Here is a 57,671-nt window from a genome sequence, read left to right as displayed (position 1 = left end):
TCATTGGTAAATTTGCCGATATATCTCCCATTCCGGTTTTGTATTATATCCGGGCCAAAGTTTATCCGGTACTTAAGGCCTTTCAATATTTCTATTTCACCATATAACGAGGCAAATAACCGGAAGCGTTTATTTTTATCAACCTGTGCTCCTTCTACTAATTCTGAAAGCGGGTTGGTACGAAGGCCATCCGTGGTAGGCAGAAAAATAAGATTGCCTGCAGAATCATAAGGTACTCCCAATGGGTTTTCGGCAAGGGCATCATCAATAGGGTTCAGGTTGGCTCCGTTCCTGGTGCTATATGTGCCTAAAATGGAAGATCCAACCTTTATTCTTTTACCAATCTGCTGGTCTATATTCAGGCGCAAAGTATAGCGGGTAAAATCTTGTACCGGCACAACGCCTTTATCGTTAAAGTAACCAATGCTGATACCATATTTTGTTTGTTCCCCGCCCCCATATACACCAAGCTGGTGGCTTTGCTGAACACCGTCTTCCAGCATTAAATCCTGGTAATCGGTATATCGGCCCAGCTCTATTGATTTTAGTTCAACCGGTTCAAACAATGCCTTGTCGGACGAATCCTTATTGGAATCTTTATACTTACCACTGGTACGGCGTGATTCTCTTTTATACTCTGCGAATTCCGCGCCATTGAAAATATCTGCCGTTCCAAGAGTTTTTACCACACCTATATACGCATCGTAAGTAACTATTGGCACCCCTGTTTTGCCACGCCGGGTAGTAATAAGGATTACACCGTTAGCGCCCCTGGAACCATAGATAGCTGTTGCCGATGCATCCTTCAATACTTCCATTGATTCAATATCATTGGGGTTTATATCATTCAGGCCACCGGATATAGGAATACCGTCCACTACATACAGCGGGTCGTTGCCGGCAGAAAAAGAACGGTTACCACGGATACGTATGGTAACATCGGCGCCCGGACTATAGCCTTGAGTTACTGCATATAAACCAGCCACACGGCCCTGCAATGCCTGTCCGGGGCTATTTACCGGCACTTCCCTAAGAGCATTAGAAGCTACAGAAGATATAGCGCCGGTAATGTCTCTTCTCTTTTGTTGCCCATAACCCACTACTATCACTTCATCCAGTTTTTTAATATTCTCTTCCAACCCGATGGTAAAAGAGGTACGGTTTGCCACAGTAACTTCCTGCGACAAATAACCCTGGTAACTAAATACCAGTATAGCGGTACTGCCGGGAACAGAAATTTGAAAATTGCCTTTATCATCAGTGGTAGTACCCTCAGGTGAGCCCTTTATGGTAACAGATACGCCGGCCAAAGGACCGCTTTCCTTAGATGATAATACTTTGCCCCCGACAGATATACTTTGAGCAAATACAATTGAACTGAAAAAAAGAAGGGAAAAAACTAAGGAAGCGCTTTTAAGCAGCACTATCCCTTGTAGGGGTTTTCGAAGCATGGCAAGCAGTTTTAGTTATTAGATGAATGGTAAATACAGCTTAATCACTGAATATTTAGAGTCAGCTTGTAATTGCTGAATGCTTTTCAACCATTTTTAAAACGGCTGACTATAAACCCTCAATTGATTTAAGCAAACGTAAAATATACCATCATCATCAAATACCATCCCTCTTTCTACGCAATCGTTACCGTATTCCCAAAATCAACTGTTTCGTGAGAACACAGGCTGATTTAAAATGAGAATTCCGGCCACAATTATTATTGGCACCATGCTTCACATTAAATCCTTGATGTAATGTTCCGGCAAATTGGAACACACGGAAAGCTTTGCCAAAATAGCTGAATAGTTTGCCAATTATTTAAACTGGTTTGGCACGGCAAAAGTCCCTGCTTTATGTTCTGATTGAAAAATATGAGAATGATGTGTTGCTTTTATCCACGTAAAAGATAACCACCGGTTATTATTTTCTCAGCAATGCTGTTGCGCACCACAATACCGGCGCCTGTCCATGCAGATCGCCTACATTCCTTTTGCGATCAAGATAATATTGCCGGTCATTTTTCTTGTTGGTTCCTTCACATACTTCGCTGATTTCCGCTTTGTCGTTGAGGTAGGTAATAAGCGTCATCCATGCCTTACGTGCAGCGGGTGCATATGTTTTTTTATCCAGCCAGCCTTCTTTTACACCGGTGATAAAAGCGAAGGTGAACATACCGGTGCTGGAAGTTTCTTTCCACGATGCAGGATCATCGATCAATTGACGCCACATACCATCTTCAGCCTGGTGCTTAAGCAGTGTCGCCATCATCATTTTATATCCTTTCATAATACGTGGACGATCAGGATTATTTTTGGGTAAAGACCGCAACAGTTCACTCATACCTACGGCCATCCACCCGTCACCTCTTGCCCAGAAGAAAGGAACATCCGGTGCATGATAAAAAAGCCCGTTGGGTTGTTGCAATGAGTCAAGATATAAGACCATTTCTCTCGCCGCACGATTAATATAAGCCGTATCTTTTGTTGCCCGGTAAGCCTGCGATTGTACCGCTGTGATCATAAACATATCGTCGATCCACATTCTTGTTTGCCAGGTCATTCCTTTATTATAATAATACCACGATTCGGGCTTTACCCTTGAGCCTTCAGGCGGACCCCATTGTTTATCGGCAATATGCTTACCGAGTTTTAGATATTTTTCGTCTTTGGTTTGCATATACAGCTCAAGCGGCACCGAACCAAACACTGTATAGTCCACATGATCAGGTACCGGGATCAATGTATCGCGGCTACCCAATAATGGTTCAAATCGTTGGGCCAACTGTTGTGTTAATTTTTTATTCCCTGTTTCTTTTGCAAATGTCAATGCGCCATACCATGTGCATGTTTCAGGATAGGTGATCACCCTGGGTGGCGTAGGCCTGTTGAAATTTGTATGCGGAGTTGCAATAAAACGTTCCGCTACTCTTATACCTATTTCCCGGGGTGATGTCCCCTTGGGCCAGGTCTTGAGATCTGAACTTTCATTTTTTGATTGGGCAAAATCAATACATGGTCTCAACAAAGTAAGAGACATTATTAAGAGTGGTTTTACAAAAATGCGTCGCATATTACAATCGGTTTTGTGCATATTATGATTCACTTAAATCGCTCAATTTATAGCCAATATTTGTTAAAGTTTGCTTACCTGATCGTTCATACAATTGGGAATAACTTCTTGTTCTTCGCACTTTGATAGGTTATTCTTAATCAGCTGCTCCAACCTCACGTTTTACTGCAGCCACTGTTTCAATTTTCTTTTTGATGCCAGGAGTTTGGTTTTTCAGCAACTTCACTGTTTTGCTACTTGTTCCTTCAACTCTTACAAAAGCAGCTGCGGTCCCTTTTATCTTATTACTATTGATAACTGCTCCTTCTACATCTTCTAAACGGATGATTGATTGAGCGCCACTGGTAGCAGGTATATCCCAGTTTGAAATTTCAATATCCTTTCCATCCTCACAAATAAAAGCAGGACGCAGATCATTATTTTTCAAACGAAAGTTTACATTTTTCAACTTCAACCCTTTTACGTGCCTTGCCCATACACCATAAGAAGGTATAACAGGGCCAAATGTTTTTACTTCCGGATATTGATCAATCGCTTCCGGTACCACATGTCTTGAATCTTCAGCAGTTCCCGTCCCAAAAAGATCTATTTCAATATTTTCCAACGTAAGATTGGTAATATAATGACCCGGTACACCGGTGATCAGAATACCGGTAGGCGGTTGTAACTGTGCAGTGTCCGCAGCTTTTGCTTTTACATTTCTGATGACTACATTTTCAAATACCCCTGTTGGTTGTTTTGTATCCTGTCCTTTACGGAACACATTCAATCTTGAGCCCAACCGAAAGATCATGGGTGTTCTTACTTCAGACATGGTAATGCTTGAAATTTCTACATTGCGCAAATGAGCCCCATCAACAGAAAATAATTTGATCCCGCCGTTTCTTGTATCGTAAATATGGCAATCGGATATTATAATATCTTCAAAAGCCGCCATGGATTCAGTCCCCATCTTTATACCTGCCTGGTGGCTCTTTAATCGCATACCGCTGACCACAATATTCTTGCAGGTCATTTTACTCGATGTTGTTTTAAAAACCAATGCATCATCACCGCTTACTACATCACAATTTCTGATACGAACATCCTGGCAGCCGTCAATACCAATACCATCGTTGTGCGCTACACCCACACTTACAATCTTTACATTTTCAATTTGAATATTCCTGGATTGAAAATAATGTGATGTCCATGCTGCTGCATAATTCAATGTCACATCTTTAACAGTAACACCATTACACCTGACAATCCTCACTAAAAAAGGACGGCGCCCCCAGCGCTGCCCTTCCGGTCTTGTATCTTTTAATATATGTTCCGCTTTCAGTTTGGAGCCTTGCCCATCAATGGCACCTTCCCCTTCAATTCCAATATTTTTAAGATCAATAGCTACCAATAATGCCCACCCAACATCAATGCCAAGGCCTTCGGTAAAAGGGTCAAGATTCCTATAATCTTCAATGTTTGTGCTTCCCATCAAACGGGATCCTTTCTCAAAATGCAAGGTCACATTATCTTTCATGGCAATAGTACCGGACAGGTAAATTCCTTCCGGAAAAATAACTTTACCGCCTCCGCTTGCATTGCATTCTTCAATCGCTTTTTGCAAAAAGACCGTATTCATTGTTTTCCCATCGCCTACTGCTCCGTGATCTTTTATATTTACATCTTTTGCATGCAAGGCAAAACAACCCGTAATGGCTGCAAATGAGAGTACTATTTTTTTATACGAAATCATTTTAAAAAATTAGGATTGATCAGTCCAGTTCACCTGCTTTCATTTTGTCTTTTGGCTTTATTAATCCACCTGTTACTATTCCCTTTACTTCAACTTTAATGACAGTTGCATTCGGATCCAATGCATTTCCCGGCAGATTGATCACAAGACCATCATTAGTTGTTTCTGTTTTCAATGTTGCGTTGTTGGCCATCAATTTGGCGCTGATGATTTCATTTTTCAACCCCGATATAGAAAGCTTACTATCCTTTGGCCATTCAAACACAGAAAAATAAAGTATGGTGTTATCGCCTTTTTCTTTTTTAGTGCAACGGCCCCAGGGGTATAATCCGAGCGGACTTGCCTTTGTACCATAAATAGATTCACCATTTACTTTCATCCATTGCCCCATGCCTTTCAACAAATCGATGCTTTCCTGCGGAATAGTTCCATCTGCCTTCGGCCCTACATTCAATAAATAATTACCACCTTTTGAAGCAATATCAACTGTATTTTGAATAAGTGTTTTTAGGCTTTTCCAGTTATGCGCATAACTTTTATATCCCCATGTTTCATTCATCGTCATGCAGGTTTCCCAATCCTTTCCATCCAGTTCGCTAAGGTCAGGTATTCTTTGTTCAGGCGTTTTGTAATCACCGGGATAATTGGGCCGTTTCAACCGATCATTAGTGATAATATTGGGTTGCATTTTTAATAGCGCATTTAATTTTTCGGCATACTCATCTGTCATACCGGTTGGTGTATCCCACCAAAGAACAGCTACATCACCGTAGTTGGTCAGTAGTTCCTTTACCTGCGGTACGGCTACTTCATCAATATATTGCGCCATTGTTTTTGTCGTTTGCGCCGGATCCCAATGCCCGCTATGCGCTTCTGTATACGCATCAATTTTCGCTGAGTCAGGATTCGCCCATCCTTCACTCGCTACTTTGCGTGCAGCAGCCCCACCGGGATTGTTCCAGTCCTGCGCATGTGAATAATAAAACCCAAGTTTGATTCCATGCTTACGACAAGCTTCCGCCAATGGCTTCAGCAGATCTTTTTTATAAGGCGTAGCATCTGCTATATCCCATTCACTGGCTTTGGAATCAAATAAAGCAAATCCATCATGGTGTTTGGAAGTGATCACAATGTATTTCATGCCGGCATCTTTCGCCATTCTTACCCATGCATCGGGATCATATTTGACAGGATTGAAATCTTTAGCGAATTGCTGATATTCTGTCACCGGAATTTTTCCCCGGTTCATGATCCATTCACCAATGCGGTTGATCTTTTGTCCTTTATAAGTTCCCGCAGGAACGGCGTACACCCCCCAATGAATAAACATACCCAGCCGGGCTTCCCGCCACCATTCCATCCGGTCATCCTTTGCACTGGTTTGTGCGTTCAATTGAAGAAGAGAATAACTACACAATACAATTATAGAAAAGACTTTTTTCATGTGTTAATTTTTAATGCTTTTGGGTCACATGTAATTCGCCATAAAAATTTTCATCGCAGTTGGTATAAATTACCCGAAAATTTTTATGGCTCATTTCATATGTTTAAATAAGCTCGTTGAATAAAGAAATCAGTACGGTTAATAGCTGCAATTAACCAATTATTGTCGCCGTTTTTTTCCCGATAACTCGCTTTCTATTCATCTATTTTGGCAACCGCCCTGAGCTTGACGAAGAGCTGCCTGTCAGGGTTGTCCGCTATTTGACTGACGGCTCACCTTTCCGCTCCCACATCCGGGGGATTTAATATTCTTGTCTTTATTGTTTCATTGGAAAATTCATCCGCACCGATATCCAATTTTGATTTTCTCGCTTGCCCATCCATATCTGTTTGAATAGCCGGATATTCCTTTCTTACAGCATTGATAGCGGGGCTATTCTTTTGCAGGTGAAATGCTCCGGATGCATCCTTTATTAATTTCGGGTCTGTTATTTTGTAAGTTCCTGCGGGCATATCGCCGGCGCCATTTATATTAAAAATGATATTACCCTCCCATAAATGATTGGAAGCAGGGCCGACAATACTTGCGGCAGCATCCCCCCCTTGTACAATGTTATTGGCAACCGTAATAAACGTAGAACCCAAACCATTGTTTCTGGCAGTTTGTACGATATTGGTTTTATTATTGATCAATGTATTAAAAGCAATCAATACACGATCAGGACGATCATGCGAAGTAAGCGGTGCTCCATCTGCTACCTCAGCGCCGCCATTACCAATATTGATAGCAATACTACAGTTTTCAAAGTAATTGCTGTGAATGATATGGTCATCGCCAAAGATGCGAAGGCCTGGCGTATTATTAAAATAATTACCATATACCTCGTTGAAATTACCATGCCGCAGGGTGAATTGAGCCGGACAATTACGAATGGTATTATACCGCAGTGTTACTTTGGATGCTTTCACGGAAATTAATTCGTTTTCACCGGCGCAATCTTCAAATAAATTATACTCTACAATGCTGTTGCCGGATGAAAGGCTAAAACCGCTTAATCCAAATTGCAAGGCTTCGGCGCCATTACGGCCGCCCTGGTTCCTATGCTTTCTGAAATAGTTATGATGTATCCGGAGCCTTTCCGCTATCTGGCTGCCCGTGCCTTTTATAGCAATAAATTTTCCCAATGAATCTTTATTCTGAAACGTATTAAAATCAATTTGATGATCGCTGCCTGCAACAGTGAGATAATCGCCGGTTCCGGGTGTTTCAAAAACATTATGCGTCCACTCGCAAAAGCTTGTGCCTGTATTTAATCTTGCTCTTCCGGCAGCATGGGTAAATTTAAACCCACGGATAATAATATAAGCCGCCGGGCTTACCAGACTAAACCCACCGCTTCCTGTGATTTCGGTATTGCCAGCATCCTGCGTAGCGATTGTTATCGGCTGGGATTTTGTTCCCGTTTTGTTAATGACAATGTCAGCAGTGGTGGCATATACTCCGCTTTTCAGAAAAATATTATCTCCCGGCCTTGCATTATTGATCGCCTCTTGAAGCTCGGTGATCGACGATACGGTAATCGTTCTTGCCAAAAGTTTTCCCGGAATAAAAAAAACGGTAAGCAAAATGCCTATTAAATATTTTTTCATGCTCTCTTATTTTTAATAGTTACCTGTGTTCCCAACTACATACTAAAACAAACTTTTCTTCTCCTTCAACTTTTTAGAACGCAGCAAGGCTTCCAGGTAATAATAATCCGCATAGCTTAACGGTACATCCACCTCACTTTTACCCGGTTTAGAGCCGGTACTATGCAAAAGAATAAATCCTTTATTTTCCCCAACTGCTGAACGATAATTATTTGTCAATGACTCCACAATTTTCCTAGCTGTCGCTCTATAATACTTTGAATTTTTGCTGTACAGGCTTAGCTCATACAATCCGGAAGCCAGTACCGCTGCAGCGGACGCATCTCTTTCTTCGTTGGGAATATTGGGCGCATTATAATCCCAGTAAGGAACAAAATCCTTTGGCATGTTGGGATGATTCAGCATAAATGCCGCGACCTTCTCCGCCTGCTCTAAATATTTTACATCTCTTGTAAACCGGTAACACATGGTATAACCATACAAACCCCAGGCCTGCCCGCGACTCCAGGCTGATTCATGCGCATAACCCTGGTGCGTATTCTTTTTTACTACTTTACCTGTCAGTGTATCGTATTCTATTACATGATAAGAACTATTATCCGGACGAAAATGATTTTTCATCGTTGTGTTCGCATGTGTTACCGCCACTTTATAAAAAGATGAATCCCCTGTAAGTTGTGTAGCAACGAATAATAATTCAAGATTCATCATATTATCAATGATCACCGGGAAGGCCCATTTATCCGTACTATGATCCCATGAACGGATAGTTCCCGTAACAGGACGAAAGCGTGTGATTAATGTCTTCGCGGATTGAATAATAATTTCACGATAAGCGGGATCATTCGTTAAATGGTATCCTGTTCCGTAACTGCAATAAATCTTAAATCCCATATCATGTGTAAAGCCATTCGCTTTTTCTCTTTCCATTTTAGCGGTAAATGCCTGCGCCTGCGATTTCCACGCTTGCTTACCTGTATATTCATTCAGCAACCAAAGTACGCCGGGAAAGAAACCGCTGGTCCAGTCACGGGAAGCTACCAATCTTAGCTGGCCGCCATTATGCAATGTCCTGGGTGAAAACTGGTCGTCGCTGGTAGTAGTTGCTTTCGGAATTTCCTGCAACATTACTTCGGTTTGTTTTTCCGCATCAGCAAATACTTTTGTCAATTTGATATGCTGCGCACAGCCGGCACATATCCATGTACATACTACTATTATACTTCCGATTATTTGTTTATTCATTTCAGTTATTTATTTACCTAAAGAGATTAATTGCACTTCCAGCTTTTCCATTCTAAAATAAACTACCTGTTTTTCATTTCTGGCACATTTGAACGCTGATTATCATGATGGTTGACATTGATTATAACTATCCGCGTTTACCTTAAAAATCATAACCATCTGCGTTCCCTTCAGTTTATCCAGATCAACAGATTCCTCACCGGCAAATTCCTTATCACCTCCTCCACTTTCGGTTCGTGATCCAAAGCTTTCCAGGTATTTAGCCATTGTTTATTATTAAATGCATTGGCCCCAAACACTAAAAAAGGTTGCGCTACCGGCCAGTTTTCCCAATACATCACATCCTGCTTATGCGGCCATTTCTTTTTATCCGCAACAAACGGATACAGATATTCGATACCTTTTTTAATTGATTTTCCATCAGCAGTTTGATAAGTCCAAAGATTATCTTCCTTTGTCGACACTATCTGGCAAACCATTGCCATGGCATCCAGATTGAAAATGGAATAACCATAAGGCTTTGTTCTTCTTATTTCTCTTGGGAAACTGCCATCAACGGCCATTTGATTGGGTAGTAAAACAGTTTTATACCTGTCGCTGCAAAATTTTAATACCTGTTGATTACCGGTGAATTTGGCAAATGCCGCTATCTGCATTACCCAACAAGTACCGTGGTTGTTTTCCGCATTCATTTCATCCTTACCATACTTATGTGTTGTCAACCATTCCAGATATTGTTCAAACCAACTCCTGATCGCTGTTAATGCATCTTTATTAATCCCTTTCGCATTTTCCATAACGAGCAAACCCTGCACTACTTCTATAAAATGGATCGTATCGATAATACCAATGCCTCTGCCGGTGAAACGGCCTTTAATCGCCTGAGCATACAAGAGGTTTGGATTCATCATGGTTTCTTTGTCAGCAAACCATGCTAAACAATGCTTTAACGCATGCTGTACATATTTTTCATCCCCGGTTAATTTATAAGCGGAGGCCAACGCACCAACGATTTGACTCAAACGTATCATTGCATGGCGATGCGCCACAAAATTATCCGGATTGGTCATTCCGTCTTTTTGTATATAAGGACTATCAACACTTACAGGGTTAGGCCACCAGTAATCTCCTTCTGAAAAAAAATCATGCTTTCCACCTGCACTCCGCGGCGAGCTTTGCGCTGTAACAGTAACAGGTTGTTGATCTAATGCCCACGCAGCTTTTTCCATTATTTGCTTGCGAAGCACTTCCTTTACTACATCACTAAAAGATGAATTGGTTTTACTACTCATTCTCTGGGCAGAACAAGAACTCAACGTGATGCTTATTAAAAAAAGAATGATTCTCATATTGACTCAATTACTCCCTTTTAGGGGCTTGGGGTTCATGAACTTCCAGCTTACTTTACCGATCGTATTAGGTTTTCCTTTTTCTGCCGCTGATATTGTTCCCCTCCATTTTCCTTTTTTATCTTTCTCTGTTTTTATTTCCCGCCAACTGTATTCTCCTTTTTCATAATTAAATGTTTCCCCATCATCATCGTACAATAAATACGTTCCGGGCTTTTCACCATAGTGTCTTATTTCAAGGTCTACTTTCTCTCCTGTTTTTGGCGCATGTAATAAAGGCGGCATCATTGGAATGATCGCACCATCTTTTACATAAACAGGAATTTTATTCAGGCCCGGTGTAACTGTTATTACTTCTCCATCTCCCGCATAAACGCCTGTATAGAAATCATACCATTTGCCTTTTGGCAACACGACTTTTCTTGTCGTTTGTCCGGTAAATACAGGAGCAACCAATAAATACTCCCCGGCCATATATTGATCCTTGATTTCCTTACTTGTTGCTTCCGCATAAGGATTTTCTTCAAGGTTGTCGCTACCGGCTTCTTTCCTTACTTCCTGTTTGAATCCTGTTTCCAAAGACATACCTCTGAACGGCGGAGTACCTTCAAAATGATACTTAGCAAATTCAGTATACCAGTAAGGCATCATCTGCATACGCAATAAAGCGAGTTCTTTTATCTGATCCGCTACTTCCGGATATGACCAGGGTTTTGTTCCGCTCGACCATGCATTGATCATCGCCATCGGGGAAAAAATAACTGTTTGAAACCGACGTAGCCATTCTTCAGCAGTTTTGGATGCTCTTGCTTCAGGTGTCCATAATACACCGGCATATCCGCTATTGATAAGAGCAGTAATAAAATCTTCATGATTATAATAATCATTGTAAACCACATAAGGAAAAGAAACAGCGCCTGCATTGGATGCACGAACCAATCCGTATGTCCTTTGATTACGCTGATGATACATTTCCGCACTGTAGCGCATGGCCAATACTCCATAGGTTTGCCGCATTTGTTCAGCGCTTATTCCTGACGGAAATGTTGCTGCATCCGGCCAGAGGTAATAATCATAACCATCTACTTCATCAATCTTGTATCCGCTTATACCAATATCAACCTGGTCTTTTTGCAACTGCCCGAAGAAAATATTTCTTGCTTCGGCAATAGTAAGGTCGGGCACTTCACCAACCCATACGGTATGCGAACCGGTATAAGGTGTAATGCTTTTATAAAACGAAGCTTGCTTCGATACATAAGGATTGATCCACAAATTCAGGCGGATATTTTTATCCATCATTTTTTTTACAAACGCTGCGGGCTCCGGATAACGGTTTTTATCCCATTCAAACGTACCAGGATAGGCTTTGCTTTGCCAACCAGGCTCCAAACCAATAAAATCTAACGGGTATCCCTTTTCCGCAAAATCATTCGCTTCTTTTTCTACTTCATCCGCCGTAAATAATGATTTGACACGTTGAGTAAACCCTAAACCCCACCGGGGTGGCAATACACCACCACCATTTAATAAATTAAACCGTCGCACCGCATCAAGCGTTGTCGGCCCGGCAAATACATATACCTCTGTTCCCGCGGCTGGTACTACTATTTCTACTGCATCGGAATAAGGACGTGAGCTCCAGCTTTTATCCGTATTGCGGTCTTTTTCTACCGGTGGATTCTTACTGTCTTTTCTTACACCTGAACCGGCATATACATTGATATATCGTGCGGAATTGATGAAGACACCATATCCTTTTGAAGAAACATAAAATGGAACAGGTGCATGGGTACGGCCGTTGTCCTTACCACCGTAATGATCCATATGCAATTGCAAGATCTTTCCTCTTTGATGCACGGTTTGAAAATTCAATCCAAATCCATAAAGTTGTTCTTCTTTTTCCAAAGGGAAACGCAACAATGTTTTTCCATCGCTGATCGTTCCGACAATATCATTTTGAGCAAGCGGAAAAGCAACAGCACCCAATTTTATTAATGCTTCCTTGTTGGGTGCAGCCCCGGATGCTTTTATCAAATCATAAGCTTCAGGTTTTCCAACAACGCCTTTCCATATTCCTGAAGCAATTTCGGTCCATTGCAAATCCTGTCCTTTTACAATGAAATTTGCTAAGCATAAAAAAAGAAAAATCAATAACCTGTTATACTGCATAACTATTTTTTTATAATGGAACGATCGTATATAATTTACCTTTCTGTGTTTTAAAATCAATAGTATATCCTTTTGACTGATTTACTTCAACCAGCTTCGCATCCGCATTTTTTTTATACGGCGGTTCACCATACACAGTAAACAAGGGATTCGGATTCACTCCTGACGCAGTACTTGTTTTTACTTCAACTACTTTCACAGGCTGCAAACAATGTAAACGACAATTGCCCCCATTGCCTGAAACTATTTTTGCCTGTTTTAATTTTCCATTGTCCCAGGTAATATCAACTTTAAAATTGCCGCGGGCTTTTATTCCTTTTATAGATCCTTTTTTCCAGACAGCAGGTAAAGCAGGCAAAAGAGAAAGTTCACCTTCATGGCTTTGCAGAAACATCTCTGTTATACCTGCTGTGGCGCCAAAGTTCCCATCTATCTGGAAGGGCGGATGTGCATCAAATAAATTCGGATAGGTACCACCCCCACCCATTGTTTCCCTTACTTCAGTTGGGTGAATGTAAGCGAATGCGGCGCTTAAAATTTTATAGGCATGATCACCATCCTGCAATCTTGCCCACCAGTTTATTTTCCAGGCCATAGACCATCCTGTACTTACATCGCCACGATGAATCAAAGATTGTTTGGCTGCCGCCGCCAGTTCAGGTGTTGTACTTACCGAAATCTGGCTCCCGGGATACAATCCGAATAAATGCGAGAGATGACGATGCTTATCATTCGGATCATCCCAATCATTGAACCATTCCTGCAATTGTCCATATTGTCCGATATGATAAGGATATAATTTTTCTTTTGCTTTTACCAGGTTATTCTTAAACGCTGTATCAATCTTTAAAATATCAGCTGATTTGATAACAGCTGTAAACAATTCACGGATGATGGACATATCCATCGTAGTTGCCATGCTCAATTGATATTCTTTTCCTTTTATCTTGATCGTATTTTCCGGCGATGTAGATGGGTTGGTGACAAGATATCCTGATTTCGGATCCTCAATCAACCAATGCAAAAGAAATTGTGCAGCACCTTTCATTAAAGGATATCCTTCTTCTCTTAAAAATTTCTGATCCCCGGTAAATAAATAATGTTCCCAGACATGCGTGCTGAACCAGCCTGCAGCCATCGGCCAGCAACTCCAGCGTGGCATAGCTTTGGGATCATACCATCCCTGTCCGCCGGGGGGTGATGTTTTTGCCCAGAGGTCGGAATTATGGTGCGTTACCCAACCTTCATTGATATTGTAATTTGTTTTTGCTGTCACCGCACCGTTTACAGCCAGTTCTTTCATGAAATCAAATAAAGGCTGATGACATTCTGAAAGATTGGCATTCTCCGCCAGCCAGTAGTTCATTTCCGTATTGATATTGGTGGTATAATTGCTGCCCCATGGCGGTTGTACATGATCATTCCAGATACCCTGCAGATTAGTAGGCCGTGAACCCGGCCTTGAACCAGCGATCATCAAATAACGGCCAAACTGGTAATACAACATAGCAAGATGATTGTCACCCGGGCCTTTTGTAAATGCCAGTAGACGTTGATCCGTTGGTAATTTTAGCAGTGAAGGATCGGCGCCCAAATCCAGCGACACACGATGAAACAAAGATTGATAATCCGTAATATGGTTTTTTCTTAACTGGGCGTAGGGCTTTGCAATTGCTTTTTGCAAATTCGCTTTAGCTTCTATAGATGGATCTTTACCTTCTTTACCGGGTGATTTATTAAAACCATTGAAACTTGTTGCCCCAGACAAATAAATAGTAACTGTATTTGCATCCGTTACGATCAACTGATCATTTTGCTGTTTGATGGTACCACCTTCCATTATTAGTTTTACATGCACTTCAAAATTCATTCCCTCGCCATTAGGATCTTCATCATATACTACCTGTTGTGGCTCGGCCTCCCGGTTGGCTACAAACTTCGGAGCCTTTCCGCGCAACACTAAATAATTATTATCAACAGCAGATGTCTTATATTTTAATTTGCTTGTAATAGCCGTATTAAAACTTATAGCGCCTCTTTTATCGGCAGTTATCCTCACTACCATTATTTTATCCGGATGACTGATAAATATTTCACGCCGATAAGTGGTGCCGCCAATAGTGTATTTTACAACTGACGTTGCATTATCAAGATTAAGATCACGATAATAATTTTTTGTTACAGTATCCTTAACCGGAAAACTCAACCAAAGATCAGCCATAGGAAGATAACGTGCAGAATAGGGCCCATGCAGTTTTCTCCATAAAGTAGCAGCGCCATCGTAATTGCCTGCGAAAACCTGGTGCCTTATCTGTGGTAATACAGATGGGCCTTCAGGTGCATTACCGGGATTTGGCGCACCTGACCATAGTGTGTTATCATTTAACTGAAATCTTTCTTTTGTAACACCACCAAAAACCATTGCTCCTGTTTTCCCGTTACCTAGCGGCAATGCTTCTTCCCATACAGTTGCAGGCTTATTGTACCAAAGCTTTAAATCAGCTTTTGCTTGTTGTGAATTAACTGAACAAAAAACAAAATGGATCGCAATAAGAAATACTAATTTGGTTTTCATCATGAACTAAAGATTTATAAATGCCGTTGGTACGTTATCAACTTTTGTTTTGTGCTGTGCGAATAAGATTTGACAACATCCTATAAAAAATATGGAACAGATCTGTTTAGCTTTCATCCACATTACACTTTTTAAATAAAAATGTTATTGCAATTGATGTTGCAATAACATTTAACGTTGGCTTACTATTTCTGCTTTGATCAATATTTTTTAGTCCTGCCAGTCCGATTGCCAACGCTATTATTTTAAAATTTCGCCGTCGTTGTTGATATAAACGCTTTTTAAAACAATTGTAGAGCCTGGCTTGCCGGATTCTTTTGCCGGAAATGCAACCCTAAATTCTTTTGCAACCGGATCCTGGAAACCGGGATAAGTAGTTTTGGCATAAGCCAGCCAATCCTTGATACCATTGCTTGTAAACCATAACTGCCCGTCTATATACGCATGAAACACATTGCCTGCATCAACAGAAAAACTTAGATTTTTTATTGTTCCGTCCGTCATTTCAAGGTCAGCTCTTTTCCCTTTTACCGGATCAATCAGCGGCAATGGAAGTGGCAGTGTTGCGGCCGTATTGGAAGCAGCACTAAATTTTGAGGTATTACTTGCAGGAATAAATGTTTCATACCTTACCTGGTAATTATCTTTTGTAGCAGCAGGTTCAGTGGGCCAAATTTCCCACCTGATCTCCCGCAGGTAGGGAATAGATGGATCGGAAGGTTGATTAAAAAATAAGCTGATGGTTATTGCCGATGCTGATCTGAAATAATTTTTCCAGCTTAATTTGGTTCTGATTGAAAAGGGTATTTTTAATGCAGCCAGGTTAAGCGTTCTGCGGATATTGGGAGCACTTGTTGATGTGGCAGTAAGCTCCAATCTTGATTTAGCCGGATCAACATTCGTTATCAGCTTCTGACCGCTGGCGTCGACGTTACTGATACTCCATCCATTACCATTTAATGTGTAGGCGCTTTGAAATTCATCAAAATAATACCTTGTCACTTTCATGCTGGTAGACTTTGATGAAGAACTTCCATCATTTTTCGCAGTGGCCGTTATCGTATAGTCTCCGGCAACGCTTGGAGCGATCCACAAATTTTCAAATAAATTTTGCGTTCTGAAGCCATCGAAGGTGCCGCCTGTAGCCGTCCATTCATAAGATATCCCCTGCTTATCACCATTGGTGGAGGCCCATACCGGAACTTTTTCTCCAAAATAAAATTCCTGGCCGGCTTTATTCAGGCTTTCAATTTTTACATCAATATCCTTTTTACAGGAGAATGTAAAAACGCTCAGGGCAACTAAGGAAAGAAGGTTATATATTTTCCACATAAAATTTTAGAATTGGTTGATTAATTTTTATCGATTGCTTCTCTTGTGGGTTGAAACAAAAACCTGTTCATAACATGTACAACACCATTAGTAGCATGCAGATCAGGCGTGCGGGGAGCTATGTTTGTCCAGTTTACAGTTGTGCCTTTATAAACAGTAGGAATCCCTATATAATTATTCAATCTCAAATTGGCCTCACGTACATTTTCGAGATAGACAAATACTTTAGCCGAATCGTTGGCTGCACTGCTGGCAAAAGTTTCCACCCATTTTGGAATGGAATTAAGCGTACTATAAGTTTGTGTCCCTTTCAGCACATGATACCTTAAAAGATTGGCAATAGTGTCCCTGTTATATTGCGACCAGTCGGATCCGCGCAGCGCTATCGTTTTTGTAGGATCGTAAGGATCGGGGGCCATCAGCTTATTCAATACCCAGTAGCTATTGGCATCTTCCAGGTTAGTCAATGCATTATTGTGCAATAGCAAAAAGGTATTTCCCGTAGTGGAATACATTTCTTTTACATCTTTATAAGCAGGATCCTGGTCAACATATTCAATCGCAGCCATCATTCCTGAAAATAAATCAGGACGTGATTTCATAAAATCCATCACACTCATCTTTAAATCGGTATCATAGAAAGACGAATTGTAATCATAGCCATCCTGCAATTTTTTACAACTAAAAAATACAAGGCTGCAAAGAACCAACACCAGCCCTATAAATTGTTTACTATTTTCCATGTCTTAATTTTTGTTGTTTTTGGGTTACATTTCCAGGTAGAATCGATGCTATCTTTTCTTAACTCTTACTCATCATAGGGAGGATTCTGATCGCCGCTTAATTTAGCATTAGCCTTAATTACATCAGAATTGATCGGATAGAGTATCCTTCCCATATTTTCACCTTCGTAGAGAATAGCACCTGACCGTGTAGCTAATATTGGATTCATAATTTCCCGGAGATATTCATACCCTGAAGTGTAATTGTATATCGTTCCTATCCGGCACATATCAAACCACCTTTTTCCTTCTCCCAGCAATTCAAGTTGCCGTTCTTTGAGAATAGTACGCTCAATTTCTGTCATGATATCACCCGTGTAATCGGTCAGCAAGGCCTGCACGGTATATCCAACGCGGCTTCTTACCGCATTTACAATATCCAACGCCTGCTGATGATCTCCCTTCCGATTCAATGCTTCGGCCCTGAGCAACATAACATCCGCAAAGCGATAAATAGGAAGCTTCGCACTGCAGTCATTATTTCCTTCCAACACAAAGCCGGTACCCAAAGGAGCGTTAGGCTTCCATGGATAAAATTTTCCCAGCTGAACTACCGCATCATCATAGGTAGTTGGATTATTATAGGTAAGCGTATCCCAAAGAGCCCAATAGCGTCCATCAATAGAGGTGCCGGTTACCGGATCAACTCTGTCTTTCAATTCCTGCCAGATAGGAGTTACTATCTCATACTGGTTAGTATTGGAACTTGATCCCAGTTTTTGGCAAACACCTACACCATTCCCTCTTTCAACGCTTGACCAATAAAGATTAAATATTGTTTCGGTAGACGTCAGCGGCTCGAGGAAAATTTTTTTCCAGTCTGTTATTGAGGTTACCCATTTACACTTACTTTCAGTGATACAACTTTGTGAAGCAGCCAATGCTTCGTCATATTCCTGGAACCACATATGCACGTCGGTCTTCAAGGCGTATACAGCAGCTTTTTGAATATTATATTTAAGAGAAGTAGAATTTCCGATCGTCTTCAGCGATTCAGTAATATCCTCCATTATGCGCCGCTTTACATCAGCTATAGGAGACCGCGGTAACTCGTTGGGCTGACTGATTGATTCAATGGGTATGGTATGAATAGGCAATTTGCCCCATACCCGAAGTCCATAAAAATACATGAGTGCCCGTATTGCATAACATTGACCTAATAGCTCCCGGTATACAGATGGGCCTCCATCCAGGTTCTGATCAATCATTGGAGGCAAATATTTTATCGCATAATTACAAAGAGATATGGTTGTATACATATCTGTCCAGCGGGTAGTGCCATTTATATCCGCATCATTCGCAGACAATGTATTCGTGATCATAGTGAGCTGTGCGTTTCCTGTACCACCTACCCTTACATTGTCAGAACGAACTTCACCCCAGTCGAACCAGTTTGTTCTTAAAGTTGATTGCAGTGAATTATAGATGCCCGCCACCCAGTTAATGGCATCATTTTTATCTTTCCAGAATTTGTCAGGTGCAATAGTAGATATAGGAGTTTCATCAAGTGCTTTGTCACAACCAATACCAACAATCATCCCTGTGAAGCCCAATAGTATTGCAGCAAGTTTTATTTTCATAAATAGTTTAATTAAAATGATATATTAAGTCCCATTCCTATTTCCCGTCTGCGGGGATATCTTCCCGGATCATCACCGGGCTTTATAACACTTCGTTGACCTACTTCCGGATCAAAACCAGTGTACTCCGTCCATGTTAAGAGGTTAGTTCCATATACATAGATACCCAGGCTTCGCATAGCGGCTTTTTTACTCAGTTTTTCAGGAAGCAAATAACTCAGCCGTACACTCTGCAAACGGACAAATGAACCATTTTCTAAATACTGACTGCCGCCGCGACGCATGTTATCAGCGGCTCTGTCACCCCCCCTGTAAGTATCTGTGATTTGTCCCGGATATTTCCACATATTTTCTATAAAATAGGCATCCGGTGTTGTGTTGCTATTAGAGAAAGAAGCTAAATTTCTTCTATTATCATTGTATACCTTACCACCAATGTTTCCGTATAAGTTAAATGAAAATGCAAAGTTCTTATACGTTACACTATTACTCCATCCAAGACTCCATCTTGGTTGTCCATGTCCTAAAAATTGCCTGTCTTCATTTCCTATGTCTCCATTAAGAATTCCTTTTGAATCCGGACGATTGTCCCAGATAACATCTCCGCCTTTTAAAACAACACCTGCAGCCGTTAATTGCTTAACAGTACCTGTATAAGGCGTACCATCCGGCAATGTATAACCTGTCAAAACAGGTTTCATGTTTTTCTCAATTACTATATTTCCCTGCGCATCTTTTTGAAATTGCGGAATTAATCTTGTCTTATAATCTCCCGTATAAGCGTTGGATTCATCATATTCATAAATTCCCAGGTATTTATAGCCAATAAAGTTACCGGCTTCTTTACCTTCTTCTACGCTCCATATATCATCGATGTAATCGCTGGGAAGACTGGTAATTTTATTTCTCACCATCGACCAGTTCACAGAAGTTTGCCAGCTAAGATTTTTTGTACGGACAGGATATGCCGTGATCATTAATTCCAGTCCTTTGTTTTGAATGGAACCCGCATTGATCCGTACTTTTTCAGGGAACCCGCTTTCTAACGGAAGCGGATCATCATACAAAAGATCGCTGGTTTCCTTAACATAATAATCTCCTATAAAACTTATTCTTCCATTAAGAAAAGTAAGGTCCAGCCCTATATTGCTTTGCGTTGTCTCTTCCCATTTAAGTAAGTTATTTCCCATTCTTGGGTTGGTACGTACCCCGCTTACTCCATTATAAATATAGGGTCCGAAGACAAACTGCTGTATGGCGTCATAATCGCCTATCTCCTGGTTGCCTGTAACACCCCAGCTTGCACGGATCTTTCCATCCGTTAGCACTCCTTTCAACCTATCCATAAAACTTTCATCGCTAAATCTCCATCCTATGGAAACAGAAGGAAAGGTTCCCCAACGATCATTCGGACCAAACACAGAAGATCCATCTCTTCTTACTGTAGCATTCAGTAAATATTTGCCTTCGTAATCATATCCCAACCTTCCATAAAAGCCAAGCAACGTGGACGCACCTCCCCGTGAATACAAGTTGCTCAGTGTATATTGACCTGCTGCGTTAAGCGTAGTTACGACTTCTGTTACAAAAAATCTTCCCTCAAGATTTGCATCATCCTTCCTGTTTTTTTCGTAATTCATTCCCGCCAATGCGGTTATATTGTGTACATCTTTAAAAGTTTGCTTATAACTTAAATAAGCATTTCCCTGCAGTCTTATCGGAATTTCAGTAACATCCCTGCCTTCGCTTATCGGAGGGTTGCTGCTACTGAGAAACCGGGAAGCGAATACAGATCGTTTCAGCAATTCTATATCCGCAGATCCATCAACGTGGACAGTAAGCGGGTTGAAAATTTTAAAATCAATTCCCTGGTAAAGCACGCCTTTATAAATTTTCGAAATATCTTTTCGCAAGTATGCTTCTGCCAACGGGTTTCTGCGCCCACCATTAAAATAAATATATTCACCATTAGGAAAATAAAGGGCCATCCCCGGCGGCCGCTGCAAGGACTGCTGAATTACATTTCCCTCATTGATATTATTTTTAGTTTGATAACTAAAGTTGAGACGGGTCAACATAGTTATTCTTTTGGAAGGCGAATACTCTACATTCGTACGAAGTGTAAACCGTTTATTATAACTGTTGATAACAATTCCTTCTTCATTTAAATATTGCAAACTATTATAAAAATTTAATTGCTTGCTGCCGCCTCTTATACTTGCATCTACCTGTTCACGGACAGCAACCTGGGTGATCAGCGCCTGGTAATCATTATCCGAGTTCCTGGAAAAGGAAGTTGAATCATCCGGCTTTGGATCAAGTCCTAAATTGCCTCTGCGGTCAAACATCTGCCTTTGCAGGCGATTGGCCTGTGAAATCCTATTCGACAGTTTGCTATAACTTCTCAAATAATCTACATTGATCTGTGGCTTTCCTTCGGCTCCGCGTTTCGTAGTAATGATAATTACACCATTGGCAGAACGGGAACCGTAGATAGCCGCCGAAGCAGCATCTTTCAGGATTTCCATCGACTGTATGTCTTTGGGATTAATGTTATTGATATTCTTCAGCGGAACTCCGTCAACAATATACAATGGCCTTACACCAGCATCAGACAAAGTAGATAACCCACGTATGGTAATATCAGCTTCTTCGCCCGGCGCTCCTGACTCACTCATAACCCGTACTCCCGGCGCTGCTCCCTGGATAGCATCGAAAACTGAGACAGGCTGTTTCTCTTCAATATTTTTTGCTGATATGGAGCTGATGGCGCCGGTTACATCACGTTTTTTCTGGGTGGCATAGCCAATCACTATCACCTCATCCAGGTTTGCAATACTGGATACAAGATTCACATCGATTTTGCTTCTTCCTTTGATAGCTTCTTCCTTCTCAGCATATCCCACAAATGAGAAAACCAATGTACCTGTTGTACGCGGTACTTCTAATGAGAATTCGCCTTTGTCGTCCGTTACATTGCCTGCACCGGAGCCTTTCAGATTTACACTTACTCCTCCAAGAGGGATGCCTTTTGCATCCCGGACGACACCCGTGATCCGGCTCGTTTGTGCCAACCCCTGAAAACAAAACACCAAAAAAAGAAACATTGAAAAAAGCAGATACATGATGCATTGGACCTTACCAGGACGGCGGTCCGTTAAGAAAACTCTTTTTTTCATAAAGCAATCGTTTTTCGATTTTATCAAAACCAGCATGACCGTTTTGGTTTCTGAGATACTGCAGTTCGTACCCGGGGTCATAATAACTATACAATGCAATTAACAAACTTTCCCTTCATGCGGAATTTGAAAAATTATCATAATCATAAGTTATTTTGCCATGCATTTGCAGCATGCCTCACCCTCCCATGCATCGCATATTGTACCCGATGGGGCCTTTCATGAAAAAGATATTCTGCTATCTCTTTTCGCCAGCAAGCCGGCCTGGGGGTTGGGTATTATTACTGGTATTTGAAAGGAAATAAGCGGCGGGTTTAGAATGAACCCACATTTAACCGTGATTGCCATTTTATTATTTAATATCTGTGATGCATCCGGCATGTTTACATAAGCAAGTCGGTTACCAATATAGCTGGCCGATTAATGGATAGTTTTGATTGATGGACGAGGTCACTTCTAAACACATATTTATGCCAGGAAACCAAAAATGAATGGTCCCGGGTACTTGCCAGTGATCAAAAAAAATGGTTCATTTGAAAGATACCCAGGTGATCATGTTTTCAACTTCCTTCGGGAACACATCGTTAAGTATTGCGAAGAACCTGGGGCCAGCCATTTCCTGAAAAAGCCAGCCAGTTTTGGCTTGCAAATTGAAGCATTAAATATATCTTGAAAGGATAATCTGAAATGAGTAATAAAAGCCACACCCCCGTCCTTTTTGAAACCGGTATAAAATCCGAAGTGATAGACATATACCACAAGATGATAGATGAAATGGAAGACTACGCCATCATTCTTCTAAGCCGGGATGGTATTATTCAAAACTGGAATAAAGGGGCTGAAAAAATAAAGGGCTATACAGAATCCGAAATAGTGGGCAAGCATTTTAGAATATTCTATTTGCCGGAAGATCGTGTAACCAATCTGCCTGAAAAATTATTGAAAAAAGCGACTGATCTGGGAAAGGCAAGTCATGAAGGCTGGCGTTTGCGTAAAAACGGAACAAAATTCTGGGGAAGTATTACCCTAACAGCATTGCATACGGCCAATGGAGAAATCATGGGCTATTCCAAGGTCACCCGGGACCTGACAGAAAGAAAAATAGCAGACGATCAGGCGAAGAGTTTTACGGACGAATTGCGGTTAAGCAATGAAGCACTGCGGAAAAACGAAGAGAAGTATCATAAGATGATCGAAGAAGTCCAGGATTATGCAATTATATTATTAAATGAACGGGGAGATATTCAGAATTGGAATAAAGGTGCGGAAAAAATCAAAGGCTATTCCGCAGAGGAAATCATAGGGAAAAATTTCAGGATTTTTTATTTGCCCGCAGACCGGGAAAGCGGCCTTCCCGAAAAGCTAATAGCCACTGCGATTAAAGAAGGAAGGGCTACTCATGAAGGCTTACGGGTCCGCAAAGATGGGTCTACCTTTTGGGGAAGTATAGTTATAACAGCACTGCACAATAAGGATGGAACTATTATAGGGTTTTCAAAGGTCACCCGCGATTTGACGGAAAAAAAACAGGCTGAAAATAAAATGCAGGAATATCTCCGGGAGCTGGAGAACCGGAACAAAGAGCTGGAACAATTTGCCTACATCGCTTCTCATGATTTACAAGAGCCCCTCCGCAAAATAAGAACGTTCACAGATCTAATTGAAAGGAACCTGGGGAATGAGGACTTCGTTAAAATGTATTTTGAAAAAATAAACTCTTGTGCCAAAAGAATGAGTGACCAAATTAATTCCATTTTAGATTACAGCCGCTTGTCACTCACTGAAGAATTTATGGAAGTTGATCTCAATCGGGTACTGAGCGATATCTGCATCGATTTTGAACTGGTTATCCAGGAAAAAAAAGCTGTAATACAAAGCGAACCACTGCCAACAATTAAGGCTATTCCCGTCCAGATCAACCAATTGTTCGCCAACCTGATTAGCAATGCCCTGAAGTTTTCAGCTAACGAGCCCCTGATAAAAATTTCATCCGCCATATGTACCCAGGAGGAAATGAAAGAAATCCCGGAATATGTCAGCGACGGTCGCTATTTGCAAATTCTTTTTTCAGATAATGGATTGGGGTTTGAACCTCAATATGAAAAGAAAATATTTTTTCTTTTTCAGCGTCTTCATGGAAGGCATGAATATTCAGGTACCGGAATTGGCCTGGCTCTTTGCAAAAAAATTATGGAAAACCATCATGGGTTTATCAGGGCTGAAAGTGAATTAGGGAAAGGCGCTGATTTTTATGTCTATTTTCCTTTATCATAAGATTGGAGGTTCACTGCTCTCTAACGCCTGTGCAGAGGAATCAAAAGAAAAACCGGATACCCACGATCTTACCACTCCTGTATGCCATCCTTGTTTGCTCCCAAGGGTCCGCTTCTTAAGCTTGACATGGCCTGGGCTTTTTTAATGTCTTAATACTCACTATACTAAAAATTTGAAGTAGGTTTGCCGCAAATTCAACGTGGATATGTTTTCCTTTTTTAAAGATAAGGTCGTTGTAGTGACGGGTGGAACAGATGGTATTGGAAAGGCCTTGGTTGACGAGCTTTTGCAATCAGGCGCCAAAGTGGCAACTTGTGGCAGGGATCATGATAAATTATACCGGCTGCAATCCAGTTATCCATCCTCTTTTTTACATACGATGGTTGCGGACGTCAGTAGCGAAAATGATTGCCGCCGTTTTATCGAAACTACCATCAAAGTATTTGGCGGCATTGATGTGCTGATTAATAATGCAGGCATTTCAATGAGAGCCTTACTGAAAGACGCTTCAACGGAAGTGACGAGAAAAGTAATGGATATAAATTTCTTCGGTGCTGTCTATTGTACCAAATATGCGTTGAATTCCATTATTGAAAAAAAAGGAATTATCGTTGGCATTTCATCGATAGCCGGATACAGGGGTTTACCGGGCCGGAGTGCTTACTCAGCCAGCAAATATGCACTGCAAGGCTGGTTAGAAGCGATCAAAACAGAATTGTTGCATGACGGTGTACATGTCATGTGGGTCAGCCCGGGCTTTACTACTTCGAACATCCGCAATGCAGCATTGAATAAAGATGCCCAGTCGCATGGCGATACACCGCTGGACGAAGGAAAGCTGATGAGTGCGGACGATTGTGCGAAAAGAATTTTATCAGCCGTGAGTAAAAAGAAACGTTCGCTGGTCATGACCTTCCAGGGCAAGCAAACAGTTTTTCTGAATAAATTTTTTCCCAAATTAGCTGATATATTAACCTATAAATTTTTCTTTAAAAACGGAGAACTTGTAAAATAAGTCGGAAGCCCCGAGTCGGGAGTCTTTTGTCCAGCCCGATCTTTGGTTTGTCCTGACTACCAACTCCGAACTCCCGACTACACAATCATGCCTTTACTTACGCTTACTTCTGATATCGGTCACCAGGATTACCTCGTAGCTGCAATAAAGGCACAGCTATTGCAAATAGACCCGGGTTTTACTATTGTCGACATCTCTCATAGCATTGCTCCTTTCAATTATCCGCAAACCGCCTATATCTGTCGCAGTGCATTTAAAAATTTTCCGGACTACACCTATCATATCATTTTAGTAAACCTTTTTGAGAAAAAACCAGAACAGCTATTGCTGGCCTTTCACAACAATCAATATTATTTATGTGCTGACAACGGGCTGCTAAATATGATCCTCGAAGAAAAACCGGAAATGATCATGGGTATTCCGCTGGAAAAAGCGGCCAATAAAAATACGACCTACTGCGCCGGTATCATGGGAAAAGTGATCAACCAGTTGGCACAGGGCGAATCGATAGTCAACATCGGAACTCCCGATATTAACTATATCGAAAAAAATCATTTGAGACCCCTGCTCGACAACAATTGGATCGAAGGGCAGATCATCTTTATCGACAATTTTGAAAACGTCATCGTCAACATCACCCGTGAGCAATTTGAACAGCAGCGCAAAGGAAGAAGTTTCCGCATTGTTTTTAAAAGAGACGAAGTGATCGACCGCATCAGCGAATCCTATGCGGACGTTCATCCAGGTGAAAAACTGGCCCTCTTTAACAGTGCCGGCTACCTGGAGATCGCCATCAACAAGGGAAATGCCGCGGGTCTCTTTGGTTTGAAAGGTTTTTCAGAGAAAGCCAGCAAGGCAGACGGAATATTGCAAAACCAGCTTTTTTACCAGACTGTGAGGGTATTCTTTGAATAGTTCCAGTAGTTTAAAAAGTTTAAAAGGTTTAATAAGTTAGGAAGGACGTTTTCAGATTTCCCCAACCTCTTAAACCTTTTGAACCTCTTGAACTTGTTAAACCTCTTTTAACCTTTTTCCCCCTATTTTTGCCTCCTTCAATCCCTCGCCTTGCCCGGGGATGACGAAAGAATAAAAATCAAAACTCTTATGAACTTTAGAAAAGTTAATAATCTTACCGGATGGGCCGTGTTTCTTGTTGCAATGGCTACCTACATGCTGACCCGTGAAGCAAGAGGCAGTTTGTGGGATTGCGGTGAATTCGTTGCCAGCGCAGCCAAAATGCAGCTTCCCCACCCTCCCGGCGCACCCGTTTTCGTATTGCTTGGTCGCTTTTTCATCATTTTGTTTGGCGATAATCCAATGACAGCCGCCAATGCGGTGAATTTCATGAGTGCCCTGGCCAGCGCCGCCACTATATTATTTCTTTTCTGGAGTATTACTCACTTTGCCCGCAAAATGTTTGTAGGTGTTGGTGAGGCATTGAGCAGCCAGCAATTATTTACTACCATGGCTGCCGGTGTGGTAGGTGCATTAGCTTATACTTTCAGCGATTCATTTTGGTACAGTGCTGTAGAGGGTGAGGTATACGCTTTGTCTTCCTTCTTTACGGCTATTGTTTTTTGGGCCATGCTGAAATGGGAGCATGCTGATGAACATGCCGGAAATGATTTGCATGCGAAAGCAAGATCTGACCGCTGGATCATTTTCCTTTTTTTCATGATGGGCCTGTCGATTGGTGTTCACTTGTTGAACCTGTTGACCATTCCTGCCATTGTAATGATCTATTATTACCGCCGCTATAAGGCCACTACTAAAAGCGCTATTTACGCTTTCCTGATTGGTTGTGTGATCACGGGCCTGGTGATGGTGGGTGTCATTCAATATTCGATGAAAGCTGCCGGTTTATTTGATGTATTCTTCGTCAATTCATTTAAACTTCCCTTCTTCTCGGGTTTCGCAATTTATTTTATTGCCCTGGCTGCTGTGATTGCATGGGCGTTGACGTTTACCGAAAAAACCGTCAAGAATAAGGTGATCATATTTTTTATCCTGTTCCTCGGATTATCGGCTCTTCCATTTTTTATGGCTACGGGCTCAGGTGGCGCCAAGTTCGCCAAGTTCTTATTGCTGGCCGCCGCAGCAGCTACCGTTGGCTATTTTCTTAAACCCGGCGGCTTGCGGGTGTTGAAATTGAGTTTGTGGTGTTATGCTTTTATGATGCTGGGTTATTTTGTTTATTTCACGGCTCTCATTCGCTCTAACGCCAATCCAGCCATCGATATGAACAATGTCGATAATCCTATCAATCTTGTTTACTACCTGAGCCGTGAACAATATGGTAGTGCGCCGTTGGTATATGGTCCTCATTTTGCCGCCGAAGTTGCCAGAGATGATTCCGGCTACCCGGTGATCAAAGAAGGCGAAATGAAATATGTAAAAGGAACCGACAGTTATATCCCTGTTGGCCCTGCCCGTGAATATGATTATGAAAGTTCGGACAAACAATTATTCCCCCGTGTATGGGATCCAAGCAATGATCAAAACCATGCCTATTTCTATGCGCAATGGCTGGGACTGGGACAGGATCAGCAAACGGGGAAATTTGAGGCGCCAACTTATGCCGACAACCTGGAATGGTTCTTTACTTACCAAAATGGATTGATGTATTGGCGTTATTTCATGTGGAATTTTGCCGGCAAACAAAATGATATCCAGGGAATGGGAAGTGTGAGAGATGGTAACTGGATCAGCGGTATTTCTTTTATTGACAATAAACGCCTGGGCGACCAATCTCAAATGCCTGATAGCATTAAAAACAACAAAGCACATAACAAGCTTTATATGCTGCCATTTATCCTGGGCATAATTGGTTGTGTATATCAATACCTGAAAAACAGGAAAGACTGGATTGTTAGCTTCTTGTTATTCTTCTTTACAGGTATTGCCGTTGTGCTGTATCTCAATCAACCCGGCAACCAGCCGAGGGAACGTGACTACGCCTATGTAGGTTCCTTCTATGCTTTTGCCATCTGGATAGGATTGGCGGTTGTTGCTTTGGTAAGATTGGCAAGAGAAAAAGCAGATAAAATAACTTTTCAGAATATGTTGGTGTATGGTTCTGCGCTGACGTTCTTTATAATATTAATGAGTGCATTGCGCGGATCATTCAGCACTACTTTACTGACCTGCATTTTTATTACAGCATTGTACGCAGTATTGATGATGGGCATAACCTATCTCGTCAGGGCCATTTCATCGGGTGGCAGCAATTGGAATATGGCGAATATATCCACGTCTATTCTTTGTCTTTTTGTCCCCTTAATCATGGCCCAGCAGGAATGGGATGACCACGATCGCAGCAGTAAATTGCTGGCCCCGGATTTGGCCAAAGATTACCTGGAAAGCTGTGCGCCTAATGCAATCATCTTCACATTTGGCGATAACGATACTTATCCCCTATGGTATGCGCAGGAAGTGGAAAATGTGCGTCCGGATATCCGCATCATTAATACAAGCCTGCTAGGCATCGACTGGTATATCAACCAACTCCGTCGTAAAGTAAATGATGCAGATTCTGTTGATGTCATCTGGACACCCGAGCAAATCGAAGGACACAACCGCGAATATGTTCGTTATCGTGCCAAAGGTGATCAAGCCACTTTCTATGATTTGTACAGTATCATGAAACAGGAGTTAGGCCGAAAAGCTCTTGATCCTGAAACCGGCAGGGATGTTGGTGAGTCCGTGTTCCCTGTATCCCGGTTGGGCGTTCCGGTGGATGCTGCCGTTGTAAGGGCCAATAAAACAGTAAACCCAGAAGACAGCATCGTATCACCGATGATTTTTGAAATACCAAAAAATAAATTGGATGCCGGGCTTTCACGCAGTGATTTAATGGTGTTAAATATCATTGCGGCCAATAAATGGAACAGGCCAATTTATTTCACTTCTCCATATGGCGAGCTTGGTTTTTCGCAATACCTCCGTAAGGATGGATTGTCTTATCGCCTCGTGCCGATCAGGAATAAATTCCCGCAAGGAAACTGGGCTTTGGAGCAATCTCTTCGTCAAATGCAATTAGGCGGCTCGCAGGTGCGGGATAATAATGACATGGTGATGTACAAAAACCTGATGGAGAAATTTGGTTTTGGCAATGCAGACAAAAAAGGTGTTTATTTCGATGAAGAAAACCGTCGTCATTTATTAAACATCCGTGCAGTGTACGCCGAAGCTGCCGGTAACCTGGCTGACGAGGGCAAGAAAGATGAAGCGCAGAAGTTATTGGACAGGGTTGAAAAAGGAATTGATACCGACAATCTGCCTTATGCAATGGTAAGCCGTTTCAGCAGTCATAATCAAACAGGTTTATTATATCTTGAATCTGCTTACAAGGCTGGCAAAACTGACCTGGCCGAAAAAGTGCGAACAGCGATGCGCAAAGATTTGGAACAACAGAAAAAGTACTACGATTACCTTAAGAACAACCGGCCGGAATTGTTTGGTGGTACACTGGAAGGAACTGAAGTCTATTTCAATGAAGCAATGTTGTTAGCACTGGATGCGATAGAAAAAAAATACGCTACCCAGGGACAAACGCAAACGCCTAACGAAAGTGGCGGCACTATTATCAATACCGCAAAAGATAGTGCAACCGGGAAAGACAGTACCAAATAAAAATAAGATTGTTATCATTTGAGAATAAATCCCGCCGGTGAGCGGGATTTATTTTTGAGGGTCATTGATCGTTCGGGTTTTTAACTTTCCTTACTGAAGCTGATACCGGCAGTTTGCGCCTTGTTTACTAGCTTAGCCTATGCGAAACATTTTATTATATACAGGTATTGTCTTCCTGATAGCCTGTAATAATGAAGGTTCTGAAAAAGAAATTCCATCAGATACCGTAATCGTAGCGGAAGAAACGCCGGCATCAGCACCGGACAGGTTACTCTGGGTTTCAGATTATGACACCGTGAAAAACCAGTTTTATCTGAAACAGCAACGCACAGTAAATGCCGATACACTCACGGCTGCCAGCCTGATCAATGATCTGAATGCAGCCTGGGAAAATGTAAAACTTGTTTTCGTAAAAACTTCCAACGACACTTTATATGTTGCTATACCTGACAGCAAATATCTTGGCCAGCAAATGGGAAGCGCAGGAGCGCAGGCTTATATGGCCTCCACCACTTATAGCCTTACAGAACTGAAAGGGATTCGGTATGTCAATTACGACATGCCATCAGGCGATCATATTTCAGCGGGCACATTCAGCCGCAAAGATTTTGAAAACTATCGCTAACAAATTTTGTTATAACTTATAAACATTCCCGTTTTATAAGTATTTCATTCCGTTTGCTATAGTAAGCACTGCCCACGTTTTCAAAGCTGTCAAAGACCGCTCAAAAAACAAGCTGGCATTATTATCGTAAATTGTATGGGTCGACGGTATTAATCATTATTTCATTTTTAATTCCGGCTTCACGCAGGAAAAAAATCAAATTACCAAACATGAGAGGTTTTCATTTTACCAGGTTTGATCCGAATGAAGACGGCAAGACCCGCTTTGATCAATTGCTGGATCTTTTCATGCAATTGCTTACCTATACCAGTGGAGATGTGAGCGAAGCCTTGCAATGGCTCAATGAATTAAACAACAAATATGAGCTCACGGACAACGAATATGGCATAGGAGATTTTTTAGATGAGCTAAAAGAAAAAGGATACATCACGGAAGATAACCAGCGTGGCGAGATCAGGATCACCCCAAAGACAGAACAAGGCATCCGCAAAAGAAGCCTGGAAGAAATATTTGGTAAGTTGAAGAAGACCAAACAGGGAGATCACCATAGCTTCAAACCCGGTCAGGGTGATGAACAAAATCCGGAGACCAGGCAGTTCCAGTTCGGCGATATGATTGAACAAATTGATTTTACAGAGTCTATTCGTAATGCACAGATCAATCACGGCCTGGATAGTTTTCGTTTACAGGAAGATGACCTGAGCATCAGGGAAACCGACTTTAAAGCACAGACTTCGACTGTGCTGATGATCGACATTTCACACTCTATGATCCTGTACGGAGAAGACAGGATCACCCCGGCCAAAAAAGTGGCGATGGCATTAAGTGAGCTGATACAAACAAAATATCCCAAGGACACACTGGACATAGTCGTATTCGGAAACGATGCCTGGCCTATCGAAGTAAAAGATCTTCCCTACCTGCAGGTAGGCCCTTATCATACTAATACCGTTGCCGGGTTGGAACTGGCAATGGACATTTTGCGCAGAAGGAAAAATCCCAATAAACAAATTTTCATGATCACTGATGGTAAGCCTACTTGCCTGAAGATCGGGAAACGTTATTATAAAAATAGTTTTGGCCTTGACAGGAAAGTAGTGAACCGTTGCATGAACCTGGCTGCACAATGCAAAAAACTTAAGATCCCGATCACTACATTTATGATTGCAACGGATCCCTATTTGCAACGCTTTGTCCAGGAGTTCACCGAAATGAATCATGGCAAGGCCTATTTCGCATCATTGGATAAGTTGGGAGCCTTTATATTTAAAGATTTTGAAAGCGGCAAAAGGAAAACGGTGTATTAGTCGGAACCATGATTTGGGGAGATTTAAAAGATTAAAAGGAGAAGAATGGCGGATTATAAGTTTAAAGAAATAACAGAAAAGATCATTGGTTCGTCAATGAAGGTTCATGCAGCTTTGGGAAATGGATTTCAGGAAGTCATTTACCAAAGAGCCTTAGAAATAGAAATGCAGGAAGCCGTGCTGCATTTTGAAAGAGAAATGAATATGCCGGTATTTTACAAAGGACGGCAAATTGGAGAAAGAAGAGTTGATTTTTTTGTGGAAGGAAAAATAATGGTTGAATTAAAAGCCGTCATTAGCCTGGAAAACGTACATCTTGCCCAGGCCAAAAATTACCTTGAAGCATACAACATGCAAATTGGTCTCCTGATAAATTTTGGAAGCATCAGTCTGCAGTTTAAAAGACTGGAAAATCAAAAGTTTACCACTCACAATTTTCCTATTAATCAATAAATCCACCCAAATCTTGGTTCAGACTATGGATATAAATAAAATAAAAACACTTGGCGAATTAAAAAAAAGCGGCTATCGCCCAAAAAGTATCAAGGAAGAAATAAGACAAAACCTGATTGCAAAACTGCAGAGACAGGAAACTACGTTTGACGGAATTGTCGGTTACGAGGACAGCGTGATTCCCGATGTGGAAAGAGCTTTGCTGAGTAAGCATAACATTTTATTCCTGGGCTTACGTGGACAAGCTAAAACAAGAATGGCCCGTCAAATGACCCAGCTATTGGACGAATATGTACCAAGCATTGCCGGTAGTGAGATCAATGATGACCCCATCAATCCGGTGTCAAAATTTTCACAGGAACAAATTGCGACTTACGGAGATGACACGCCTATTCACTGGATACACCGAAGCGAACGTTATGGTGAAAAACTGGCGACACCAGATGTAAGCGTAGCGGATCTTATTGGCGATATCGATCCGATAAAGGCGGCAAACCTGAAGCTAAGCTTCGCAGATGAAAAAGTAATTCACTACGGCATCATCCCAAGAAGTAACCGCAGCATTTTTGTGATTAATGAACTGCCGGACCTGCAAGCCCGGATACAGGTGGCGCTATTTAATATCTTAGAAGAAGGTGACGTGCAAATAAGAGGATTTAAATTGCGATTACCGCTTGATATTTTATTTGTGTTCACAGCCAACCCTGAAGATTACACTAACAGGGGGGCGATTGTAACACCACTAAAAGACAGAATCGAAAGCCAGATACTGACGCATTATCCCAAGTCGCTGGAACATGCCCTGGAAATTACTGAACAGGAAGCTACGATCAGCGACGAGCAAAAAAGCAAGGTAAAAGTGAGCGATCTTGTAAAGCGATTGATCGAACAAGTAGCTTTCGAAGCAAGAGGAAGCGAATTCGTGGATAAAAAGAGTGGCGTAAGTGCAAGGCTGACTATTGCCGCATTTGAAAATGCAGTTAGTGCTGCCGAACGCAGAGCCATTATCAATAATGAAAAACAAACACAGGTGTGGGTGGCCGACCTTGCCGGCATTATCCCGGCAATAACGGGTAAAGTTGAATTGGTTTACGAAGGAGAACAAGAAGGTCCCTACCAGGTAGCCATGAATTTGGTGGATAAAGCCATTCGCACCCAGTTCATACAGTATTTTCCTAACCCCGAAACGCTTAAGAAACGAAAAGCAACCGGTAAACCTTCGCAGCAAGTCAAAGAAGATGATAATCCATACCGGGCTATCATCAGTTGGTTTGATAAAGGCAATCACCTGAATGTTTCATTCAATACAAGCGATAAAGACAAAACAGTGTTGCTTTACCAGGTAGACGGTCTGCATGCACTGGTAAGAAAATATTTTGGCAATGCCAATGATACCGAAACCGCTTTCCTGATGGAATTTGTATTACATGGCCTGGCTTCTTATTCACTGATCAGTAAAAAAATATTCGAAACAAAGATCGAATTCAAAGACCTGATGGGAAGTATGATGAATTTCGATAGCAAAGATTATGAAGAGGAGTTTGATGAGGAAGCTTAATTAATCGGGTTCACGAAGAACTCCAAACTTACACAAAGGACACGAAGTTTATACTGCTTTGTGTCCTTCGTGTTTTCTTAGTGACCGCTGTGTTACATTTTTATCATTTTGAAATTCTTTTATATAATATTCACTTCACGTTCCAGAACCACGCCAAATTTGTTCACTACGCTATCAACAATTTTTTCACTTAACGCATATATCTCACTTCCTTTTGCATTATCATAGTTGACTAAAACAAGTGCCTGCCTTGCATGCACGCCGGCATCACCATCCCGGAAACCCTTCCAGCCACATTGCTCGATTAACCATCCCGCAGCCAGTTTCACAGAGCCATCCGCGTTTTCATATCCTACAATTAAAGGAAATTCAGATTGGAGTGCAAGGAATTTTTCTTTTGCAACAGATGGATTCTTAAAAAAACTGCCGGCATTACCTATTTCTTTCGGATCAGGTAATTTGGAGGAGCGAATATTGATCACTGCCTGGGAAACATTCTTTATATTAACCTCATTAACGCCCATCTTCGCCAGTTCCTGTTCGATGGCACCATAGCTTGTATTAATCGTTGGTTTTTTGCTCAGCCGGTAAGTAACATCGGCAATGACGAATTGATCCTTATATTTTCGTTTAAATACACTCTCCCGGTAGCCGAACTCACAATCTTTTAATTTGAATAGGTAATTTCCTTTTTCCTGCAGGTGAAAGGCTGTTAACTCATGAAATACATCTTTGATCTCGGCCCCATAAGCCCCAATGTTTTGCATGGGTGACGCCCCAACGCATCCCGGGATCAGCGATAAGTTTTCCAGGCCGCCCCAGTTATTTTCAATACAATGCAAAACAACCTGGTGCCAGTTCTCCCCTGCCCCGCACTTTATGTAAACAAATTCTTCATCTTCGGAAATCTTTTCTATTCCATTGATCTCATTTTTCAACACAGCACCGTCAAAATCTTTCGTAAACAAAATATTGCTTCCGCCTCCCAGTATAAGGTTTGAGGTTTGAGGTTTTTGCTTCGTTCCCCGCAATGACGGGTTCGAGGTTAATAGATTCTGTAGTTCCTCCAGCGAATGAAAGCTGGCAAAATACCTGGCCGCCGCTTCGATCCCAAATGTATTATATGACTTCAACGAAAAATTTTCCTGAAATTGCATAGACATAAATTGAGCAAGTATACTGCAAAAATCATGAGCGAAAAAATAGCTACAATAATCGGTGCTACCGGAATGATCGGGAATTATCTATTAGAAGAAATATTGGCCGACGATTATTTTGATATCGCCAGGGTCATTGTACGGAGACCTTATGAAAAAAAACATCCAAAACTGGAAGTAAAACTGGTGGACTTTTCAGACACAGAATCATTGAAGCTGGCGCTGGATGGAAGTGATGCTGTTTTTTCCTGTATTGGCACCACTCAAAAAAATGTAAAAGGCAATCATAGTCTTTACCGGCAAATTGACTTTGATATCCCGTTAAAAGCTGCAAGGCTCTGCAAGGAATTGGGCTGTGAAAAATTTATTCTTGTATCCGCAGTCGGCGCTAATCATCACAGTAATACATTTTACCTGAAACTAAAGGGCGAATTGGAAAATGCGATCCGCCAAACCGAATTACGTTCAATACATATTATGCAACCATCCCAATTGCTGGGAGAGAGAAAGGAAAAGCGTACCGGCGAAAGTATCCTCCAGGGATCAATGAAAACCTTATCAGGAATATTTGTTGGCTCACTCCGAAAATACAGGGCTATACATGGCAAGACGGTTGCGAAAGCGATGCTAAATGCTGCGAAAAAAAATGAAGAAGGTTTTTACAGGTATACTTATGATGGGATAAAGGAAGTAGCGGAGATGGATTAGACTAAGCTTCTCCCGGCCTCATCCCTCTTATCCCTTCTCCAAAAGAGAAGGGACGGCGCTGCATTACTAATCCAATCTTCATCACTACCACATCAGCTTTGTATCTCTGTTCTGCATTTTCGAGGACTCGAATTCTTGCGGAGTCTTCGAAAACCGAGGGCTGTGCATAGATGGCCTCCTCTTTGGGAGGAGGTCGGGAGGAGGCCCCTAAATCACATCGACGTCCGGCACAATTCCTACACTTTTATATCTTTTTTCATTGTGCAAAAGAGCTGTCTGCTCCAGCAAATCCTTTTTGCAATTAATCAAAAGATTTTTATCCTTCGGTAATTTTAATAGCAGTTCCATCAGGTATTGATTACGGATGCGGCCAACAACAGGTTCCGCCGGACCTACCAGGTAGTTACCGTATTTATTTTTTAGTGCATTGGCAAAATGATGCGCTGCCCCCTCCACAACTTCTTTTATCTTGTGTTTAAACGAAAGATGGATGATCCGGGAAAACGGCGGATAAAAAAATTGTTTTCTTTTTTCCAACTCGTCCGCATACATTTTTTTGTAATCATGCTGTTGCACATATTGCAAAACCGGATGATGTGGTTGCGATGTTTGGATCAACACTTTCCCGGTAACATGCTTTTCTCCCATTAGGCCTGGTTTTCTGCCAGCCCTGCCGCTTACCTGCTCCATCAACTGAAACCCTCTTTCATTTACCCTGAAATCAGCAAAATGTAACAATCCATCTGCATCCAGTATTCCCACCAGGTCTACATTATCGAAGTCAAGCCCTTTTACCACCATTTGCGTACCGGCTAAAATATCAATACGGCGCTGCTCGAACTGTTGTATCAATACATCGTGGGCGTTTTTTCCCCTTACCGTATCGATATCCATCCTGGCCACCTTTGCCTTTGGGAAAGTTTCTTGTAACAGCTCTTCAATTTTTTCCGTTCCAAAATTTCTTTCTTTAAAACTATGGCTGCCGCAGGCAGCGCAGGTAATCACCGGTGCGTAGGTGGTGCCGCAGTAATGACAGAGTAACTTATTGGAAAACTTATGGAAAGTCAGTGACACATCACAGTATTTGCATTGAGGCACCCATCCGCACACCGTGCAGATCTGGTAAGGTGTATAGCCGCGCCGGTTTTGAAAAAGTATCACCTGCTTGTTACGGTCAAGCACCTGTTGTATTGCCGCAACCAGGTGAGGCGAAAGCATCACTTTGGACCGGTCCTTTTGCTCAATCTTTTTTGTATCCACTACTTCTACATTTGGCATTTCTACCTCACCGTAACGAACCATCAATTCAACAAGGCCATACTTTCCTTTTTGAGCATTATAATATGACTCAAGCGATGGAGTGGCGCTTCCCAATACTACATTTGCGTTGAACAAAGAAGCAAAATAGATGGCTGCATCCCGGCCATTATATCGTGGGGCTGGCTCCTGCTGTTTGTAGGAGGAATCATGTTCTTCATCACATATGATCAAACCCAGGTTAGTGTAGGGCAAGAAAAGAGAAGACCTTGCTCCTAGTACTATTTTTAATTCACCGCTCTTTACCTTATTCCATATCTCTACCCGCTCATTTTGCGAAAATTTGGAATGATAAATACCGATGAAGCCACCAAAATGTTTTTGCAACCGCCGGATTATCTGCGAGGTTAATGCAATCTCCGGCAACATATACAAAACCTGTTGCCCCCTCCTTATATATTGTTCGATAAGTTTTATGTAAATATTTGTTTTGCCGCTGGATGTAACACCATGCAACAAGCAAACAGGTTTGGTAACAAAAGTTTCCTGAATTTCTGCTAACGCTTTTTGCTGTGGTGCTGATAAATCAAAATCGACCTTAACGTCTTTTGGTAGAAACTGGAGCCGGTCTACATTTCTTTTTTCTGTCCACAGTATTTTCTTGTCAACCAACCCTTTTAGCTGTGCATCCGTTGCTCCTGATTTTTTTAGCAGCTCTGTTTTTGTTACTTCACCTTCGGTCTTTACAAGGTACAAATAGCTCAACAACAATTCCATTTGCTTCTCTGCTCGTTGTAGTTTCTTATCCTCATTCAACAGCTTAGCCAACTCTTCCTCATTGTCGTATTGATGATTCAATAAAACATAGGTTTCTTTTTTGGGTGCATAAGTTTGTTTTAATGCTTCCCACACATAACAAACTTTTTTATGGATCAGCCGGTTGATAACAGGATAGACATGAGACGAGTCCAATATTTGTTGAACTTCCGGCAGCTTTAATTCCTTTTTTATCAGTAAGGCTTCCCCAACCAGGTACTCATCATGATCAAGAGCAGAAAAATCATCGCCATACTCTTCGTTGTAAACAAGGATTGTCTCACTCGACAATTTAAAGTGCGCAGGCAAAGCAGCGGCCATTACTTCCCCTTCACTGCACATGTAGTAAGAGGCCAGCCATTCCCAGAGGTTCAACTGTTGATCAAAGACAACAGGTTCCGCATCCAATACATTTAAAATGGGCTTCGGCTCAAAAAAATCAGGCTTTTGATTGTGAATGGCTTTAACAACACCTGCATATTTCTTATTCTTTCCCAAATTCACTTCTACCCGGCATCCCACTTTGACACTTTCGACCAAATTAACCGGAATCGCCCAGGTAAATGTTTTTGGTAATGCAAGCGGTATGATAACCTCCGCATAGTGTTCACGATTACTTCCGAATGTATTTGTTTCTCCCGTATTGTTGGTCACTACTGCCATGAGGGTTTAAAGATAACTAGTGTTATGTTAATCATAAACTGACATATCCCACAAAAGAGGCAGAGAGGTTCGCACACTGCCTTATCACTAGAAAAACTATTGAATTATTTTTTTTCACAGTGTCTCAGTGTCTCTGTGCCCCGGTGGTTCAAAACAATTCTTGTCGGTAGAAAATTATGGAACACAGTGACACGGCGACACAGGGGCACAGATGCTCAAATCCAATTAAACGTGTTTCTCTTTTATCCATGCTGCTTTGTATTCGATCAATTTCTTTTCCATTGTTGCATACACTTTTTGTTTTAACGACTGAACATCTCCAGCCTTTAACCCGGCTACTGGTATTTCATCCAGGTAAATGATCCTGCACTTTCCGGGTGTCATTGAAAAAATGCTGTTGTAATGCATCCTGCTGTAAGTGTCTAAAAACAAAACAGGCTTAACGGGAGTTTGTGTTTCGATGGCCACTCTAAAGGCACCATCATAAAATTCTTTTAAAGGTTTATTGGTCATATTGAATGTTCCTTCGGGAAAGACAACCACCGAAATACCTTTTGAAATGATAGACTTTAGTATAAGGATACTGGCAGCCCGGTTTTCGATACTGCTTCTATCGACCGCAACGATACCCTTTTTATAAATAAATCCAAACAACGGTACTTTACTCATCTCTACTTTACCCAATGGACGAACAGGTTGACGATAGGCCTTTACCAGCACCGCCGAATCGATATAGGAAATATGATTGGTTACAAAAACATATGGCTTCAACTTATTATGCGGCGCCTCGTAGATCTTTTTATGAAAAATAAAGATGAGTGGAAACCAGATATCCGCCCACAATGAACAAAGACGCAAAATCATATTACCACCTTTTATTCTTCCAAAAAAACTCGATGCAATCACAAACGGGAAAATCAATAGCATGATCGCTACAAAAAGAATATGTGCGTAAAAACTATACAACCATTGAAGTGGTTTCAGTAGCCAGGCCATTATTTCCCGTTTTTAGATGAGTGTTCATTACCCGGGCAATGGCACTCCCAATCTGTATCCAGATCAATGCTCGTAATCACTTTTGTTTTGAAGTCGCATTGAGCAAATACAATGCGAACCCTTTGATTGTCTTTGGTAATTCCTTCCAAAGCATAAGTTGGACATGGCTTGTCTTTTACATCTGATTTAGCGTAATTGATTTTCCCATCCCGCATTATTTCCTCCACCTCGGCCTGGGTAATGCGGCGGCATTCCATTCTGCATTTGGCATGCCGGGTGTACTCAATAAAAGAAACCCGCCTGTCAAAACCACGGTTACGATTGATGGCTTCAACTCTCTCTTTTTTATCCCGGGTAGTTGTGGGATCAGCCGTCTCATCTCGTTGGTATCTCTTTACAAAAAAAAGAACAACGGCCAGAACGAGGATAATAAGATAGGGTATCCATTTTTTATTCACCGCAGTAATTTTTACAAATTAAAAGTAATTCCATGATTGTCAACAACTGGTTCATCATAATCCTTTTAAATCCATCAAATCGGGGTTCTGGCTTATCTTTGCGGCCACTATGGCAGAATCGAGGACTGTAGCGTTTCATACACTGGGTTGTAAACTCAATTTTTCGGAAACTTCTTCCCTTTCAAGGCTTCTTGAAAACGAAGGTTTTGAGAAAAAAGAGTTTGATGACATGGCCGATGTGTATGTAATCAATACTTGTTCTGTTACCGAAAATGCAGATAAGGAATGCCGCCACCTCGTTCGCCGTATTCAACGCAAGTCGCCAGAAAGTTTAGTAGTAATTACCGGTTGCTATGCACAATTAAAACCTAAAGAAATAGCCGAAATTCCAGGAGTTGACCTGGTGCTGGGCGCCGCTGAAAAATTCAATATTGCACAACATATTCGTGAGCTCAGCAAAGGAGATTCTGCGAAAATCTGTAGCTGCGATATAGAAGACGTGTCCGGCTTTCATTCTTCATGGTCTGTCAACGACCGTACACGAACTTTTTTAAAAGTGCAGGATGGATGCGATTATAACTGCTCTTTTTGCACCATTCCCATGGCGAGAGGGAAAAGCCGGAGCGATAGTATAAGCAATGTAATAAAAAGTGCAGAAGAACTCGCTACGGGTGGAACAAAAGAAATAGTGTTGACGGGTATTAATCTTGGCGACTTTGGAAAGGGGCCCGATGGTGCCGGGTCAACAATAGGAATTAATAGCAGGCCGGAAAATTTTTATTCACTAATTCAGGAATTGGAAAAAGTGGAAGGGATCGAACGATACCGCATTTCCTCTATCGAGCCCAACCTGCTTACCAACGAGATCATTGAATTTGTAGCCAACAGCAACAAGTTTATGCCGCATTTTCATATTCCTCTGCAAAGCGGCAGCAACACTATTTTGGGCATGATGCGTCGAAGATACAAGAGAGAGTTGTACGCTGACCGGGTAAAACTGATCAAGACCTTAATGCCGCATTGTGCAATCGGCGTCGATGTGATCGTAGGATTTCCCGGCGAGACGGAGGAGTATTTCAAAGAAACATTTGATTTTCTCCATGCGCTGGATATCTCTTACCTGCATGTATTTACTTATTCCGAAAGAGATAACACTCATGCGCTGACATTAAAGCCGGTGGTGCCGGTCAACATTCGTCATGAAAGAAACAAGACTCTGCGCAACCTGTCTTATATGAAAATGCAATACTTCACAGAGCAGCATGCCGGACAAGTGCGTAAGGTGTTGTTTGAAAAAAATGGAAAAGGCGAAATGATGGAAGGCTACACCGACAATTATATCCGCATTACCACTCCCTACCGGGAAGAATGGAGAAATAAAATTATCGGGTGGAAGTTGTAAGAAATTTACACCCCTTAAATTGAATAATCATTCTTTAATTTCAACAAAAAACCACCTAAGGAAAACAGGTGTTAACACCTATTCTCTACTTAAAACGACGTTTATTAGCATCAAAAAACGTTCGGAGCAAATTAAATTTCATAAAAATTTTGACAAGCTCATCTAAAGTATCTACTTTAATGTGCCATACCTAAGCTGTAAACACTGAAAATTTTACAAGCTAATTTTCCTAACACATATTAGTACTCGTAGTCTGAAAATGGAATACATTTTCTCTATAGTATAATTTTTTAGCAGGAAGCTATTATAACCGGAACAAAACAACCAAAGCAATTATGCTAACTAAAATAAAAGTCACCATTAAGGTTTTACTTTCACGTATAACCGGAAATTCAAGTCATTTAAAAAAAGGTGTAACCTGTAACAAAGTTTGGTACGGAAACACCTATGGAGGGTTTTACATTTGTCCTGATTTTTTGAATGAAAAAACAATCGTGTATTCATTTGGAATAGGAGAAGATATTTCATTTGACCTTGACATTGCGAAAAAACATAATTGCCGGATTTTCGGGTTCGACCCAACTCCAAAGTCAATAACATGGATGACAAAACAAAGCTTACCGCAAACTTTTCAATTTTTTGATTTTGGGCTAAGCAATAAAAGCGGGCCGGTGGATTTTTTCCTTCCTAAAAAAAACGAATATGTTTCCGGCAGCGTGATTATGCAGGATAATTTGAATGCAAAAGAAAAAATAACGGTTAACATGAAAACGTTAGCTCAAATAATGAGTGAGTTGGGGCATCAACATTTGGACGTATTAAAAATGGATATTGAAGGAGCCGAATATAATGCGATAGATGATATTTTAAACGACCAGATGTCAATAACTCAAATATTAATAGAGTTTCACGATAGATTTTTCCATGAAGAGGGAAAGCTTAAAACTAAACAGGCTATTGAAAAGTTAAAAAGTAAAGGATATGAAATATTTGCTGTATCAGATTCCATGGAAGAAATCTCCTTTATTAACAAAAAAGCCTTTTTACCTTCATAAACCATGCAGAAGTTATTTTCCTACAAAAAAATAACTTCTGGCATCTCATTGAAAGTCAAGCCAGGCAACGCTTCATTACCCCTGTATTAACAAAAAAATATTTCTGGGAAAATTTTTACGAAAACCCTTGAAAAAACCTCTGATAGTGCATATTTTCACATTCAGTTTTAAAGAGTTTTGACCGTAACCCATGGAAATTTACTTTAAACGTTTTCTCCACTCCCTTGTTAAGGTTGGAAAAAATCAAAGGAATAAATCTTCGAAAGTTACTATTCCGGTCAAAAATGAATGTCAGGCGAATCTATAGTTTAGCTGACATTTTCTGAATACCCCCAATAAGTATGAAAAGCCTGGAAAAAATCTTATTACGTACCAGGATAGATAAATCATGACACAAATTGCTATTCTCATAACTTGTTATAACAGGAAAGAAAAAACCCTGTCCTGTCTTAGAAGTGTGTACAACCAGAAAGGCATTGATGACCTCAATATTGATATTTATTTGGTAGATGACAACTCTACAGACGGAACAGGCGAGGCTGTGAAAACTGAATTCCCCAATGCTCATGTTTTTAAGGGAAGCGGTGATCTTTTTTGGGCCGGAGGTATGCGGTATGCCTGGCGGGAAGCGATAAAAACAAAAAAGAGTTTTGATTATTTCTTATTGCTGAATGATGATACGCTACTGTTAAATGATGCATTTAAAAATCTGTTTACAGATTTGAAAACAATGAAGGATGAGCATTGCATCCTGATTGGTTCAACTAAAGACAAAATCTCCGGCAATTTTTCTTACGGTGGCCGACTTTTGAAGAATGGTTATATCTCGAAGGCTGAGGTAGTGAAGCCCAATAATGTTTCCCCTCAGTTGTGTCATCTCGGGAATGCCAACATTATGCTGGTGCCCACAAAAGTGGTTGATAAAATAGGAATTCTGTCCGATGTTTATACCCACAGTTTTGCCGATTATGATTATACGTTGAAAGCAAAAAAGGCCGGCATTCCTTCCTATATCTGTGCATACTATTGCGGCTATTGTTCGGACGATCACGGAGTAAGTTGGAAAACCGGTGATCATAGTTTAAAACAACGAATACAATACCTGTATAGCCATAAAGGTCTTGCTTATAAGGAGTATCTCGCCTTTGTAAGAAAGTTTTTTCCTCTCTATTTACCCAAAGCCTGGGCATTACTTTGGACAAAAACCTTTTTCCCTGTTTTGTGGGAATCAAGAGGAAAAAAACAAACTGTCCGTGCATAGGACAACCTGGTCAATCTCCAATCCAACAATCTTCTGTTATAGCCATAGATAAACCAATATCCTGACGAAAGCAAGAATTATTTCGTATCACCAGTTAAAACGAACCTTATGATTAAGACAGTACTTGTCACCAACATCCCTGCCCCTTACAGAGAAAAGCTTCATGAATTAATCGCCGAAAAATTTCAGCATAACTATACAGTTATTTACTGTGCTGAAAAAGAAGCTGACAGAACCTGGAAATTCAATCTTGGTAATTACAAAAAGATTTTCTTATCAAAGTACAACAAAACCACTGTGCACAGCAATCACAGGATATGGCGTGTTTTGAATAGAATAAATCCTGAAGTCGTGATCCTGGATGGGTTTTACCCCACTATGTTATACGCTTTTGCCTGGTGCATGGTAAACAAAAAAAAGCCATTGGTCTTTACGGACGGCACATTAAATTCTGAAAATCGCTTATCAATTATTCATAAGCTCATCCGGAAAATTGTTTTTTCAAAAACGAATGCCTTTATAGGAGTCAGCGACGGTGCCCAGGCCCTTTACAAAAGTTATGACATCGAACACAATCGGTTTTTCCGAAGCTACTTATGCGTGGATAACAGCCAGTTTAAAAAAGTGCCATTAACTGAAAAGAAATATGAGTTGATGTTTTCGGCTCGCTTTATTGACCTGAAGCTTCCTTTCTTTTTCGTCGAAATTGCTAAACAAGTGAAAGAAAAACTCGGTTATTGCCGGGTGTTGCTGATAGGCTCGGGAGAACTAAAAGAAGACATACTAAAAAAACTTGACGAATACGGTATCGACTATGACTATCCGGGATTCGTAGAAACCAGGAATTTACCAGAGTATTATTCGAAAGCCAAAATTCTTCTGTTTCCCACTCTCAATGACACCTGGGGTGTAGTAGCAAATGAGGCTATGGCGGCAGGGTTACCCGTTATCACCTGCGAAAATGCCGGTGTAGCTCATGACCTGGTGATCCAGGAAGAAACAGGGTTTGTACTACCTGTGGAAAAAGAAGTCTGGGCCGAAAAAGTTGTCAATATTTTGAAGGACCAGGCTTTGTACGAAAAATTATCCGCCAATGCACATAAGCATGTACAGAAATACAATTTTCAAAATGCAGCAAAAGGCGTAATTGATGCCATACAGTCGGCTGTTGCCTGCCTGTCTGTAATTTCGGCGCTTAATATCGAAATGTTTGAAAGGTTGATGGCTGCCTAGTTATAGGCACTTTATCAGTTATAAGTCAGCAAAAAGAAATAAACCTTCCCGCAATAGGAAGGTTTATTTCTTTTTAGATTTTTTCGATGTTCAGCCAATGCAGGCAAGTAGGGCTAAAATTGTGGGACGTACTGGACTCGAACCAGTGACCCCTACTCTGTCAAAGTAATGCTCTAAACCAACTGAGCTAACGTCCCGGGTTGGCAAAATTAAGGTCTTTTATCACTTGGTTTTTAAGAAATTATTTTCCGGCATTTTGCAACTTTCACCGGTTTATTTTGTCTATTTTAATAGTAATGAAAAAATACCAGGTGACGATACAGTTCGAGATGTCAGATGATTTTATGGAGTTGATCCCCCCTCATCGCACTTATATCAATTTCCTTATTAACAAAGATATAGTTGACCAGTATGCCGTAAGCATGGAAACACAACGTGTGTGGATAACCCTGAATGCAGCCGGGAAAAAAGAGGTCGAGGATATTCTAAAAAAATCGCCTTTACATAAGTTTTGGACCTACGAGATAGATGAATTGTTTGTGATCGATGGACTGCATTACCGGTTGCCGGCTGTACAACCTAATTAAAGTTGTTATTTGACGACTCGCCAATAGCGGAAATTCCCAGCTCAAATCATCTGCCATAGTAGTGGCGTTATTTACACGTCAGTATTCACTTTTCGGCCCACTTCGGCTTCTGCTTTAAGATTTTTTTATAAACCGGGCAGGTTTCAATATGACAACCGGGTAGATAGCCGGTACTCATTAAAAATTCATTGACGATTTCTCCACCTGTAAAACGAAAGGTTTTTTTAAACAATTTCACCCATTCCTCTTTTGTCTTAGGGTGATGGTTATCCAGCCAGCTCTTAAACGACCCGAACTCCCTTTGAATCGATTGGATGCATTGAGCATTATGTATGGCCGCCTCAATTTTTAAGCGATTGCGGATAATACCGGCGTCCTGTAACAACTTCTCTTTCTTTTTGATAGTGTAACGGGCTACTTTATTGATTTCAAAATTGTCGAAGGCCGCAAAGAAGTTATCCTTCTTTTTCAGAATCGTTTCCCAACTAAGCCCGGCCTGGTTTATTTCCAACACTAATCTTGCAAAAAGTAAATTATCGTCATTGATTGGGAAACCATACTCATTGTCATGATAATGCCGGTGAACCGTGTCCTTCCCGGCATTTTGAACAAACTCGCAGTAAGAAGATGCCATAAGATAAATTTAGGGAAATAAAAAAGGCTTCAGCATGAACTGAAACCTTCTTTTCTGTGGGAGTTGACGGGCTCGAACCGCCGACCCTCTGCTTGTAAGGCAGATGCTCTGAACCAACTGAGCTAAACTCCCTTTTTTATTGGGAGTGCAAAGATAAGGGTGTCTCGTTTTTTGCCAAATTTTTTTTCACTCTTTTTAATTTAGTTTCCAGCCCGGTATATGTAGGATTTTTGATCAAAGCCTTTGAAGTTTTCATAATTCATTTGGTGCTATGCCGGGCTAAATTCAAATTTTTGTATAGCCAACCGGAACTCCTCTTTTTCAATTCAATGATTTGGATCAGAACGGAATCATTCACCTCAATGAAAATCCATCCATGCCAGTTCCCATAAAAATTGATTTATAGGAGAATACAAATAGACCGGTAGAATATGTTTTTTACAGCAACGGATTTTCTATTTTTGCATAAATGCCAATGACAATGGCGACTACAAAAAGCAACATACTTACACATAGCCAGGAAGAAACAGATACTCTCACCGATTTTGAGAGCCTGTGTAACCTTATTGTCTGGAATGATGAAGTGAACACCTTTGAGTGGGTGATCGAAACATTGATTGAAGTGTGTGGTCATAGTCCTGAGCAGGCAGAGCAATGTTCCTATTTCATTCACTATAAGGGTAAATATGCCGTTAAACAAGGCGAGTATGACGAACTCAAGATAATGTGCGATGCTATTACCGAAAGAGGAATTGGCGCTACTGTTGAAGTGATCGCTGAATAAGCTTTTATTCATTACTGATCACACCCATGTCCCTTTTTATTCTCGATAAAAAACTTTATTTTCCCCCGGCACATTTGGCTGAACAGGATGGTTTATTAGCCATTGGCGGTGATTTATCACCCGAAAGATTATTACTTGCTTATAAGCACGGAATATTCCCCTGGTATGAAGCTGATCCCATTCTATGGTGGAGTCCTAATCCCCGATTTGTCCTGTTTCCTGGTGAATTAAAAATCAGCAAAGGCATAAAGCCCCTTCTGAAACGAAACGAATTTAAATTCACTATCAACAAAGCATTCAAAGACGTAATTCATCAATGTAAAAAAATTGCCCGCCCCGGACAGGATGGCACCTGGATAACGCAAGAGGTAGAAAGGGCCTATATAAAAATGCATGAACTTGGTTATGCCCATAGCGCTGAAGTATGGAAAGAGGGAGATTTGGTTGGCGGGCTTTACGGAATCAGGCTGGGAAAAGTTTTTTTTGGTGAAAGCATGTTCAGCAAATTAAGCAACACTTCCCGCTATGCTTTTATCAAATATATTGACCAACTTAGATTGGAAGGCGTGGAATTAATAGACTGCCAGGTTTATACGGAATACCTGGAAAGCTTTGGTGCGAGGATGATAGCGGGAAAAGAGTTTACAGCTTTATTAAAGCAGTTAATAAATTAGATACGATCAGAAGTTTAGATTTTCCACATATTTCGTTCACAAAAATGAAAAATGCTGAGCAACGACCTTTGATACTTATTTCCTTTTCCTGACAAGATTTCATCAAAATCTCGTCCCCAAATAATGTGGTAACATTTTTCGCCAGGTATTCCAATCGTGCGGCCATTCAGCACCCCAAATATCAAGCTCATACCAGATACCCTTATCGTATAATTGTTTGGCAAATCTGCCGCTGGCAGCCGGGTCCTCATAATTACCGCTACCTGTAAGAATATGAATGTGCCTGCTTTGACGGATCTGTTCCAGTATATTATGATCAGTCAGGTTTGGAGTATAATGAGCAGGGCTGTTGAAATAAACATTCTCATCATAGTGGCCCTTTGTATACTCAGTCAGATCATAGACGCCGCTCATGGCCACTACGCCATTGATAATATCAGGACGTTTTAGAAATAAGTTCATGCTATGCAAGGCGCCAAAAGAAGCGCCACAAGTGATGATCGGCGTTTCCCAACTGCTGGTATTGCGGATAAAAGGCACTACCTCATTAAACACATAGCTGTTCCATTGCTGGTGGCGGATCGATTTTTGCCAGGGATCCATGCCATTATTCATCCAGCTCTCATTATTGATGCTATCAATAGAGTAAATCTTCACTTTACCGCTGTCGATAAAAGGCGCCAGTTCATTCATCAACTGGAAACGTTCATATTCCAGGTAATCCGCAGCAGCAGTCGGTATCATTAACAGCGCAAATCCATACTCACCATAGGTAGCCACAGGCATTTCTTTGTGCAATGAAGGGCTGTACCACGAAGCAAGTTGACGTTTCATATCCGGTTATTTCGATAAATATATTTCAAAAAATAATATGCTGTATTTCTTGTTATTCATCCAGCTTTTATATCGATAATATCCACCTGGCAACCTTGTACTTTTCGTTGTTTTGTCAAAAGCAGGTAAATTTGCCGCCTTATGGAATTGAGCAAAAATTTTGAGCACCTGGCGGCAGAAAAAAAGTGGTACCAACATTGGCTGGACAAGAAATATTTTAAAAGCACCCCCGACGAAAGGGAACCTTATACAATCGTTATTCCCCCTCCCAATGTCACTGGCGTTTTGCACATGGGCCATTGCCTCAACAATACCATTCAGGATATCCTGGTTCGAAGGGCAAGAATGCAGGGAAAAAATGCTTGCTGGGTGCCAGGAACAGATCATGCTTCGATTGCCACAGAAGCCAAGGTGGTGCAAATGTTGCGTGAGAGAGGCATTAGCAAATCTTCGCTAAGCCGTGACGAATTTTTGCAATATGCGTGGGAATGGAAAGAAAAATATGGTGGCATCATTCTGCAACAGCTGAAAAAATTGGGCTGCAGTCTCGATTGGGACAGGACCACCTTTACCATGGACCCCGACTATTATGATTCTGTGATCAGTGTTTTTGTTGACTTGTATAAAAAAGGGTATATCTATCGGGGTAAAAGAATGATCAACTGGGATGTAAAAGCCAAAACGGCACTCAGTGATGAAGAAGTGATCAGGAAAGAGACGCAGCAGAAGCTTTACTATCTAAAATATTTCCTTGAGATGAAGTCAGATGCCGGAAGTCAGGTGTCAGACTTCAGACCTCAGACCTCAGACTTCATTACTATTGCCACTGTTCGGCCCGAAACAATCATGGGCGATTCCGCGGTTTTTGTTCACCCCGACGATGAACGGTACAAACATCTCCACGGACAATTTGCTTATGTTCCCCTGATCAACCGCCGCATTCCGATTATTGCAGACGAATATGTAAGCATGGATTTTGGGACCGGCGCATTAAAAGTTACGCCTGCGCATGACATCAATGATAATGTGCTCGGGCAAAAACATAACCTGGAAGTAATCGACATCCTGAATGAAGATGGCACATTAAACGAAACAGCCCAGATCTATATTGGTGAGGATAGGTTTGAAGCCCGCAAGAAGATCGTAAAAGAGCTGGAGGAAAAAGGCTTTTTGCTAAAGACCGAAGATTACACGAGTGAAGTAGGCTATAGTGAAAGAACGGATGTGGTAGTTGAGCCAAGGCTTAGTTTGCAGTGGTGGGTGGATATGAAAAAAATTTATGATCCTGCTCTCAAGGCTATAATGGATGATGAAATAAAATTTTATCCGTCCAAATTTAAGAACCTCTATCGCCACTGGATGGAGAATATTAAAGATTGGTGTATCAGCCGCCAGCTTTGGTGGGGACATCGTATACCGGCCTGGTATGATGCGGAAGGAAGATTTGTCGTTGCGGAAAGCGAGGAAAAAGCAAAGGCAATGTTCAATGCTCAATTTTCAATTTCCAATGCTGTATTAAAACAGGACGAAGATTGCCTGGATACCTGGTTTAGTAGCTGGCTCTGGCCTTTCGAAGTATTTAAAGGGTATAGCAATCCCAACAATGAAGAGGTAAAATATTATTATCCCACCAATACATTAGTTACCGCACCGGAAATCATTTTTTTCTGGGTAGCAAGAATGATCATGGCGGGCTATGAATACAAAAAAGAAAAACCGTTTAGTGAAGTTTATTTTACCGGCATTGTAAGAGATAAGATTGGCAGAAAGATGAGCAAGCAGTTGGGCAATTCTCCTGACCTTCTTGAAATGATTGATAATGACGGAGCGGATGCTGTTCGCTTCGGCATTATGATTTCCTCTCCGGCCGGCAACGACCTTATGTGGGACCAGGCAGGCAATGAACAAGGGAAGTTCTTTATCAATAAAATGTGGAATGCGCTGAAGTTGGTAAAGATGTGGTCCCTTCGGCAAGCTCAGGATGGGGAGTCAACAAGCAACTTTGCTGTTGAATGGTTTGAAAGCAGGTTGAATGAAGTAAAACTTCAACTGGACGAACAGTTCAAAGATTTTCGTTTAAGCGAATCACTCAAGACGATCTATTCACTGATCTGGGATGATTTCTGTAGCTGGTACCTTGAATGGGTAAAACCTGGTTTTGAACAACCAATTGATACAGCAGTCTATAAAAAAACAGTTGATTTCTTTGAACAGTTGATGCAGCTGCTTCATCCATTCATGCCATTTGTTACGGAGGAAATTTATCACCAGCTAAGTGAGAGAAAAGACGATATAACGATTAAACAATATCCCGCAATTTCGCAGCTTGATCAATCTATCTTAAAAAAAGCCGTCATCCTGAAAGAAGTGATCACCGCCATCCGCGATGCCAGGAATAAGGCGCAGTTAAAACCAAAAGAAACGATCAAACTGCATATACTGGCAACGGACAAATCAATTTATGAAGCTATTGATCCGATACTGGCTAAACAAGTAAATGCGGAACAAATTGCTTTTACAGAAAATCCTGTTAGTAATTGCATCAATGTGGTTATTCAAAAAGACAAGTTCTTTATCGAAACAACCACCCAATTGGATACCGCTTCACAAAAAGAACAACTCCAAAAGGACCTGGAATACCATAAAGGCTTTTTACTGTCAGTAGAGAAAAAATTGAGCAACGAAAAATTTGTTCAAAATGCAAAACCCGAAGTGGTGGCCATCGAACGAAAGAAAAAAGCAGACGCCGAGGCCAAGATAAAAGCGATTGAAGAGAGTTTAGCGGCGCTATAAAAGATGGGTGTTGCGGGATACGATATAAGAATAAATATCCCGCAACACGTTTTTCGAATTCTATCTCGGAAAAATACTTACCGGCAATATAAACTCATACACGGTTCCTTTTCCTCCTGTATAAAAATCCTTATCCAGCAGCCGGCTGATGCGGAAGCCAAAACTTAATTCATACTGGTTCCACCATTTGGTATCAAAATAAATTTCGCCACCAATGCTTCGCTGTTCAGCCGTAGTATTTTTGTCGTTGGAAAAAACTTTCATGTAATCATAAAAGCCATTGGCTCTTATCTGCTGAAAATAGAGCATATTGCCGAAGCCCCAATCAGGATACAATAAAGGAAAATGGTAATTGGCCGAAACTCTCCACATTCTGGAGGAATCTGTTTCATTGTATCCTCTCGCATAGGCCAGCCTATTACTAAATAAAGCATATTTAGTGTCATTTTCCTGGAAGCCAGCAGTCAAAACAATATTGTGTGTAGACGCTAATCCTGGTAGGTACAAAGCTGCTCCTCCCAAAAACTGCCAGCTGTTATACTTGTTAATTGCATAACGATGCTGAGCCGATAACGAGTAACCGAACCTGGGGTAGATATGCTGCACAGCCGTTTCTATTTGCTCGCTGAATGAAATATGATGCAGCAGATAACTGAAATTGGAATTTAGAAAGTCGAGTTTCGAAGCTCCCTTTATCATATCACTGCGATAAACATAATCCGTACCCACTGTAAAAGTTTTGAAAGTACGTCCGCTATTAAACCGCAGCGGTATACTTAATCCTACACTTAAATCCACCTGATCCCATGTTCTCAATTTGTTATTGATAACCTGGTTGCGGTCAAAAGTGTACTCTGCACCCAAATCAACATATGGAAACCACCCACCATAAATAGAGCTTAATCCAACCGCATTGGTTTTATCATTTTCATTATAGAGATAATACAGTTCTGTTTGCAACGTATTCAACACATTCTCTCCATAAAGTGAGAAACTGAACTCGGGATCTTCATAATAGGGTCGCCAGCTATGAAAGTTGAGCAGCCTGGTGCCTTTTCTATAATTGCTTACGGGGAATTGACGATTAGCAATTGTATCGGTAAGAATGAGAGGAATTTCGGCAGCATGTCCTACTGCAAAAGGCTCTACCAGTTTATCAGTAATGGCATTATCAACCGGTTCGCCTGTTATTGGCGTCTCATTTATTTGTTTTAGTTGGTATCCTTCTGCAGTAAATGCCGACCAGGTGATCTTGCCGTTAGCAGCGTTAACAAAATAATTACCTAACACATCATTAGTTACCCGGTAAATTTTTTGATCCGCTAATTTTAATGCAAAAATGTTATCGCTACCACCGTACGATGCGGTGAAATAAACAATATTATTACTGACACTGGGATTTCCCACTACATTAAATGAAGGTGGTGTAAGCCTTGTGGTGCTACCTGTTTTCAATTCAGTAACAGCGAGAGCCATTCTTCCATCGGGTAGCCGAACTGCTGTTATCACTGAATCTTCACCAATAAATTTTGGATCGGTAAATGTGTTTACTCCCCCGGCATCGATCCTGTTGATCACTTCGCCGGAATTTGCATCTAAAATATGCAACTCACTTTTTCCGTCTTCATTCATTTCTATTGCGGCAACTTTATTACCACTGTCAGAAATATCCGGCGAAAAATATTTCGAACGACGGGTTAATCTCTTTTGCTGACCCGTTTGTACATCCAAAAGTTTTAAGACGCTGTATTCACGCCATCTCCAGCGGGGATCATTTTCATAGGCTGCATATACGATCTTTCCATTACGATAGGAATATTGATCTTCAATCGCAATATCTTTAGCTCTCAACCGGTGTTCTCCTGTAGCATCTTTTATAAAAAATGCGGGACGTTGACGATAAGTAGTTTTTAAATACAATAATGAATCTGGCGAAATGCTATAGGGGAACAGGTAATTCTTAATAAAATGCCTGTTAACAGGGAAAACAGTTGTTACGGACGAAGTTTCTTCAACTTTGCTTTTTGCATCCATTCTCTCTTTGTCTTTATAATAATTCAGCGCTTCATTGCGGAATGTCTTAAAATTAACACCGCTATATTTTCTAACAGCTTTTTGAAAAGGATAAAATAAACCATTAAAAGCACTGGCATCACGGGTAACCTTGCTCCAAAAATCAAGACCATACTTTTCATACCCGTAATTGACCAGCAGGTAACCCAGGTTGTAATGATCAGGAACATAATCTTTGAATGATCCATTCCGCAATTTCATCCAGCGGTATTTTTTATTAGCTTTCCAAAGCGCCGGGTACGCATTTAAAAATAATGGCAGACGTCCCCTGCCCTGCGCTGATAATACTGTTTCATGGTAAACCGCATCACCTTCAAAAAACCAGTCGGGCACACTAGCATTTATCGCCAAAGCATAACCTTCCTCGCCAAATAAGACATGCATCAACTTGCTGATGCCATTGTTGAAATTATTGAACTGCTGTACATGCCTGTATTCATGAACCGCTAATTGTCCCGCCCACGATAAGCTGCCCTGGTCAAAATTGTTGAGCGATGGTGTGAGATAAAATTCACTGCGGTATGGTCCCAGCCCCACGTAACCATTAGCAATTGTCGGTTGATTCTGTAAAACAATATTTATTTTTTTGGATCGCTTGCCCAATGGCACCGGGTTAAGTGTTGCCTGCGAGTATATCAACGAAGCTATCCGCTGAGCCTGGCTATCGAGCCCCTGGGGAAAAATGACCCGGGCGGCATCAGTATTGATTTGTTTCCATTTTACCGAAGGCGGGGTACCGCCAAAGCGCTGAGCAAATAAATTGGCGAATAAAACCAGGCTTACTACCATTAGGACGAGCTTCCGCATGAGTTCAAGATTTAAGGAAAGTTACGGAGGAAAAAGATAGGCTGGTTTAGCTCGCTATTCCGTTGCAAATATTATTCCTATTGTTCACCCCAATGGATCATTACAATTGCAGCCGGACCTTTAACTTGTTTAGCCCCATTGCGAGCACCATGATAAATATGGCGTAACAAACAGACCAAACAATACCCAAAAGCCCCCGGTGAAACTCAGCCGGCATAAAGTATAGGCCTGTCACTATTTGTAAATACATTATAATAGCAGGAAGAATATAGACAAGTAAAGAATTTGCAGCGGCGGGTTGAAAAAATGTTGTCCATCGCTGGTATTTTAAAATATCAATCAGCCAATACAACAAACAAAATATCATCGTACAAATGGCAACACAATACAGGCACCAGGTTGGTGTGGCATGAATTTTTGAAATCGCATAATAGGGCCTGATCCAATAACCTGCCAATGCCGCCATCAATGCAAATACACAAGCAGCAATAAACCGCTCATAGATCTTTCGGAAAATCGCGGCATCAAAAAACAAAAGCGAAACCAGCATTCCGCATAGTACGATACTTGTATGGGCTGCATGTCCGGCTCTTGCGGCCATCCATTGCAAAACAAGATTGTGTTTTGCAGCATCGGCCTTGCTGATCGTATACCAGGCGACACCGGCGGCGATGGAAAGCAACAACAATAGTATTCTGCCCTTTACCAACTGGCAGATGATACAACTAAACAGATAAGCCCAACCTATCAATCCCAAAATTCCCCACCAGTGCGGCGTCATTCCCTGGCTGCCATCTTCACCCGCTTTATATACGAAAGCTAAAATCACCAATCCCGCTATTCCTACACCCCGAAACAACCAAGACCACAATTTATTCTGAAACCTGTAGACATTCCATACCAGTATAGCACAGGTATAAAACAGCAGGGACCACCAGGCAATAGATATTCCCATTGCTTTTTCATTGTAACCACTTTCGGCATTAACCATAAATACCCCCAATGCCAGCAGCCCCAATGTTCGCCAAAGTATATGCCCCTGCAACTTCCAAAAACTATCTCCCTTTGCCAACCTGTTGTTAATGGCAAAGGGCAATGACATTCCAACAATAAAAAGAAAGGCCGGAAAAACGATATCCACAAAGGTCATGGCGTCTGCATCTGCCGGCATATGCTTCATCCATGCAGGGATACCTGATACGCCTGCAACATCGTTTACAAAGATCATGACCAGTATGGTAATGCCGCGGAATGTATCAATGGAACGTATGCGCTGTGTTGTAAGTTGATTATACATAAGCAGGCCCATTTGGCTGTCCTTATTCAGATCAAAAAGTTTAAAGATAAGCAAGACAGGTTTCAAAAAGAATATAAAAACGTCGTATATTTTGCTAAAAGGAGTTGTTTGCGGGCCCGGTGAGTTTCCGGGTTTCAGAAAGTTATTCAGGAAGTATTTAAAATATTTGGCCCGGTGACCATTAATAGAAATGTATATGATCCGAAAAGTTGTTTTCATCACTCCGCTCTTTTTTTTATTTCCTATCCTGGTCAACGCTCAGCAAAAAGATTATTTCACCATTAACCCCGGAGAAAAACCCGCGGAAGAAATTCCTGACTCTGTACAATACGCTTATCCCGCTTTTACCAAAGGTTATATTTCCTTTAGAGACAATCGAAATGGCACCGTTCAGTTGAATTACAATTATCTTTTTGAAGAAATGATGTTTCTGAACAACACCGGAGATACATTGGCAATTGCCGATGCACCGACAATCCGGCAAATAACAATTAAGACAGACACATTTTATTTCAGTGATGTTTTTGTAAAACAGATCGCTACTTTTGGTGAAGTCAAATTGGCGAAGCGGCAATATTTCGGCGTTGTCAATTCACGTAAGATAGGCGCATTTGGACAAACCACGTCTGCATCTATTGTTAGCTATAAAGCGGCCATTACGCCTTCCGGAATCAAATCGTTAACAGTGCAGGAAGTCGTCAATCTAAAAAAAGTCACTCAATTTTATATTGCTGACAAATTCAACAATTTCCAACTTGTAAACAGGAAAAGACTGCCCGATCTGTTCCCGAAAAAAAGTAGAATAATAGAAAAGTACCTGAAGGATAACAATGTCAACTTCAGCCGGGAAGAAGATATAAAGGGCCTGCTTGCTTTTTTGCAAAGTAACTAAACAGTGTTAAAACTATTTCAGTGACAGCGTGCCTTTTTTGTAAAACACCAACAAAAAACACATATAGTTATTTGTATCGCTTTGATTTCTTATATTCAATATTTTTCATTTTTAATATTTTTATATCTCCGTCCAATACTTCTGTCCCAATATAGGCATACTTTAAATTTTTAAGATGTTTTATAAATTGCACACTTGACAATGGTGCACTTCTAAATATGTAAAATCTTTCAAGGTTTGGCAAACAATTAAGCACATTAAAATCTTTTATCTTGGGAACTAACTCGAATGATAATTTACTTAGACTACTTGCTATTGTTTTTAGCTCACTAATATCTTCAAGTTTGGTTGCAGAATAGAATTTTAAAAAACTTAGTTCCTTTAGGTAATGAATACCCTTTAGGCTTACTAATTTTTTTGCAAAATTAAGTTCCACCCATTCAAGTTTTTTCAAGTTTTTTAATCCTTCTAAATCTTCGTCTGGCCAACGATTTACTTCCAAATATTGCAGATTATTTAATTTTTCAAAATTAGAATACAATATTGTGCTATGTATAATTCTTAATTGTTTTAAATTAGGAAAATTAACGAGATCAATAGCACCCTTTACATTGTTGTAATTGCATTCGAAATATTCTAAGTTCTTTAGAGTATTAACAACGGTAATATCGATGTTCTCAATGGAAAGATGTAAACTTTTAATCCAGCTTTGATTTATCAAAAAATTTAATGACGCTTCTTTAGCCCAATTAACGATAGTTAGATGTTGAATCCCTTTTTGTTTTAATTGAATAACAGTTTCATCTATCTTTTCAGGCGTAATTGAAGCACCTTTGATTTTTGCATTATGCCCAAAAAAAATGAATTCTTTTAAAATCATTTTAAAAATTGAATATCTCTTTTATTCAATGGAGTGAATCCATCTGCTTTATTAGCATCTAATCGCATTTTTTCTAAAATGAGGCCTTCCTTCAACATTAGCAATACCACAAAAGTCGTATATCTATCCTAATTCCGCTATTGACAAAGATGGGGCTTATTGTTATTCAAGCAAACGTTTTTTTTCAACCACCTTAATACCGTTATTTAACGATACAAAATCCATTTTTTAACTACTCAACATTTATATAATTTAATATTGTCCGACAAAAATTGGGGTTGAAGAGGCTTTAACTCTTTGCTGTCAAAGGTTACAGGGCATCTCTATTAACCCGATTTTTAAAAAATTACTTTTCCCGGTTATTTTTTTGGATGCGTCTGACTGGTTTTTTTTGATTTTGTGTTCAACTGAATGATCCTTTCATCTCTTTTTTTGTTTTGA

At 40.9% G+C, this 57,671-nt stretch carries 41 protein-coding genes and 2 tRNA genes (1 of these 43 running past the window's edge); 19 read left to right on the top strand and 24 right to left on the bottom strand.

The window, feature by feature from the left end:
- From P2W73_RS23835 to P2W73_RS23775, 13 genes are all read right to left on the bottom strand, one after another.
- Positions 1–1,451, bottom strand: partial view of a SusC/RagA family TonB-linked outer membrane protein gene (locus tag P2W73_RS23835; protein ID WP_276504612.1) — the 5' end (the start) only. The gene continues 1,570 nt to the left of window position 1, outside the view; only the first 1,451 of its 3,021 coding nucleotides appear in the window; the start codon lies at positions 1,449–1,451; the stop codon falls past the left edge of the window.
- A gap of 463 nt (positions 1,452–1,914) precedes the next feature.
- A complete protein-coding gene (locus tag P2W73_RS23830; protein ID WP_276504611.1) occupies positions 1,915–3,063 on the bottom strand; it encodes a glycoside hydrolase family 88/105 protein in 1,149 nt (382 codons plus the stop codon).
- A 136-nt stretch (positions 3,064–3,199) separates the two neighbouring features.
- Complete coding sequence (locus tag P2W73_RS23825) at positions 3,200–4,798, bottom strand: glycoside hydrolase family 28 protein (protein WP_276504610.1); 1,599 nt, start codon at positions 4,796–4,798, stop codon at positions 3,200–3,202.
- 19 nt (positions 4,799–4,817) lie between these two features.
- Entirely contained in the window at positions 4,818–6,242 is a 1,425-nt protein-coding gene (locus P2W73_RS23820) for an alpha-L-fucosidase (RefSeq protein ID WP_276504609.1), read from the bottom strand.
- 272 nt (positions 6,243–6,514) lie between these two features.
- Positions 6,515–7,891, bottom strand: a complete 1,377-nt coding sequence (locus P2W73_RS23815) for a polysaccharide lyase 6 family protein (protein WP_276504608.1) — start codon at positions 7,889–7,891, stop codon at positions 6,515–6,517.
- A gap of 42 nt (positions 7,892–7,933) precedes the next feature.
- Positions 7,934–9,136, bottom strand: a complete 1,203-nt coding sequence (locus P2W73_RS23810; protein WP_276504607.1) for a glycoside hydrolase family 88 protein — start codon at positions 9,134–9,136, stop codon at positions 7,934–7,936.
- A 170-nt stretch (positions 9,137–9,306) separates the two neighbouring features.
- Complete coding sequence (locus P2W73_RS23805; protein ID WP_276504606.1) at positions 9,307–10,485, bottom strand: alginate lyase family protein; 1,179 nt, start codon at positions 10,483–10,485, stop codon at positions 9,307–9,309.
- Between the two features lie 6 nt (positions 10,486–10,491).
- A complete protein-coding gene (locus tag P2W73_RS23800; protein ID WP_276504605.1) occupies positions 10,492–12,657 on the bottom strand; it encodes a glycoside hydrolase family 31 protein in 2,166 nt (721 codons plus the stop codon).
- Between the two features lie 10 nt (positions 12,658–12,667).
- Positions 12,668–15,235 carry a glycoside hydrolase family 95 protein gene (locus P2W73_RS23795; protein ID WP_276504604.1) on the bottom strand — a complete coding sequence of 856 codons (2,568 nt, stop codon included), beginning with the start codon at positions 15,233–15,235 and terminating at the stop codon, positions 12,668–12,670.
- Positions 15,236–15,472: 237 nt separating this feature from the next.
- Entirely contained in the window at positions 15,473–16,564 is a 1,092-nt protein-coding gene (locus P2W73_RS23790) for a PKD domain-containing protein (protein WP_276504603.1), read from the bottom strand.
- 20 nt (positions 16,565–16,584) lie between these two features.
- A complete protein-coding gene (locus P2W73_RS23785; protein ID WP_276504602.1) occupies positions 16,585–17,307 on the bottom strand; it encodes a fasciclin domain-containing protein in 723 nt (240 codons plus the stop codon).
- A 65-nt stretch (positions 17,308–17,372) separates the two neighbouring features.
- Positions 17,373–18,926, bottom strand: coding sequence for a RagB/SusD family nutrient uptake outer membrane protein (locus tag P2W73_RS23780; RefSeq protein WP_276504601.1), 1,554 nt, complete (start codon positions 18,924–18,926; stop codon positions 17,373–17,375).
- Positions 18,927–18,937: 11 nt separating this feature from the next.
- Positions 18,938–22,105, bottom strand: coding sequence for a SusC/RagA family TonB-linked outer membrane protein (locus P2W73_RS23775; RefSeq protein ID WP_276504600.1), 3,168 nt, complete (start codon positions 22,103–22,105; stop codon positions 18,938–18,940).
- Between the two features lie 160 nt (positions 22,106–22,265).
- On the opposite strand from P2W73_RS23775, the gene P2W73_RS23770 reads away from it, so the two are divergent.
- The 9 genes from P2W73_RS23770 to P2W73_RS23730 all read left to right on the top strand — a co-directional run bounded on the left by P2W73_RS23770 (position 22,266) and on the right by P2W73_RS23730 (position 33,969).
- Positions 22,266–22,400 (top strand): hypothetical protein, encoded by a 135-nt coding sequence (locus tag P2W73_RS23770; RefSeq protein WP_276504599.1) that lies wholly within the window; start codon positions 22,266–22,268, stop codon positions 22,398–22,400.
- Between the two features lie 446 nt (positions 22,401–22,846).
- The gene (locus P2W73_RS23765; protein WP_276504598.1) at positions 22,847–24,379 is read left to right on the top strand and encodes a sensor histidine kinase; all 1,533 of its coding nucleotides are present in this window, start codon (positions 22,847–22,849) and stop codon (positions 24,377–24,379) included.
- Between the two features lie 205 nt (positions 24,380–24,584).
- Positions 24,585–25,394 carry an SDR family oxidoreductase gene (locus P2W73_RS23760; RefSeq protein ID WP_276504597.1) on the top strand — a complete coding sequence of 270 codons (810 nt, stop codon included), beginning with the start codon at positions 24,585–24,587 and terminating at the stop codon, positions 25,392–25,394.
- An 87-nt stretch (positions 25,395–25,481) separates the two neighbouring features.
- Complete coding sequence (locus tag P2W73_RS23755) at positions 25,482–26,309, top strand: SAM hydrolase/SAM-dependent halogenase family protein (RefSeq protein WP_276504596.1); 828 nt, start codon at positions 25,482–25,484, stop codon at positions 26,307–26,309.
- A 189-nt stretch (positions 26,310–26,498) separates the two neighbouring features.
- Positions 26,499–30,026: a glycosyltransferase family 117 protein gene (locus P2W73_RS23750; RefSeq protein ID WP_276504595.1), complete on the top strand. Its 3,528-nt coding sequence runs from the start codon at positions 26,499–26,501 to the stop codon at positions 30,024–30,026.
- Between the two features lie 139 nt (positions 30,027–30,165).
- On the top strand, positions 30,166–30,651 hold the full coding sequence (locus P2W73_RS23745; RefSeq protein ID WP_276504594.1) for a GerMN domain-containing protein: 486 nt from the start codon (positions 30,166–30,168) through the stop codon (positions 30,649–30,651).
- 209 nt (positions 30,652–30,860) lie between these two features.
- On the top strand, positions 30,861–31,958 hold the full coding sequence (locus tag P2W73_RS23740) for a vWA domain-containing protein (RefSeq protein ID WP_276504593.1): 1,098 nt from the start codon (positions 30,861–30,863) through the stop codon (positions 31,956–31,958).
- Between the two features lie 45 nt (positions 31,959–32,003).
- Complete coding sequence (locus tag P2W73_RS23735; protein WP_276504592.1) at positions 32,004–32,411, top strand: GxxExxY protein; 408 nt, start codon at positions 32,004–32,006, stop codon at positions 32,409–32,411.
- A 25-nt stretch (positions 32,412–32,436) separates the two neighbouring features.
- A complete protein-coding gene (locus P2W73_RS23730; RefSeq protein WP_276504591.1) occupies positions 32,437–33,969 on the top strand; it encodes a MoxR family ATPase in 1,533 nt (510 codons plus the stop codon).
- Between the two features lie 119 nt (positions 33,970–34,088).
- On the opposite strand, the gene murB is transcribed toward P2W73_RS23730, so the two are convergent.
- A complete protein-coding gene (gene murB, locus P2W73_RS23725; protein WP_276504590.1) occupies positions 34,089–35,126 on the bottom strand; it encodes a UDP-N-acetylmuramate dehydrogenase in 1,038 nt (345 codons plus the stop codon).
- A gap of 33 nt (positions 35,127–35,159) precedes the next feature.
- On the opposite strand from murB, the gene P2W73_RS23720 reads away from it, so the two are divergent.
- Positions 35,160–35,834, top strand: a complete 675-nt coding sequence (locus tag P2W73_RS23720; RefSeq protein WP_276504589.1) for an NAD(P)H-binding protein — start codon at positions 35,160–35,162, stop codon at positions 35,832–35,834.
- A 207-nt stretch (positions 35,835–36,041) separates the two neighbouring features.
- Here P2W73_RS23720 and priA read toward each other — a convergent pair whose 3' ends face one another.
- The 3 genes from priA to P2W73_RS23705 form a co-directional block, all read right to left on the bottom strand.
- Complete coding sequence (gene priA / locus P2W73_RS23715; protein WP_276504588.1) at positions 36,042–38,570, bottom strand: replication restart helicase PriA; 2,529 nt, start codon at positions 38,568–38,570, stop codon at positions 36,042–36,044.
- Between the two features lie 225 nt (positions 38,571–38,795).
- Positions 38,796–39,566, bottom strand: a complete 771-nt coding sequence (locus P2W73_RS23710; RefSeq protein ID WP_276504587.1) for a lysophospholipid acyltransferase family protein — start codon at positions 39,564–39,566, stop codon at positions 38,796–38,798.
- Positions 39,566–40,024, bottom strand: coding sequence for a DUF4258 domain-containing protein (locus P2W73_RS23705; protein ID WP_276504586.1), 459 nt, complete (start codon positions 40,022–40,024; stop codon positions 39,566–39,568). Before P2W73_RS23705 ends, P2W73_RS23710 begins: the two co-directional genes overlap by 1 nt.
- Before the next feature lie 109 nt (positions 40,025–40,133).
- On the opposite strand from P2W73_RS23705, the gene mtaB reads away from it, so the two are divergent.
- From mtaB to P2W73_RS23685, 4 genes are all read left to right on the top strand, one after another.
- A complete protein-coding gene (gene mtaB / locus P2W73_RS23700; protein WP_276504585.1) occupies positions 40,134–41,426 on the top strand; it encodes a tRNA (N(6)-L-threonylcarbamoyladenosine(37)-C(2))-methylthiotransferase MtaB in 1,293 nt (430 codons plus the stop codon).
- A gap of 335 nt (positions 41,427–41,761) precedes the next feature.
- Positions 41,762–42,481, top strand: a complete 720-nt coding sequence (locus tag P2W73_RS23695; RefSeq protein ID WP_276504584.1) for an FkbM family methyltransferase — start codon at positions 41,762–41,764, stop codon at positions 42,479–42,481.
- 388 nt (positions 42,482–42,869) lie between these two features.
- Positions 42,870–43,742, top strand: a complete 873-nt coding sequence (locus P2W73_RS23690) for a glycosyltransferase family 2 protein (RefSeq protein WP_276504583.1) — start codon at positions 42,870–42,872, stop codon at positions 43,740–43,742.
- 108 nt (positions 43,743–43,850) lie between these two features.
- On the top strand, positions 43,851–44,975 hold the full coding sequence (locus P2W73_RS23685; protein ID WP_276504582.1) for a glycosyltransferase family 4 protein: 1,125 nt from the start codon (positions 43,851–43,853) through the stop codon (positions 44,973–44,975).
- A gap of 122 nt (positions 44,976–45,097) precedes the next feature.
- On the opposite strand, the gene P2W73_RS23680 is transcribed toward P2W73_RS23685, so the two are convergent.
- A tRNA-Val gene (locus P2W73_RS23680) sits at positions 45,098–45,172 on the bottom strand.
- Between the two features lie 99 nt (positions 45,173–45,271).
- Between P2W73_RS23680 and P2W73_RS23675 the strand changes: the two genes are divergently transcribed.
- Positions 45,272–45,562 carry a hypothetical protein gene (locus P2W73_RS23675; protein WP_276504581.1) on the top strand — a complete coding sequence of 97 codons (291 nt, stop codon included), beginning with the start codon at positions 45,272–45,274 and terminating at the stop codon, positions 45,560–45,562.
- Between the two features lie 85 nt (positions 45,563–45,647).
- Here P2W73_RS23675 and P2W73_RS23670 read toward each other — a convergent pair whose 3' ends face one another.
- On the bottom strand, positions 45,648–46,196 hold the full coding sequence (locus tag P2W73_RS23670) for a DNA-3-methyladenine glycosylase I (protein WP_276504580.1): 549 nt from the start codon (positions 46,194–46,196) through the stop codon (positions 45,648–45,650).
- Between the two features lie 57 nt (positions 46,197–46,253).
- Positions 46,254–46,328, bottom strand: a tRNA-Val gene (locus tag P2W73_RS23665).
- 349 nt (positions 46,329–46,677) lie between these two features.
- Here P2W73_RS23665 and P2W73_RS23660 point away from each other — a divergent pair.
- Together P2W73_RS23660 and aat are read left to right on the top strand one after the other, a co-directional pair.
- A complete protein-coding gene (locus tag P2W73_RS23660) occupies positions 46,678–46,980 on the top strand; it encodes an ATP-dependent Clp protease adaptor ClpS (protein ID WP_276504579.1) in 303 nt (100 codons plus the stop codon).
- Between the two features lie 26 nt (positions 46,981–47,006).
- A complete protein-coding gene (gene aat, locus P2W73_RS23655) occupies positions 47,007–47,654 on the top strand; it encodes a leucyl/phenylalanyl-tRNA--protein transferase (RefSeq protein ID WP_276504578.1) in 648 nt (215 codons plus the stop codon).
- A 102-nt stretch (positions 47,655–47,756) separates the two neighbouring features.
- On the opposite strand, the gene P2W73_RS23650 is transcribed toward aat, so the two are convergent.
- A complete protein-coding gene (locus tag P2W73_RS23650; RefSeq protein WP_276504577.1) occupies positions 47,757–48,488 on the bottom strand; it encodes an esterase family protein in 732 nt (243 codons plus the stop codon).
- Between the two features lie 141 nt (positions 48,489–48,629).
- On the opposite strand from P2W73_RS23650, the gene P2W73_RS23645 reads away from it, so the two are divergent.
- Positions 48,630–51,281: a valine--tRNA ligase gene (locus P2W73_RS23645; RefSeq protein ID WP_276504576.1), complete on the top strand. Its 2,652-nt coding sequence runs from the start codon at positions 48,630–48,632 to the stop codon at positions 51,279–51,281.
- Between the two features lie 60 nt (positions 51,282–51,341).
- Here P2W73_RS23645 and P2W73_RS23640 read toward each other — a convergent pair whose 3' ends face one another.
- On the bottom strand, positions 51,342–54,161 hold the full coding sequence (locus P2W73_RS23640; RefSeq protein WP_276504575.1) for a TolB-like translocation protein: 2,820 nt from the start codon (positions 54,159–54,161) through the stop codon (positions 51,342–51,344).
- 100 nt (positions 54,162–54,261) lie between these two features.
- Entirely contained in the window at positions 54,262–55,677 is a 1,416-nt protein-coding gene (locus P2W73_RS23635; RefSeq protein ID WP_276504574.1) for a DUF5009 domain-containing protein, read from the bottom strand.
- Here P2W73_RS23635 and P2W73_RS23630 point away from each other — a divergent pair.
- Positions 55,655–56,350, top strand: a complete 696-nt coding sequence (locus tag P2W73_RS23630) for a hypothetical protein (RefSeq protein WP_276504573.1) — start codon at positions 55,655–55,657, stop codon at positions 56,348–56,350. The two genes, P2W73_RS23635 and P2W73_RS23630, sit on opposite strands and share 23 nt — an antisense overlap.
- Positions 56,351–56,417: 67 nt before the next feature.
- Here P2W73_RS23630 and P2W73_RS23625 read toward each other — a convergent pair whose 3' ends face one another.
- Positions 56,418–57,230: a hypothetical protein gene (locus tag P2W73_RS23625; protein WP_276504572.1), complete on the bottom strand. Its 813-nt coding sequence runs from the start codon at positions 57,228–57,230 to the stop codon at positions 56,418–56,420.
- Positions 57,231–57,671: the final 441 nt, after the last annotated feature.

Source organism: Terrimonas pollutisoli (assembly GCF_029360765.1).
In the GTDB taxonomy this organism is placed as follows: Bacteria; Bacteroidota; Bacteroidia; order Chitinophagales; family Chitinophagaceae; genus Terrimonas_B; species Terrimonas_B pollutisoli.
The sequence above is the reverse complement of the archived record's forward strand: the minus strand, read 5'-3'. Positions and strand labels throughout refer to the sequence as shown.

Bases quoted from the DNA above. Each gene is read 5' to 3' on its own strand.
- P2W73_RS23830 (WP_276504611.1), bottom strand. From the start codon at position 3,063: ATGCGACGCATTTTTGTAAAACCACTCTTAATAATGTCTCTTACTTTG.
- P2W73_RS23825 (WP_276504610.1), bottom strand. From the start codon at position 4,798: ATGATTTCGTATAAAAAAATAGTACTCTCATTTGCAGCCATTACGGGT.
- P2W73_RS23820 (WP_276504609.1), bottom strand. From the start codon at position 6,242: ATGAAAAAAGTCTTTTCTATAATTGTATTGTGTAGTTATTCTCTTCTT.
- P2W73_RS23815 (WP_276504608.1), bottom strand. From the start codon at position 7,891: ATGAAAAAATATTTAATAGGCATTTTGCTTACCGTTTTTTTTATTCCG.
- P2W73_RS23810 (WP_276504607.1), bottom strand. From the start codon at position 9,136: ATGAATAAACAAATAATCGGAAGTATAATAGTAGTATGTACATGGATA.
- P2W73_RS23805 (WP_276504606.1), bottom strand. From the start codon at position 10,485: ATGAGAATCATTCTTTTTTTAATAAGCATCACGTTGAGTTCTTGTTCT.
- P2W73_RS23800 (WP_276504605.1), bottom strand. From the start codon at position 12,657: ATGCAGTATAACAGGTTATTGATTTTTCTTTTTTTATGCTTAGCAAAT.
- P2W73_RS23795 (WP_276504604.1), bottom strand. From the start codon at position 15,235: ATGATGAAAACCAAATTAGTATTTCTTATTGCGATCCATTTTGTTTTT.
- P2W73_RS23790 (WP_276504603.1), bottom strand. From the start codon at position 16,564: ATGTGGAAAATATATAACCTTCTTTCCTTAGTTGCCCTGAGCGTTTTT.
- P2W73_RS23785 (WP_276504602.1), bottom strand. From the start codon at position 17,307: ATGGAAAATAGTAAACAATTTATAGGGCTGGTGTTGGTTCTTTGCAGC.
- P2W73_RS23780 (WP_276504601.1), bottom strand. From the start codon at position 18,926: ATGAAAATAAAACTTGCTGCAATACTATTGGGCTTCACAGGGATGATT.
- P2W73_RS23775 (WP_276504600.1), bottom strand. From the start codon at position 22,105: ATGAAAAAAAGAGTTTTCTTAACGGACCGCCGTCCTGGTAAGGTCCAA.
- P2W73_RS23770 (WP_276504599.1), top strand. From the start codon at position 22,266: ATGCATTTGCAGCATGCCTCACCCTCCCATGCATCGCATATTGTACCC.
- P2W73_RS23760 (WP_276504597.1), top strand. From the start codon at position 24,585: ATGTTTTCCTTTTTTAAAGATAAGGTCGTTGTAGTGACGGGTGGAACA.
- P2W73_RS23755 (WP_276504596.1), top strand. From the start codon at position 25,482: ATGCCTTTACTTACGCTTACTTCTGATATCGGTCACCAGGATTACCTC.
- P2W73_RS23750 (WP_276504595.1), top strand. From the start codon at position 26,499: ATGAACTTTAGAAAAGTTAATAATCTTACCGGATGGGCCGTGTTTCTT.
- P2W73_RS23745 (WP_276504594.1), top strand. From the start codon at position 30,166: ATGCGAAACATTTTATTATATACAGGTATTGTCTTCCTGATAGCCTGT.
- P2W73_RS23740 (WP_276504593.1), top strand. From the start codon at position 30,861: ATGAGAGGTTTTCATTTTACCAGGTTTGATCCGAATGAAGACGGCAAG.
- P2W73_RS23735 (WP_276504592.1), top strand. From the start codon at position 32,004: ATGGCGGATTATAAGTTTAAAGAAATAACAGAAAAGATCATTGGTTCG.
- P2W73_RS23730 (WP_276504591.1), top strand. From the start codon at position 32,437: ATGGATATAAATAAAATAAAAACACTTGGCGAATTAAAAAAAAGCGGC.
- murB (WP_276504590.1), bottom strand. From the start codon at position 35,126: ATGCAATTTCAGGAAAATTTTTCGTTGAAGTCATATAATACATTTGGG.
- P2W73_RS23720 (WP_276504589.1), top strand. From the start codon at position 35,160: ATGAGCGAAAAAATAGCTACAATAATCGGTGCTACCGGAATGATCGGG.
- priA (WP_276504588.1), bottom strand. From the start codon at position 38,570: ATGGCAGTAGTGACCAACAATACGGGAGAAACAAATACATTCGGAAGT.
- P2W73_RS23710 (WP_276504587.1), bottom strand. From the start codon at position 39,566: ATGGCCTGGCTACTGAAACCACTTCAATGGTTGTATAGTTTTTACGCA.
- mtaB (WP_276504585.1), top strand. From the start codon at position 40,134: ATGGCAGAATCGAGGACTGTAGCGTTTCATACACTGGGTTGTAAACTC.
- P2W73_RS23695 (WP_276504584.1), top strand. From the start codon at position 41,762: ATGCTAACTAAAATAAAAGTCACCATTAAGGTTTTACTTTCACGTATA.
- P2W73_RS23690 (WP_276504583.1), top strand. From the start codon at position 42,870: ATGACACAAATTGCTATTCTCATAACTTGTTATAACAGGAAAGAAAAA.
- P2W73_RS23685 (WP_276504582.1), top strand. From the start codon at position 43,851: ATGATTAAGACAGTACTTGTCACCAACATCCCTGCCCCTTACAGAGAA.
- P2W73_RS23675 (WP_276504581.1), top strand. From the start codon at position 45,272: ATGAAAAAATACCAGGTGACGATACAGTTCGAGATGTCAGATGATTTT.
- P2W73_RS23670 (WP_276504580.1), bottom strand. From the start codon at position 46,196: ATGGCATCTTCTTACTGCGAGTTTGTTCAAAATGCCGGGAAGGACACG.
- P2W73_RS23660 (WP_276504579.1), top strand. From the start codon at position 46,678: ATGGCGACTACAAAAAGCAACATACTTACACATAGCCAGGAAGAAACA.
- aat (WP_276504578.1), top strand. From the start codon at position 47,007: ATGTCCCTTTTTATTCTCGATAAAAAACTTTATTTTCCCCCGGCACAT.
- P2W73_RS23650 (WP_276504577.1), bottom strand. From the start codon at position 48,488: ATGAAACGTCAACTTGCTTCGTGGTACAGCCCTTCATTGCACAAAGAA.
- P2W73_RS23645 (WP_276504576.1), top strand. From the start codon at position 48,630: ATGGAATTGAGCAAAAATTTTGAGCACCTGGCGGCAGAAAAAAAGTGG.
- P2W73_RS23640 (WP_276504575.1), bottom strand. From the start codon at position 54,161: ATGCGGAAGCTCGTCCTAATGGTAGTAAGCCTGGTTTTATTCGCCAAT.
- P2W73_RS23630 (WP_276504573.1), top strand. From the start codon at position 55,655: ATGATCCGAAAAGTTGTTTTCATCACTCCGCTCTTTTTTTTATTTCCT.
- P2W73_RS23635 (WP_276504574.1), bottom strand. From the start codon at position 55,677: ATGAAAACAACTTTTCGGATCATATACATTTCTATTAATGGTCACCGG.
- P2W73_RS23625 (WP_276504572.1), bottom strand. From the start codon at position 57,230: ATGATTTTAAAAGAATTCATTTTTTTTGGGCATAATGCAAAAATCAAA.